Source organism: Streptomyces sp. LBL (assembly GCF_029893585.1).
In the GTDB taxonomy this organism is placed as follows: domain Bacteria; phylum Actinomycetota; class Actinomycetes; order Streptomycetales; family Streptomycetaceae; genus Streptomyces.
The window spans coordinates 170,866-228,536 of record NZ_JARXYX010000011.1; the positions used below are offsets into that span (position 1 = coordinate 170,866).

At 69.2% G+C, this 57,671-nt stretch carries 50 protein-coding genes and 3 pseudogenes (2 of these 53 only partly in view); 26 read left to right on the forward strand and 27 right to left on the reverse strand.

What is annotated here, in order from left to right:
• The 5 genes and pseudogenes from M2271_RS15970 to M2271_RS15990 form a co-directional block, all read left to right on the forward strand.
• A protein-coding gene (locus tag M2271_RS15970; RefSeq protein ID WP_280887865.1) for a HAMP domain-containing sensor histidine kinase crosses the window boundary here: on the forward strand, positions 1 to 73 show its end. Its footprint begins 1,220 nt before the window's first position; the window shows 73 of its 1,293 coding nt (coding positions 1,221–1,293); the start codon falls outside the window, past its left edge; its stop codon occupies positions 71 to 73.
• 225 nt (positions 74 to 298) lie between these two features.
• A pseudogene (locus tag M2271_RS15975) lies at positions 299 to 1,191 on the forward strand (D-alanyl-D-alanine carboxypeptidase).
• Positions 1,192 to 1,339: 148 nt separating this feature from the next.
• Positions 1,340 to 2,197, forward strand: a complete 858-nt coding sequence (locus tag M2271_RS15980; RefSeq protein WP_348539172.1) for an endonuclease/exonuclease/phosphatase family protein — start codon at positions 1,340 to 1,342, stop codon at positions 2,195 to 2,197.
• 66 nt (positions 2,198 to 2,263) lie between these two features.
• Entirely contained in the window at positions 2,264 to 2,683 is a 420-nt protein-coding gene (locus M2271_RS15985) for a hypothetical protein (protein ID WP_280887867.1), read from the forward strand.
• A gap of 199 nt (positions 2,684 to 2,882) precedes the next feature.
• Positions 2,883 to 3,629 (forward strand): annotated as a pseudogene (locus M2271_RS15990) (transposase family protein); the annotation flags it as partial.
• A 252-nt stretch (positions 3,630 to 3,881) separates the two neighbouring features.
• Here the strand turns inward: M2271_RS15990 and M2271_RS15995 are convergent.
• Complete coding sequence (locus M2271_RS15995; protein WP_280887868.1) at positions 3,882 to 6,053, reverse strand: alpha/beta fold hydrolase; 2,172 nt, start codon at positions 6,051 to 6,053, stop codon at positions 3,882 to 3,884.
• 433 nt (positions 6,054 to 6,486) lie between these two features.
• On the opposite strand from M2271_RS15995, the gene M2271_RS16000 reads away from it, so the two are divergent.
• Entirely contained in the window at positions 6,487 to 6,861 is a 375-nt protein-coding gene (locus tag M2271_RS16000) for a type II toxin-antitoxin system VapC family toxin (protein ID WP_280887869.1), read from the forward strand.
• Positions 6,862 to 7,131: 270 nt separating this feature from the next.
• Here the strand turns inward: M2271_RS16000 and M2271_RS16005 are convergent, their stop codons facing one another.
• Genes M2271_RS16005 through M2271_RS16040 form a run of 8 tightly spaced genes read right to left on the reverse strand, consistent with a single transcriptional unit; the run spans position 7,132 to position 13,777 of the window.
• Positions 7,132 to 7,464: a metal-sulfur cluster assembly factor gene (locus tag M2271_RS16005; RefSeq protein WP_280887870.1), complete on the reverse strand. Its 333-nt coding sequence runs from the start codon at positions 7,462 to 7,464 to the stop codon at positions 7,132 to 7,134.
• On the reverse strand, positions 7,461 to 7,928 hold the full coding sequence (sufU, locus tag M2271_RS16010) for a Fe-S cluster assembly sulfur transfer protein SufU (RefSeq protein ID WP_280887871.1): 468 nt from the start codon (positions 7,926 to 7,928) through the stop codon (positions 7,461 to 7,463). The genes M2271_RS16005 and sufU overlap by 4 nt, the downstream gene beginning before the upstream one ends.
• Positions 7,929 to 7,947: 19 nt before the next feature.
• Positions 7,948 to 9,204: a cysteine desulfurase gene (locus M2271_RS16015; protein WP_280887872.1), complete on the reverse strand. Its 1,257-nt coding sequence runs from the start codon at positions 9,202 to 9,204 to the stop codon at positions 7,948 to 7,950.
• The gene (gene sufC, locus M2271_RS16020; RefSeq protein ID WP_280887873.1) at positions 9,201 to 9,992 is read right to left on the reverse strand and encodes a Fe-S cluster assembly ATPase SufC; all 792 of its coding nucleotides are present in this window, start codon (positions 9,990 to 9,992) and stop codon (positions 9,201 to 9,203) included. The genes M2271_RS16015 and sufC overlap by 4 nt, the downstream gene beginning before the upstream one ends.
• 7 nt (positions 9,993 to 9,999) lie before the next feature.
• The gene (locus M2271_RS16025) at positions 10,000 to 10,329 is read right to left on the reverse strand and encodes a non-heme iron oxygenase ferredoxin subunit (RefSeq protein WP_280887874.1); all 330 of its coding nucleotides are present in this window, start codon (positions 10,327 to 10,329) and stop codon (positions 10,000 to 10,002) included.
• Complete coding sequence (sufD, locus tag M2271_RS16030) at positions 10,329 to 11,546, reverse strand: Fe-S cluster assembly protein SufD (protein ID WP_280887875.1); 1,218 nt, start codon at positions 11,544 to 11,546, stop codon at positions 10,329 to 10,331. The genes M2271_RS16025 and sufD overlap by 1 nt, the downstream gene beginning before the upstream one ends.
• 60 nt (positions 11,547 to 11,606) lie before the next feature.
• The gene (gene sufB, locus M2271_RS16035; protein ID WP_280887876.1) at positions 11,607 to 13,028 is read right to left on the reverse strand and encodes a Fe-S cluster assembly protein SufB; all 1,422 of its coding nucleotides are present in this window, start codon (positions 13,026 to 13,028) and stop codon (positions 11,607 to 11,609) included.
• Complete coding sequence (locus M2271_RS16040) at positions 13,025 to 13,777, reverse strand: transcriptional regulator (protein WP_280887877.1); 753 nt, start codon at positions 13,775 to 13,777, stop codon at positions 13,025 to 13,027. Before M2271_RS16040 ends, sufB begins: the two co-directional genes overlap by 4 nt.
• A gap of 160 nt (positions 13,778 to 13,937) precedes the next feature.
• Between M2271_RS16040 and M2271_RS16045 the strand changes: the two genes are divergently transcribed.
• The 4 genes from M2271_RS16045 (at position 13,938) to M2271_RS16060 (ending at position 17,790) form a co-directional block, all read left to right on the forward strand.
• Positions 13,938 to 14,738 (forward strand): AAC(3) family N-acetyltransferase, encoded by an 801-nt coding sequence (locus M2271_RS16045; protein WP_280887878.1) that lies wholly within the window; start codon positions 13,938 to 13,940, stop codon positions 14,736 to 14,738.
• Between the two features lie 99 nt (positions 14,739 to 14,837).
• Positions 14,838 to 15,761 (forward strand): ABC transporter ATP-binding protein, encoded by a 924-nt coding sequence (locus tag M2271_RS16050; protein ID WP_280887879.1) that lies wholly within the window; start codon positions 14,838 to 14,840, stop codon positions 15,759 to 15,761.
• A gap of 180 nt (positions 15,762 to 15,941) precedes the next feature.
• Positions 15,942 to 16,718, forward strand: coding sequence for an ABC transporter permease (locus M2271_RS16055; RefSeq protein WP_280887880.1), 777 nt, complete (start codon positions 15,942 to 15,944; stop codon positions 16,716 to 16,718).
• Positions 16,719 to 16,779: 61 nt separating this feature from the next.
• Positions 16,780 to 17,790, forward strand: coding sequence for a COX15/CtaA family protein (locus M2271_RS16060; protein WP_280887881.1), 1,011 nt, complete (start codon positions 16,780 to 16,782; stop codon positions 17,788 to 17,790).
• Positions 17,791 to 18,096: 306 nt separating this feature from the next.
• Here the strand turns inward: M2271_RS16060 and M2271_RS16065 are convergent, their stop codons facing one another.
• The 3 genes from M2271_RS16065 to M2271_RS16075 form a co-directional block, all read right to left on the reverse strand.
• On the reverse strand, positions 18,097 to 19,203 hold the full coding sequence (locus M2271_RS16065) for an amidohydrolase family protein (protein ID WP_280887882.1): 1,107 nt from the start codon (positions 19,201 to 19,203) through the stop codon (positions 18,097 to 18,099).
• Between the two features lie 81 nt (positions 19,204 to 19,284).
• Positions 19,285 to 19,632, reverse strand: a complete 348-nt coding sequence (locus M2271_RS16070; RefSeq protein ID WP_280887883.1) for a hypothetical protein — start codon at positions 19,630 to 19,632, stop codon at positions 19,285 to 19,287.
• A gap of 92 nt (positions 19,633 to 19,724) precedes the next feature.
• Positions 19,725 to 20,678: a heme o synthase gene (locus M2271_RS16075; protein ID WP_280887884.1), complete on the reverse strand. Its 954-nt coding sequence runs from the start codon at positions 20,676 to 20,678 to the stop codon at positions 19,725 to 19,727.
• 398 nt (positions 20,679 to 21,076) lie between these two features.
• Between M2271_RS16075 and tkt the strand changes: the two genes are divergently transcribed.
• The 5 genes from tkt to pgl are packed head-to-tail and all read left to right on the forward strand — an operon-like array spanning position 21,077 to position 27,754.
• A complete protein-coding gene (gene tkt, locus M2271_RS16080; RefSeq protein WP_280887885.1) occupies positions 21,077 to 23,164 on the forward strand; it encodes a transketolase in 2,088 nt (695 codons plus the stop codon).
• A gap of 34 nt (positions 23,165 to 23,198) precedes the next feature.
• Positions 23,199 to 24,317, forward strand: coding sequence for a transaldolase (tal, locus tag M2271_RS16085; protein WP_280887886.1), 1,119 nt, complete (start codon positions 23,199 to 23,201; stop codon positions 24,315 to 24,317).
• Positions 24,318 to 24,321: 4 nt separating this feature from the next.
• Entirely contained in the window at positions 24,322 to 25,860 is a 1,539-nt protein-coding gene (gene zwf / locus M2271_RS16090) for a glucose-6-phosphate dehydrogenase (protein ID WP_280887887.1), read from the forward strand.
• The gene (opcA, locus tag M2271_RS16095) at positions 25,857 to 26,975 is read left to right on the forward strand and encodes a glucose-6-phosphate dehydrogenase assembly protein OpcA (RefSeq protein WP_280887888.1); all 1,119 of its coding nucleotides are present in this window, start codon (positions 25,857 to 25,859) and stop codon (positions 26,973 to 26,975) included. Before zwf ends, opcA begins: the two co-directional genes overlap by 4 nt.
• Positions 26,972 to 27,754, forward strand: coding sequence for a 6-phosphogluconolactonase (gene pgl, locus M2271_RS16100; protein ID WP_280887889.1), 783 nt, complete (start codon positions 26,972 to 26,974; stop codon positions 27,752 to 27,754). The genes opcA and pgl overlap by 4 nt, the downstream gene beginning before the upstream one ends.
• Positions 27,755 to 27,867: 113 nt before the next feature.
• Here pgl and M2271_RS16105 read toward each other — a convergent pair whose 3' ends face one another.
• From M2271_RS16105 to uvrC, 11 genes are all read right to left on the reverse strand, one after another.
• On the reverse strand, positions 27,868 to 29,136 hold the full coding sequence (locus M2271_RS16105) for an MFS transporter (protein ID WP_280887890.1): 1,269 nt from the start codon (positions 29,134 to 29,136) through the stop codon (positions 27,868 to 27,870).
• A gap of 133 nt (positions 29,137 to 29,269) precedes the next feature.
• A complete protein-coding gene (locus M2271_RS16110; RefSeq protein ID WP_280887891.1) occupies positions 29,270 to 29,605 on the reverse strand; it encodes an RNA polymerase-binding protein RbpA in 336 nt (111 codons plus the stop codon).
• A gap of 213 nt (positions 29,606 to 29,818) precedes the next feature.
• On the reverse strand, positions 29,819 to 30,049 hold the full coding sequence (gene secG / locus M2271_RS16115) for a preprotein translocase subunit SecG (RefSeq protein ID WP_280887892.1): 231 nt from the start codon (positions 30,047 to 30,049) through the stop codon (positions 29,819 to 29,821).
• A 101-nt stretch (positions 30,050 to 30,150) separates the two neighbouring features.
• On the reverse strand, positions 30,151 to 30,906 hold the full coding sequence (gene tpiA, locus M2271_RS16120) for a triose-phosphate isomerase (RefSeq protein WP_280887933.1): 756 nt from the start codon (positions 30,904 to 30,906) through the stop codon (positions 30,151 to 30,153).
• A gap of 41 nt (positions 30,907 to 30,947) precedes the next feature.
• Positions 30,948 to 32,159: a phosphoglycerate kinase gene (locus M2271_RS16125; RefSeq protein WP_280887893.1), complete on the reverse strand. Its 1,212-nt coding sequence runs from the start codon at positions 32,157 to 32,159 to the stop codon at positions 30,948 to 30,950.
• A gap of 133 nt (positions 32,160 to 32,292) precedes the next feature.
• Complete coding sequence (gene gap / locus M2271_RS16130) at positions 32,293 to 33,303, reverse strand: type I glyceraldehyde-3-phosphate dehydrogenase (RefSeq protein ID WP_280887894.1); 1,011 nt, start codon at positions 33,301 to 33,303, stop codon at positions 32,293 to 32,295.
• 236 nt (positions 33,304 to 33,539) lie between these two features.
• Positions 33,540 to 36,488 (reverse strand): M14 family metallopeptidase, encoded by a 2,949-nt coding sequence (locus M2271_RS16135; RefSeq protein WP_280887895.1) that lies wholly within the window; start codon positions 36,486 to 36,488, stop codon positions 33,540 to 33,542.
• A gap of 168 nt (positions 36,489 to 36,656) precedes the next feature.
• Positions 36,657 to 37,646, reverse strand: a complete 990-nt coding sequence (whiA, locus tag M2271_RS16140) for a DNA-binding protein WhiA (RefSeq protein WP_280887896.1) — start codon at positions 37,644 to 37,646, stop codon at positions 36,657 to 36,659.
• The gene (gene yvcK / locus M2271_RS16145) at positions 37,637 to 38,704 is read right to left on the reverse strand and encodes a uridine diphosphate-N-acetylglucosamine-binding protein YvcK (protein WP_280887897.1); all 1,068 of its coding nucleotides are present in this window, start codon (positions 38,702 to 38,704) and stop codon (positions 37,637 to 37,639) included. The genes whiA and yvcK overlap by 10 nt, the downstream gene beginning before the upstream one ends.
• Complete coding sequence (gene rapZ, locus M2271_RS16150; protein ID WP_280887898.1) at positions 38,701 to 39,660, reverse strand: RNase adapter RapZ; 960 nt, start codon at positions 39,658 to 39,660, stop codon at positions 38,701 to 38,703. Before rapZ ends, yvcK begins: the two co-directional genes overlap by 4 nt.
• Positions 39,657 to 41,747, reverse strand: a complete 2,091-nt coding sequence (gene uvrC, locus M2271_RS16155) for an excinuclease ABC subunit UvrC (protein WP_280887899.1) — start codon at positions 41,745 to 41,747, stop codon at positions 39,657 to 39,659. The genes rapZ and uvrC overlap by 4 nt, the downstream gene beginning before the upstream one ends.
• On the opposite strand from uvrC, the gene M2271_RS16160 reads away from it, so the two are divergent.
• The 4 genes from M2271_RS16160 (at position 41,746) to M2271_RS16175 (ending at position 45,652) form a co-directional block, all read left to right on the forward strand.
• Positions 41,746 to 41,871, forward strand: a complete 126-nt coding sequence (locus M2271_RS16160) for a hypothetical protein (protein WP_280887900.1) — start codon at positions 41,746 to 41,748, stop codon at positions 41,869 to 41,871. The two genes, uvrC and M2271_RS16160, sit on opposite strands and share 2 nt — an antisense overlap.
• A gap of 513 nt (positions 41,872 to 42,384) precedes the next feature.
• Positions 42,385 to 43,350, forward strand: coding sequence for a hypothetical protein (locus tag M2271_RS16165; RefSeq protein WP_280887901.1), 966 nt, complete (start codon positions 42,385 to 42,387; stop codon positions 43,348 to 43,350).
• Positions 43,351 to 43,544: 194 nt separating this feature from the next.
• Positions 43,545 to 44,597, forward strand: coding sequence for a LacI family DNA-binding transcriptional regulator (locus M2271_RS16170; RefSeq protein WP_280887902.1), 1,053 nt, complete (start codon positions 43,545 to 43,547; stop codon positions 44,595 to 44,597).
• Between the two features lie 146 nt (positions 44,598 to 44,743).
• Positions 44,744 to 45,652: a carbohydrate kinase gene (locus M2271_RS16175; RefSeq protein WP_280887903.1), complete on the forward strand. Its 909-nt coding sequence runs from the start codon at positions 44,744 to 44,746 to the stop codon at positions 45,650 to 45,652.
• A gap of 224 nt (positions 45,653 to 45,876) precedes the next feature.
• Here M2271_RS16175 and uvrA read toward each other — a convergent pair whose 3' ends face one another.
• A complete protein-coding gene (uvrA, locus tag M2271_RS16180) occupies positions 45,877 to 48,879 on the reverse strand; it encodes an excinuclease ABC subunit UvrA (protein ID WP_280887904.1) in 3,003 nt (1,000 codons plus the stop codon).
• A 223-nt stretch (positions 48,880 to 49,102) separates the two neighbouring features.
• Here uvrA and M2271_RS16185 point away from each other — a divergent pair, with 223 nt between their 5' ends.
• From M2271_RS16185 to M2271_RS16205, 5 genes are all read left to right on the forward strand, one after another.
• A complete protein-coding gene (locus tag M2271_RS16185; RefSeq protein WP_280887905.1) occupies positions 49,103 to 49,795 on the forward strand; it encodes a maleylpyruvate isomerase family mycothiol-dependent enzyme in 693 nt (230 codons plus the stop codon).
• Between the two features lie 46 nt (positions 49,796 to 49,841).
• On the forward strand, positions 49,842 to 50,498 hold the full coding sequence (locus M2271_RS16190; protein ID WP_280887906.1) for an MBL fold metallo-hydrolase: 657 nt from the start codon (positions 49,842 to 49,844) through the stop codon (positions 50,496 to 50,498).
• A 395-nt stretch (positions 50,499 to 50,893) separates the two neighbouring features.
• On the forward strand, positions 50,894 to 51,778 hold the full coding sequence (locus tag M2271_RS16195) for an ABC transporter substrate-binding protein (protein ID WP_280887907.1): 885 nt from the start codon (positions 50,894 to 50,896) through the stop codon (positions 51,776 to 51,778).
• The gene (locus tag M2271_RS16200) at positions 51,775 to 52,692 is read left to right on the forward strand and encodes an amino acid ABC transporter permease (protein ID WP_280887908.1); all 918 of its coding nucleotides are present in this window, start codon (positions 51,775 to 51,777) and stop codon (positions 52,690 to 52,692) included. The genes M2271_RS16195 and M2271_RS16200 overlap by 4 nt, the downstream gene beginning before the upstream one ends.
• Positions 52,693 to 52,712: 20 nt before the next feature.
• Positions 52,713 to 53,441 carry an amino acid ABC transporter ATP-binding protein gene (locus tag M2271_RS16205; RefSeq protein WP_280887934.1) on the forward strand — a complete coding sequence of 243 codons (729 nt, stop codon included), beginning with the start codon at positions 52,713 to 52,715 and terminating at the stop codon, positions 53,439 to 53,441.
• 24 nt (positions 53,442 to 53,465) lie between these two features.
• Here M2271_RS16205 and aroQ read toward each other — a convergent pair whose 3' ends face one another.
• A complete protein-coding gene (gene aroQ, locus M2271_RS16210; RefSeq protein ID WP_280887909.1) occupies positions 53,466 to 53,939 on the reverse strand; it encodes a type II 3-dehydroquinate dehydratase in 474 nt (157 codons plus the stop codon).
• A 104-nt stretch (positions 53,940 to 54,043) separates the two neighbouring features.
• Between aroQ and M2271_RS16215 the strand changes: the two genes are divergently transcribed.
• Positions 54,044 to 55,090 (forward strand): LD-carboxypeptidase, encoded by a 1,047-nt coding sequence (locus M2271_RS16215; RefSeq protein WP_280887910.1) that lies wholly within the window; start codon positions 54,044 to 54,046, stop codon positions 55,088 to 55,090.
• Between the two features lie 60 nt (positions 55,091 to 55,150).
• Entirely contained in the window at positions 55,151 to 56,464 is a 1,314-nt protein-coding gene (locus M2271_RS16220) for an MFS transporter (RefSeq protein ID WP_280887911.1), read from the forward strand.
• A 56-nt stretch (positions 56,465 to 56,520) separates the two neighbouring features.
• Here the strand turns inward: M2271_RS16220 and M2271_RS16225 are convergent.
• Positions 56,521 to 56,724: pseudogene (locus M2271_RS16225) on the reverse strand (ionic transporter y4hA); the annotation flags it as partial.
• A 246-nt stretch (positions 56,725 to 56,970) separates the two neighbouring features.
• Positions 56,971 to 57,671 carry the 3' portion of a TerC family protein gene (locus M2271_RS16230; RefSeq protein WP_280887912.1) on the reverse strand. It continues 301 nt past the right edge of the window, so only the last 701 of its 1,002 coding nucleotides appear in the window; its start codon lies off the right edge, out of view; the stop codon is at positions 56,971 to 56,973.

Genomic DNA, 57,671 nt, shown 5'->3' on the forward strand with positions numbered 1-57,671 from the left:
CGACGGTGGAGCCGTCGCCACGATCCGGCTGCCCCGGGCGGCTGACGCCACAGAACTCATACAGGACGGATGACGGGCCGAGCGGTACCGGAGGTATGACCGACGGCCTACGGCGACCCACGCCTCCCAAGATGATCGACATGTGCGACCAGAGCACGTCGAACACCTTGGAGGTGCCTTGCACATGGACCCCGACCGTGTCCCGCGCGTACAGGACATACGCGTACGTGTCCTGCGTGCCGCGACGTCGAGCCGCCCTCGTGGATCCCTCCTCGGCATCGATACCGTCGCCCTGATCATCGCGGTCGTCCTCGGCGCCTGGGTCCGGCCCGCCCCGGGAACGGCCGGCACCCCGGCAGCGAAATCTCACGCCCTGTCCGTCGCCTGGCCGTCGCAGGGACAGGCGAGCGCGCTGGTCGAGGGCCTCGGCGACACCGGTGATCTCGGCAACAGGGGCACGCGGGAGCCGGTGCCGATCGCCGGCATCACGAAGGTGATGACCGCATACGTGATCCTCCGTGACCACCCGCTGCGAGCCGGTCAGGGGGTCCCGGCATCACCATCGACCGGACGGCCGCAGACGAGTCCTTCTCGGGCGTGGAATCCAGAGTGCCGGTGCGGGAGGGACAGCTTCTCAGCGAACGGCAGGTGCTGGAACTCATGCTGATCCCCTCCGGCAACAACATCGCCCGGATGCCGGCCCGTTGGGACGCCGGCTCACAGGAGGCGTTCGTCAGGAAAATGAACAGGGCCGCCCGCGACCTGGGCATGCGCCACACCGTCTACACCGGCGCCGGCGGCCTGGAGGAGACGACCGTCAGCACGAGCGCCGACCAGTTGAAGCTGGCACGACAGGTGATATGGGACGCGGCATTCCGGTCCATCGTTGCCAAGCCCAGTACCACCGTCCCCGGTGTCCCCGGCCCGATCCGCAACACCAACACCCTGCTGGGCACGGCCGGCGTGATCGGCCTGAAGACCGGCTCCAGTACACCCGCCGACGGCGCCCTGATGTGGGCGGCCACCGCGCCCGACGACCACGGACACGACCGGCTGATCCTCGGCGTCGTACTCCACCAGCACGCCGGCACCAGTCCCCGACAGGGGTCCCAGGCCGCACTGTCCAACAGCCGCACCCTGATCGAGGCCGTACGGGGACGGCTGTCGACGGTCACATCCGGGACAGGGTGAAGCCGCCATGACAGCACTCCTCCACGTGCCTTCCCCGCCGACGCCTCCCCCTCCCCGGCCCGGGTCCGACGCGGACGCCACAACCGGATCCGGCGTTCGGCGCCGAGGTCGGATCATCACCGGACTCGCGTTGTCGGCCGCCCTGGTGATGCTCAGCCACGCTCACATCCCCAACCAGCTCGGCCACCTCGGCAGCCTCGTCGAGACCTTCCTGCCCTGGACGGGCCTGGCCGTGCCGCTGCTGCTGTCCTGCGCGCTGATCCGCCGTTCCGCGACCGCCGCCGTGGCCGTCGTCCTGCCCGCACTCATCTGGTGTTCGCTCTTCGGCGGGACGCTCCTCGACAAACAGTCGGACGGCGGAGATCTGACCGTCGTCTCCCACAACGTCAACGAGCACAACCCGTACCCCACACGCACCGCACGTGCCCTCGCCGCATCCGGCGCCGACCTGCTGGCCCTCGAAGAACTGGGCGACGCGACACCGCAGTACGAACGGGCGCTGGCCGACGCGTACCCGTACCACGCCGTGCAGGGCACGGTCGGCCTGTGGAGCAAGGACCCCATCGACACTTCCCGTACGGTGGACATCGCGCCCTGGCCACGCGCCCTGCGCGCCGTCGTCCGTACGCCCGAGGGACCCGTCGCCGTCTACGTCGCCCACCTGCTCTCGGTCCGCCTCACCGCGGCTGCGGGCTTCACCACCGCCGAACGCGACGCCGCAGCACATCACCTCGCCACCGCCCTGCGCACCGAACAGTTGCGCCACACCATCCTCGTAGGCGACTTCAACGGCACCCTCGACGACCGAGAGCTGTCCCCCGTGACCTCCGGCATGCACTCGGCCCAGACGGAGGCAGGCGCCGGATTCGGTCTCACCTGGCCCTCCTCGTTCCCCGTCGCAAGGATCGACCACATCCTCGTCCGCGGCATGACCCCCCGCGCATCATGGACACTGCCCGCCACCGACAGCGACCACCGGCCAGTCGCGGCGAAACTGAAGTGGTGACCTCGCCGAAGCCATGACAGGCCGGCCAGGCCAGGCGCCTCCACCGACGGCCTGTCCGCCACCGCGATGGGCCGTCAGGTCACCCACCACCTCCGGCACGAAGGCTTCACACCGGTCGCGGCGTACGCCTGCGGTTCCATGGTCGGCTTCGGCTACACCTTCCCCTGCACACCCGAGTACTGGTACGACGAACTGCTCCCCGAGATCCCCGAACACGTCCGCGCGGGCCGCCTCATGACCTGTGCGAACTCGCCGTCACCCCCGCCCGGCGGTCCCGGTGGCATCGGCCCCCGCCTCCACGCCGAGCTCCTCAAGTCAATCAACACCCAGTGGTCCTCGCTCTTGGTCCGCCCGGACAACACCGCCGGCCGCCGCCTGTACGAACTCCTCGGGTACACGTACGCGGCCCCGTACCGCAACGAACCCGACGGCCCGGTCTACGAACTCCTGCTCCTCCAGGTCGACAGAGAGACCGTCGCGCAGTGACGGCGCGCACCCCGACACCCCCGCAGCGGCTCGCCGGCCACCGGCTCTTCGGCGACCGGATGGCCACCAGGGCCGGGTCTGTGCGCTCACCGGCTCTGGTTCGTAGTCGGTGGTGACGCCGAGTAGCCACCCTTGATCACGATCACGATCACGATCTTGTGATGGATGTCAACTCCCATATCGGGACGGCGTTTTCCGGTTGTCGGCGCTGGTTGTCGAGGACGTGGTGGACGGTGGTGACGCAGTGGTGGTCACGGCTCGCACTCGGGATGTGGCGGTGCTGTGTCCGGTGTGCGGGACTCCGACGGCGAAGGTGCACGGGTATCACCGCCGGACGGTGACGGACGTGCCGGTCGACGGCCGCCCGGTCGTCGACCACCTGCGGGTACGGCGGCCGGTCTGTCCGGCCCTGGACTGTTGGCGGCAGACCTTCCGCGAGCAGATTCCCGGACTGCTGGAGCGCCACCAGCGCCGCACGGTGCGCCTCGCCTGGCAGATATCCCAGGTGGCGCGGGAGTTGTGCGGCCGGGCAGCTGCACGCCTCGCCAGGCTGCTGGCTGTGCCCATGTCCCGCAGCACCGCGCTGCGCGGTCTGCCGCTGCCGCAGCAGGTGATCCCGTGGGTGATCGGTGTGGATGATTTCGCCCTGCGCCGCCCCCGCTACGCCACGAGCATCACGGATACCGAGACCGGCCGACGCGTCGCGGTCCTGCCCGACCGCGAGAGGGCCACCCTGGAGTCCTGGCTGAACAACCGTAGTGTCCGCAGCGACCATGCGAGGAATGCCGCCGGCGCCCCGGTGGCCGCCGCTGAGGCTCAGCACACAGCCGTCCCCGCGGAGAGGACCGCTGCGAAAATGGTCCACACCCTGGCCAGGGAGGTCATGGTCCTCGACCGGGAGGCCGAGGAAGTTGAAGCCCTGATTGTGGGCTGTTTTCGGGAGCATCCCGACGCCGCCGCGATCACCGGCGAAGCTCCTGGCGGACATGGGTGATCTTGATGTCGAGAACCCGTCTCCCAGGAGCTTCGTCGTTGCGCATGAGCGTCCAACTCGCGGTCGTACCGTCAGGTCGGAAAAGGCTCAATGAGTAAAGTGTTGACACGTGTCCGAGATCAGGGGTAAAGGCCCGCCCCTCTGCCCTGTAGTCACTTCGAAGAAAGGACTACAGGGCAGAGGGGCGGGCGTGAAGAGCCGAGTTCAGGGCTTGGGCAGGGTGCAGCCTTGGAGATTGAGGTCCACGACGTTGCCGGATCCGATGCATGCGGCGATCGCTGCGGTCTGCGTGGCGTATCCGCGTCCCTTGTGGACTACGGTGCCCTCCGAGTCCACCTCGCACGGGTTGTTTAGTTCGCACTCTTTCCCGTCACGATTGCTGGTGCTGTTCACCGCAACGAGCTCCCCGGTCTCGGCATTGACGACTGGCGAGCCGGAGCTACCGGGCTGAGTGTTACATTCCTTTGCGTACCGGATCGCCTTGTTCGAGGTGTAGTCCCCTTCCTTGAGTGTCGGGATCACAGCCTCGGCCTGGCACGACCAGACGCTTTGCAGATAACTGGACGCCACCTTGATTTTCTGCCCGGGAACGGGACCGGACGAGGCCAACGGGAACGCCTCGATCTTGTACATCCGTTGAATGTCCGCGTACGTGGAGTCCAGCTGTGCCAGCGTGATGTCGGTTCCGGTCATGGTCGCGTAGAGAACCTTCCCCGTCAGCGGGCCGAGTTCGCGGCCTGCTGGGCTCAACACGGTACCGTCGATCTGGACATCCTTGTCGGTGATCACTTCGCCCGGCTTCGGCCTTCCCCCGGGATGGCAATGCCCATTCGTGAGCAACAACGCCTTGTCCTCATCGCGGGCGGTGCGGGGGCGGACCAGCGAAGCGGAGCAGTCCTGGAGTTTCACCGTCCCAGCCAGATTTCCGGCAGGTCCTGGAGGTCCTGTCTGGTCGGCGGGGAACCCAGGGCAGCTGCTGTTCGCGGTTGTGCCGTTCCGGAAGAAGTCGACCACCTTGGAACCGCAAGCCAGTTCGTTGGATTTCATAGTGGAGTGCGTTGCATCCATGACGGTCAGCAGGGATCCACCGATCTTCTTCTGCATCATCTTTGCCCACACGTAAGGCGTGACGTATTCGAACTTATGTCCGGACAGTTGCAGCTCACTCTTTCCGGGCTTCAGATCCCACGACTTGCCCGCCGGCCAGCCAGCGCAGTACGCGATTGATTGGTCATTCCAATCTGCAGAAAACGGATACTTCTCCTGTCGCTCCTTCCTGAGCCTGAGGAGATCGGAATACTCCCGCCCATCCGCACTCGCATTGCACATGAAGGCGTCATGTGTGATCACATAGTTGTGGCCCATCTCTCCGAAGCCGAAAGCACTCCGGTTCACCTCCTTCGGCTTGTAACTCCCCTCCGCACCGCTTTTCTGCAGTTCCATCAACTTTGCGGCAGATCGCTCCCATCTGTCTGGTATGGCTTCAAAGTTGGGATCGAGAAGGGGGGTGAATTCTTCGCGACCAAACTTCGTCTGCATTGCTTTCAGCGTGGATTCGACCTCCTGAGGCGAGTTTCCGAAATGATAAGTCGCATCCTTGCCGGCCAGCCACTCGAAGAATCGTCGATATCCAGCATGATATTGTGCCGCTTCTGCGGTGATCGCCGCATTTTCACCGATCGGAGACATGATCGAATCCAGCCACATGCGATCAACGCGGTTGTCGAACATTGATCGATAGACGGCGCCCAGTGCGGTTCCACCGGAATTTCCATAAAAGTTTATCTTATGGAAACCCAGTACCTCCCGGACTCGGTCCATATCTCGGGATGCATTTTCCATGCTGATGGAGAGCGTCAGTGCCCGATCCTTAGCGATACATTTGCGACGCTCATCGGCGTATCGTTCAAACGCCTCCTTTTCGGTTTCTCCCTGCTTGGATTCGGGTGTATCACAGGAAACCTGGGCGCTGTAGCCTGTCCCGCGAGTGTCGATACCGATGAAGTCGAATTCATCGTTCATTGGCGCCAGCTGGCTGTCGAGGAGCCCGTAGGGAGATGGGGTTCCGGCTAGGCCAGGCCCTCCCGGGTTGCTGAACAGGGCGCCTTTGCGCTTTCCGGTGGCCTTGACCCTGCTCACCGCAATGTTTATTTGTCTGCCTTTCGGCTTGGAATAGTCCACCGGAACCGGAACGAAAGCGCACTCACTTCGCTCATCGTTACGATTCCAGTCCTCCGCCGCATCTCGGCAGAGTTCCCACTTTACGCTTTCCGGGGCTGCGGATGAAGCCGCGCCGGCGGGAGCAGCCGTCGGGGTAAAGAGTGAGGCGGCAACGCTGATTCCGACTGCAAGCGAGGAGAGGGTCAAATACCGCACGATGATCTACACCTCTTCGATGGAAAGATGGCAGCTTATTTGTCGTTTTCGTGGTTTGTGTGCGCCTCGTCTTAACCGGCGTCTCGTCAGGCAGGGGCTGGAATCCGTCCCACACGGTGTGCGGGGAACGCGGGCAGGCCTTTCAAGGAGCCCCTGGCGGCGATCACCAGAGCACCGACCGTGCACGAACCGGACAGCCGACTGGAGGCAAGTTCCTTGCGCCACTGCTGCACAAGACTGGTGGGCGTTGGCAGCAGTCGTACGTCAGGGATGTATCAGGCAGCACTCGGTTTGACGTTCGTCTGCTGGTGCGTGAGACGGATCCCTTCTCACCTCACGCTGATGCGTGGTGAGTGGCCATCGCTTGTTCGCCGAGGCAGCGGATCTTGGCGTGGGTGCTGTTGTACCGCCGCTGCCACCTCTTGATGCGCTGATGCGACTTCTGCTCGACACCCATGTGGTCCTGTGGTGGCTGGACGACTCTGCTGAGCTGTCCGGCGAGATCAAGGATCTGCTCGACACCGAACCCGCGGTGTACGTCAGCGCCGTATCACCGTGGGAGATCGCCATCAAACAGTCCCTCGGGAAAGTGGAAGGCCCACAGGACCTGGCTGAGCGGGTACGCGACAGCCAGTTCACCGGCCTGCCCATCACCGCCGGGCACGGGGTGCGGGCAGCCCGGCTTCCAGCGCATCACCGGGACCCCTTCGACCGGATACTGGTCGCTCAGGCACAGACCGAAGGGATGACCCTGATGACGAGGGACAAGTGGATCCCGCAGTACGACGTGCGGGTCATGCCCGTGTGAGGAACAGTCCGCTCCCTTTCGTGTCACTCGTCGGCCGCCGGTTCACCTGGTTCTTGCGAGGAGGCCCCGGCGTTCAGTGAACGCCCGGGGTTCCGCGCTAGATCATGTTGAACACTGATGGGCGCGCTGACCTGAACACCGCTTGGCACGCTGGCCTGAACCCTGCTCGGAGCGCCCACCTGGACTCGCGCGAACGCCCCGGACAGGACGAACCACGACGAACGGCGACGCCCCCCACGGGGTGTCGCCGTTCGTTCGAGCCGGTGGATCTCAGACGTTGAACCCGAGCGCCCGAAGCTGATCACGCCCATCGTCCGTGATCTTGTCGGGGCCCCACGGCGGCATCCAGACCCAGTTGATGCGCAGCTCGTTGACGAGGCCCTCCGTGGCGGACTTGGCCTGGTCCTCGATGACGTCGGTCAGCGGGCAGGCCGCCGAGGTCAGGGTCATGTCGACGGTCGCGATGTTCGCGTCGTCGACGTGGATGCCGTAGATCAGGCCGAGGTTGACCACGTCGATGCCCAGTTCGGGGTCGACGACGTCGTACAGCGCCTCGCGGAGTTCTTCCTCGGAGGCGGGCTTCATCTCAACGGTCTCGCTCATGCCGTTTTCCTTTCGGCGTCGGCTCCGCCCAGGGCCTGGGCCGTCGCGTCCTTCCACGCCATCCAGCTCAGGAGAGCGCACTTCACCCGTGCCGGGTACTTGGAGACACCGGCGAACGCGACCGCGTCCTCCAGTACCTCCTCCATCGCGTCGTCCGGTTCGATCCGGCCCTTGGACTGCATCAGCTCCAGGAAGGTCTCCTGGATCTTCTGCGCGTCGGCCAGGTCCTTGCCGACGAGGAGGTCGTTCAGCACGGAGGCGGAGGCCTGGCTGATCGAGCAGCCCTGGCCCTCGTACGAGACGTCGCTGATCGTCGCGCCGTCGTACTTCACACGCAGGGTGATCTCGTCACCGCACGTCGGGTTGACGTGGTGCACCTCGGCGTCGCCATCGCGCAGACCACGCCCGTGCGGGTGCTTGTAGTGGTCCAGGATGACTTCCTGGTACATCGAATCCAGCTTCATCCGCTCGCTCGCCAACCCCTCAGCCGAAGAAGTTCCGTACGTGCTCCAGGCCGTCGACCAGAGCGTCGATCTCGGTCGGCGTGGAGTACAGATAGAACGACGCTCGCGTGGTCGCAGGAATTCCGTACCGCAGGCAGACCGGCCGTGCGCAGTGGTGGCCGACCCGGACCGCGATGCCCTGCTCGTCGAGGACCTGGCCCACGTCGTGCGGGTGGATGTCGCCGAGCGTGAAGGAGATCGCCGCGCCCCGGTCCTCGGCCGTGGTGGGGCCGATGATCCTGAGGCCCGGGACATCGCCCAGCCGCTTCACCGCGTACTCGGTGAGCGCGTGCTCGTGGGCGAGGATCTTGTCCATGCCGATCGCGGAGAGATAGTCGATCGCCGCGCCCAGGCCGACCGCCTGCGCGATCGGCGGGGTGCCCGCCTCGAACTTGTGCGGGGCGGGAGCGTAGGTCGACGAGTGCATCGACACCGTCTCGATCATCTCGCCGCCGCCCAGGAACGGAGGCAGGTCCTCCAGCAGCTCCTGGCGACCCCAGAGGACGCCGATGCCCGTCGGGCCGCACATCTTGTGGCCGGTGAAGGCCACGAAGTCGGCCTGCAGGGCCTGCACGTCCAGCGGCATGTGCGGCGCGGCCTGCGAGGCGTCGATGCAGACCAGCGCACCGACCTGCTGCGCACGGCGCACTATCGCCTCGACGGGGTTGACCGTGCCCAGGATGTTGGACACCAGCACGAAGGAGACGATCTTCGTCTTCTCCGTGATGATCTCGTCGATGTTCGACAGGTCGAGGCGGCCGTCGTCGGTCAGACCGAACCACTTCAGCTTCGCGCCCGTGCGCTGCGCCAGCAGCTGCCACGGCACGATGTTGGAGTGGTGTTCCATCTCCGTGATGACGATCTCGGTCTCGTGGTCCACCCGGTAGGGCTCGTCGGCCCAGCCCAGCATGTTCGCCACGAGGTTGAGCGACTCGGAGGCGTTCTTGGTGAAGATCACCTCGTTGCGGCTCGGCGCGTTGATGAACGCGGCGACCTTGTCGCGCGCGCCCTCGTACAGCGCCGTGGCCTCCTCGGCGAGCACATGCACACCGCGGTGGACGTTGGCGTTGTAGCGCTCGTAGTACTCGTTCAGGGCGTCCAGCACCTGGCGCGGCTTCTGCGAGGTCGCCGCGTTGTCCAGGTATACGAGCTTCTGCCCGTCGTGAACCTGACGGTCCAGGATGGGGAAGTCCTTGCGGATCGCCTCAGTGTCGAGGAGGCCCGGCAGCTGTGTCACGCCACATCCTCCTCTGAGTTCGCTCCGCTCACGGGGCCACCCTTCGTGTAAGCCTCGTAGCCCTCGTTCTCCAGCTTGTCGGCGAGCTCGGCGCCGCCGGACTCCACGATGCGGCCCGCGGAGAAGACATGGACGAAGTCGGGCTTGATGTAGCGCAGGATGCGCGTGTAGTGCGTGATCAGCAGGGTGCCGACCTCGCCGCTCTCACGGACGCGGTTGACGCCCTCGGAGACGACCCGCAGGGCGTCGACGTCCAGACCCGAGTCCGTCTCGTCGAGGATGGCGACCTTCGGCTTGAGCAGCTCCAGCTGGAGGATCTCGTGGCGCTTCTTCTCACCGCCGGAGAAACCCTCGTTGACGTTGCGCTCGGCGAAGGCCGGGTCCATGTGGAGGCGCTCCATGGCCCCCTTGACCTCCTTCACCCAGGTACGCAGCTTGGGTGCCTCGCCGCGGATGGCGGTGGCGGACGTACGGAGGAAGTTGGAGACCGAGACGCCGGGCACCTCGACCGGGTACTGCATCGCCAGGAACAGGCCGGCGCGGGCGCGCTCGTCGACGGACATCTCCAGGACGTTCTCGCCGTCGAGGGTGACGGTGCCGCCGGTGACGGTGTACTTCGGGTGCCCCGCGAGCGAGTAGGCGAGGGTCGACTTGCCGGAGCCGTTGGGGCCCATGATGGCGTGCGTCTCGCCCTGCTTCACGGTCAGGTCGACACCTTTGAGGATCTCCTTCGTGGCGTTGTCGGCCTCGACGGTGACGTGCAGGTCTCGGATTTCAAGCGTAGCCATGGGTACCTCAGGACTCCTGGGTGAGGGAGACGAGCACGTCGTCCCCTTCGATCTGTACGGGATATACGGGGACGGGGCGCGTCGCGGGCAGGCTGGAGGGCTTGCCGGTGCGGAGGTCGAAGCTGGAACCGTGCAGCCAGCACTCGATCTGACAGTCCTCCACCTCGCCCTCGGAGAGCGAGACGTTCGCGTGCGAGCAGATGTCGTGGATCGCGAACACCTCCCCCTCGGTACGGACGACCGAGACCGGCGTGCCGTCGAGTTCCACCCGCTTCGGGGTGTCCTCCTCCAACTCGCTCAGCCCACAGACGCGTACGAACGTCGAAGAGGACGTCATCAGACCGACGCCTCCAGCTCCTCGTCGATCTTCACGAGAAGCCGCTGCTCGATGTCGTCGACACCGATCTGCTGGACCAGCGCGGCGAAGAAGCCGCGCACCACCAGGCGACGGGCCTCGTCGGCCGGGATGCCGCGGGCCATGAGATAGAAGAGCTGCTCGTCGTCGAAGCGACCGGTCGCACTCGCGTGGCCGGCGCCGACGATCTCGCCGGTCTCGATCTCCAGGTTCGGCACGGAGTCGACCCGCGCACCGTCCGTGAGGACCAGGTTGCGGTTCATCTCGTACGTGTCCGTGCCCTCGGCCTTGGCCTCGATGAGGACGTCACCGATCCACACCGCGTGGGCGCCCTCGCCCTGGAGCGCGCCCTTGTAGGCGACGTTCGACTTGCAGTGCGGGGTGTTGTGGTCGACGAGGAGGCGGTGCTCCTGGTGCTGGCCGGCGTCCGTGAAGTACAGGCCGAACAGCTCGACCTCGCCGCCGGGGCCGGCGTAGGCGACGCGCGGGTGGAGGCGTACCAGGTCGCCGCCGAAGGTGACCACGAACGACTTGAAGGTGGCGTCCCGGCCGATCAGCGCGTTGTGCTGACCGACGTGCACGGCCTTCTCGTCCCAGTCCTGGACGGAGACGACGGTCAGCTTGGCGCCGTCCCCGAGGACGTAGTCGACGTTGGCGGCGAGCACGGCGTCACCGGTGTGGTCGATGACGACGACGGCCTCGGCGAAGGCGCCCAGCTCGATGACCTGGTGGCCGTAGGCGACCCCGCCCTCGCCGTGCACCGCGATGCGGATCGGCTCGGTGAGGACCGTCTCCTTGGGGACGGTGACGACACCGGCCTTCTCGAACGCCGAGTACGCCTGGGCGGCGACGCGGTCCACCGGGGTGCCGGCCCTGCCGATCCGGGCGTCGTCACGGCCGACGGTCTCGACGGTGACGCCCTCGGGGGCCTGCACGTCCACCTTCACGCCCCCGCCGGTGGCGACCGCGGTGCCGTCGTGCAGCCCGCGCAGCCGCTCCAGCGGCGTGAACCGCCACTCCTCCTCACGGCCGTGCGGGACCGGGAAGTCCGCCACGTCGAAGGAGGGGGGCGCGCTCATGCGCGTGGCGACGGTCGACTCGGCGGCCACCGCGATCTGGCCGGCCGTGGTGGACCCCAGCGATGGGGGTCCCCCCGCCCGAACGGAGTTGAGGGTGGGGGAGTTCTGAGCCTCAGCCATGGCTGTCGGTCTGCTCTCTTCCTACGTCAGATTTCGCTAGCTGGTCGTGGAGGGCGGGTCTTAACCGACCGCGCCTTCCATCTGCAGCTCGATCAGCCGGTTGAGTTCCAGTGCGTACTCCATGGGCAGCTCCTTCGCGATGGGCTCGACGAAGCCGCGCACGATCATCGCCATCGCCTCGAACTCGCTCAGACCGCGGCTCATCAGATAGAAGAGCTGGTCCTCGGAGACCTTGGAGACGGTCGCCTCGTGGCCCATGGACACGTCGTCCTCACGGACGTCCACGTAGGGGTACGTGTCGGAGCGGGAGATGGTGTCGACGAGCAGCGCGTCGCACAGCACGTTCGACTTGGAGCCGTGGGCGCCCTCGGCGATCTCGACGAGACCGCGGTAGGACGTACGACCGCCACCGCGCGCCACCGACTTGGAGACGATGTTGGAGGACGTGTTCGGCGCCATGTGGACCATCTTGGAGCCGGCGTCCTGGTGCTGGCCCTCGCCCGCGAAGGCGATGGACAGCGTCTCGCCCTTGGCGTGCTCACCCATCAGGTAGACGGCCGGGTACTTCATCGTCACCTTGGAGCCGATGTTGCCGTCGATCCACTCCATGGTCGCGCCCTCGTACGCCACGGCGCGCTTGGTGACCAGGTTGTAGACGTTGTTCGACCAGTTCTGGATGGTCGTGTAACGGCAGCGGGCGTTCTTCTTGACGATGATCTCGACGACCGCGGAGTGCAGCGAGTCCGACTTGTAGATCGGGGCCGTACATCCCTCGACGTAGTGCACGTAGGCACCCTCGTCGACGATGATCAGGGTCCGCTCGAACTGGCCCATGTTCTCCGTGTTGATGCGGAAGTAGGCCTGGAGCGGGATCTCGACGTGCACGCCCTTCGGCACGTAGATGAAGGAGCCCCCGGACCACACCGCGGTGTTCAGCGACGCGAACTTGTTGTCACCGACCGGGATGACGGTCCCGAAGTACTCCTTGAAGAGCTCCGGGTGCTGCTTCAGCGCGGTGTCGGTGTCGAGGAAGATGACGCCCTGCTCCTCCAGGTCCTCGCGGATCTGGTGGTAGACGACCTCGGACTCGTACTGGGCGGCGACACCGGCGACGAGGCGCTGCTTCTCCGCCTCCGGGATGCCGAGCCTGTCGTAGGTGTTCTTGATGTCCTCGGGCAGGTCCTCCCAGGACTCCGCCTGCTTCTCCGTGGAGCGCACGAAGTACTTGATGTTGTCGAAGTCGATGCCCGAGAGGTCCGAGCCCCAGTTCGGCATGGGCTTCTTCTCGAAGAGGCGCAGACCCTTGAGGCGGAGCTTGGTCATCCACTCCGGCTCGCTCTTCTTCTCGGAGATGTCCCGGACGACGTCCTCGCCGACGCCGCGCCTGGCGGAGGCGCCGGCCGTGTCGGAGTCGACCCAGCCGTACTCGTACGTGCCCAGACCCTCGAGCTCGGGGTGGGCGGTCTCCGTGGGGAGAGTCATGCGGGGTTCCTCCCGGCCGTGCTTGCAGATGCGTGATGAGTGGGGTGGGAAATCTTTGGGATGAACGTCGTGCAGACGCCGTCGCCGTGCGCGATGGTCGCCAGTCGCTGGACGTGTGTGCCGAGCAGCTGGGAGAAGATCTCGGTCTCCGCCTCGCAGAGCTGCGGGAACTCTTCCGCGACGTGGGCCACCGGGCAGTGGTGCTGGCAGAGCTGCTCGCCGACCGGTGCGCTTCGCGCCGTAGCAGCGTACCCGTCCGCGCTCAGGGCCTTGGCCAGCGCTTCGGTGCGCTCCTCGGGTGCGGCGGCCTCGATCGCCTCGCGGTAGGCGGAGGCCTGCTCGACGATCCGGGCGCGCGCGAAGGCGACGACCGCCTCGTTTCCGCCGAACCGCTCCTGGATCCAGCGCAGGGCCTCCGCGGCGAGCTTGTCGTAGGACTGGTCGAAGGCGTCCCGGCCGCAGTCGGTCAGCGCGAAGGCCTTGGCGGGCCGGCCGCGGCCGCGCGTGCCGTAGACCCGCTGCTCGCGTGCCTCCACGACGTCGTCGGCGGCCAGTGCGTCCAGATGTCGGCGTACGGCCGCCGGGGTGAGTCCCAGGCGTCCGGCCAGCTCGGTCACGGTCGACGGCCCGTGGTCCAGGATGGACCGCGCGACCCGGTTGCGCGTCGAGCGGTCCGAGCGCATCCCAGCCGCGAACTCCTCCTGAGGGGCCCCCGTGAGGGTCTCCCGAGTCTCGCCGACGTTTTTCACAACGCCATTGTTGCGTAATTCCTCCGAGACAGGCAAGCCGCGTCCGGACCGGTGGACGGTGCCCTGTGTCACTTAGGTTCACCTAATCCGACCTGGGAAAAGATCGTCGCCCGCTGAAATCGGTGGCGCCGCCGGGCCCCGTCAGGGACACTCCCTGACCATGTCCATACCCGCTCCGACCGGCCCTCTTGTCACTCGGGACACACTCGTCGGCCGGCTGCGCGACCTCGGCGTCCGGCCTGGCGACATCCTCCTGGTCCACTCCTCCCTCAGCTCCCTCGGCTGGGTCTGCGGAGGAGCCGTCGCGGTGGTCCAGGGACTGCTCGGCGCACTCGGCCCGAAGGGCACCCTGGTGGTTCCCACCCAGTCCGGCGACCTCTCGGACCCGGCCCTGTGGAGCAGGCCTCCGGTACCCGAGCAGTGGTGGGGGACGATCCGGGCCACGATGCCCGCGTACGACCCCCTCGTCACGCCCGCACTCGGGGTGGGCGTGGTCCCGGAGACCGTACGGACCTGGCCGGGCGCCCTGCGCAGCGCGCATCCGCAGACCTCGTTCGCGGCCGTCGGCCCGCGCGCGGCGGAGATCGTCGAGGGGCACGCGTCCGACTGCCGGCTGGGCGAGCGAAGTCCGCTGGCCCGGCTGGAGGCGCTCGGCGCCCGGGTGCTGCTGCTCGGCGCCGGCTACGGCACCTGCACCTGCTTCCACCTCGCCGAGTACCGCATACCGTCGCCGCTGGTGAAGGTGGGCCGGCCGGGCCCGGCGGGCTGGGAGGAGGTCACCGACGTGTCGATCAGCTCCGACCGGTTCGACGAGCTGGGCCACGACTTCGAACGGGATGTGCCCGTCGTCGTACGGGGGAGGGTGGGCGCGGCCGACGTACGGCTGTTTCCCGTGGCGGACGCGGTGGCGTACGCGCAGCGGTGGCTGGCGCTGCACCGGTCCCGGGAGGACGAGATCTGAGGGTCCCCGACGCTCCGTCCCGCCCGGCGGGGGCGGCCGGGGTGGAGATCTCGCACCCGCCCGTCGGAGCCGCCGTCCGCGAACCTAGACTCTGGACCCATGCGAAGTGAGCCCGTGGTCCAGGTCCAGGCCCTGGTGAAGCGGTACGGCCCGAAGACCGCGGTGGACGGCCTCGACCTGGTGGCCCGGGCGGGTGTGACCGCCGTCCTCGGCCCCAACGGGGCGGGCAAGACGACCACGGTCGAGACCTGCGAGGGATACCGGAGGCCCGACTCGGGCACGGTGCGGGTCCTGGGCCTCGACCCGGTGGGACAGGCCCGCGAACTGCACCCCAGGATCGGCGTGATGCTGCAGTCCGGGGGCGTGTACTCGGGGGCGCGGGCCGACGAGATGCTCCGGCACGTGGCCAAGCTGCACGCCCATCCGCTCGCCGTGGACGTGCTCATCGAGCGGCTCGGGCTGGGCGGTTGCGGCCGGACCACGTATCGGCGGCTGTCCGGCGGCCAGCAGCAGCGGCTCGCGCTCGCCATGGCGGTCGTCGGCCGTCCGGAGCTGGTGTTCCTGGACGAGCCGACCGCGGGCCTCGATCCGCAGGCCCGCCGCGCCACCTGGGACCTGATCCGGGATCTGCGCGCCGACGGCGTCTCGGTGATCCTCACGACCCACTACATGGACGAGGCCGAGGAACTCGCCGACGACGTCGCGATCATCGACGGGGGCCGGGTCATAGCCCACGGCTCCCCCGAGGAACTGTGCCGCGGCGGCGCCGAGAACACGCTCCGCTTTGGCGGGCGCCCGGGACTGGACGTGGGTTCGCTGCTCAAGGCACTGCCCGCCGACTGCACGGCCGCGGAGCTCACCCCGGGCTCCTACCGGGTCGGCGGCAAGGTCGACCCGCAACTGCTCGCCACGGTCACCTCCTGGTGCGCGCAGCACGGGGTGATGCCGGAGAAGATCTCGGTGGAACGGCACACCCTCGAAGACGTCTTTCTCGAGCTCACGGGCAAGGAGTTGCGGTCATGATCCTGGCTCACACACGGATCGGCCGGGGGTTCGGGGGTCGCCCCCCGAAGAAGCACAGCCTCGAGCTCACGGGCAAGGAGTTGCGGTCATGATCCTGGCTCACACACGGATCGGCCGGGGGTCCGGGGGTCGCCCCCCGAAGAAGCACAGCCTCGAGCTCACGGGCAAGGAGTTGCGGTCATGACCACCGCCGCCGCCGGTACGTACGCCCCGAAGCCGGGCGCGGCGCCCCTGCCCCGGATGATCGGGGCCCAGGCGGCGCTGGAGACGAAGATGCTGCTGCGCAACGGCGAGCAGCTGCTGCTGACGGTCGTGATCCCGGCGCTCCTGCTGTTCCTGTTCAGCTCGGTGGACATCGTGGACACCGGCACCGGCGAGGCGGTGGACTTCCTCGCCCCCGGCATCCTGGCGCTCGCCGTGATGTCCACGGCGTTCACCGGCCAGGCCATCGCGACGGGCTTCGAGCGCCGCTACGGCGTGCTGAAGCGGCTCGCCTCCTCGCCGCTCCCCCGCTGGGGTCTGATGACCGCGAAGACGCTCGCCGTCCTGGTCACCGAGGTCCTCCAGGTGATCCTGCTGACGGCGATCGCCTTCGCCCTGGGCTGGTCCCCGCACGGCAACCCGCTGGCCGTCCTGCTCCTGCTGGTCCTGGGCACGGCCGCGTTCTCCGGGCTCGGCCTGCTGATGGCGGGCACGTTGAAGGCGGAGGCGACCCTGGCCGCCGCGAACCTGGTGTTCCTGCTGCTGCTCGTGGGCGGCGGTGTGATCGTGCCGCTGGAGAAGTTCCCGTCCGGCGCCCAGGACGTCCTCGGCCTGCTGCCGATCTCGGCCCTGTCGGACGGCCTGCGGGACGTGCTCCAGCACGGCGCCGGCATGCCCTGGGGCGACCTGGGGATTCTGGCGGTGTGGGCGGTCGCGGGGCTCGGGGTCGCCGGGCGGTTCTTCCGCTGGGAGTAGTCGGGCACTCGGGCCGGCGACGGGGACCCTCGTGAAAGCGTGCACAAGCATGCCCCCTACGATGGAACGCGTGCCCCACGTGACCCGCGCCGACGCCGTAGCGGCCGTCCGCAACCCTCTTGCCTTCATCGCCGAACGCTGGACCCCGACCTCTCGGACGGTTCAGCGGGCGGCCCTCGCCGCGCTCGTGACGGCGGTGGTCATCGTGGTCACCGGCGGCGCGGTCCGGCTCACCGGATCCGGGCTCGGCTGCCCGACCTGGCCCAAGTGCACCGACGACTCGCTGACGGCCACCGGCGCGATGGGCTTCCACGGCGCCATCGAGTTCGGCAACCGGATGCTGACGTACGTGCTGTGCGCCGCGGTCGGCTGGGCGATCATCGCCGCGCGCTCCCAGAAGCCGTACCGGCGCAGCCTGACCCGGCTGGGCTGGGCCCAGTTCTGGGTCGTGATGAGCAACGCGATCCTCGGCGGCGTCGTGGTCCTGGTCGGCCTCAACCCGTACACGGTCGCGGCCCACTTCGTGGCGACGTCGGCCCTGATCGCGATCGCCACGGTGATGTGGCAGCGCGCCCGTGAGGGCGACGCGCCGCCCCGTCCGCTGGTCGGCGGGGCCGTGCGGCAGCTGGTGTGGTGCCTGCTCGCGGCGTCCGTGCTGCTGATCCTGGTCGGCACGGTGGTGACCGGCGCCGGACCGCACGCGGGCGACTCCAGCGAGGTCGAGCGGATGCCGATCGACTGGGAGACCGTGAGCAAGGTGCACGCGGTGCTGGCCTGGATCGTGGTGTCGCTGACGTTCGCCCTGTGGTTCGTCCTCAAGGCGGTCGACTCCCCCAAGGCCCCGCTGGACCGCACCCGCGACCTCTTCCTGATCCTGCTCGCCCAGGGGATCATCGGCTACGTCCAGTACTTCACGGACCTCCCCGAGATCCTGGTCGGCCTGCACATGCTCGGCTCGGCCCTGGTGTGGATCGCGGTCCTACGGGTGCTGCTGGCCCTGCGGGAGCGGTCCGGGGCGGACGTCGGGATCCCGGGGCCCGCGCCGGGCTCAGCGGTCGGCGCCGGGGTCTGACGCGGGCACAGTGCCGGCCCGCCGTTCCCCGCGGAGGCTGACGCGGACGCAGCACCGACCCGCCGTTCCCCGCGCAGGGCTGACGCGGACGCAGCACCGACCCGCCGTTCCCCGCGCAGGGCTGACGCGGACGCAGCACCGACCCGCCGTTCCCCGCGCAGGGCTGACGCGAACGCAACACCGACCCGCCGTTCCCCGCGCAGGGCTGACGCGAACGCAACAACCTTCCGCCGCTCCGCGCCGACCGGGTCACCCCAGCCCCTTCTGCGCCGCCCGGGTCACCCCAGCCCCTTCTGCGCCGCCCGGTCACTCCAGCCCGTACACCCGCCGAGCGTTCCCCGCCGCGATCAGCCCCGCCACCCGCTCCGCGTCCGCCAGTGACCACGCGCCCTCGGCGACCCACGTCCCGAGCACCCTGGAGAGGGCCTCACGGAACAGCCGCGCCCCCACGACGTGCAGTTCGGGCAGCCCCTGGGCACCGCTGGAGAAGAGGATCTTGCCGAACGGGGCCGGCTCCAGGATCTCCGCCAGGACGGTGGCGGCCCGGGCGCCGGTGCGCGCCAGCGCGGCGCCCGAGTCGGCGTACACATGCGGGAAGACCCCGGCGAGATGGGCGGCGTGCCGGTGGTACGGGTAGCTGTGCAGCAGGACGAGGTCGGTACCCAGGCCGGCCGTGGCCCGCACGAAGTCGGTCAGCAGGGCCGGGTCGGTGCGGTCGATGCGCAGGCCCGGTTCGCCGAGCCCGGCGTGCAGTTGGAGGGGCCGGCCGGAGGCGACCGCGATCCACAGCAGGTGTCGTAGCAGCACCGGATCGCTCAGCTCCCCGCCCACCCGGCGCCCGGCGAGCCAGCGCCCCGCCGCGCCCCTCACCTCGCCCGGCCCCGGCGGCTGAGGCGCGAGCGCCGGACCGTGCCGTACGCCCGCCGCCGAGGAGAAGGCGACCGCGTTCGCGGCAGCCGCGTGCACCGACTCGGCGAGATTGGCGAGGAAGGACTCGACGGTGCCGGAGGTGTCGGCGACCTGTTCGGCGAGGAGTTCCAGCCGTACGATCTCGCGGGCCTCGGCGCCCGCGGCCGAGGCCAGTTCGCCGGGTCCGGTGAGGTCGCCGGGCAGCCCGGTGTCCACCAGATACGTCGTGATGCCGCTGCCGCGCAGCAGGCGACGGCCCGACTCCAGTACGCCGAGTTCACGGCGCCGGGCGAGATAGCGGGCGGGTGTGCAGTGCGGTTCCAGGCCGAGCAGCGGGGGGCACCAGCGGCGTACCGCGAACCCGGTCTGGGTGTCGAAGAGCGTCGTGCCCGGCGCGGGCGGGCCCTCGGTGCGGACGAGCTGGGCCTCGAAAGTGCCGAGGCCCAGCTCCGTGCGCAGTACCCCGTGGCAGTACTGGTCCACCAGGGACGGCGTTTCGATCATCCGGACTCCCCGTGACTGGACCACGTCCGAGGACCGCGTCTTCCTACGGCCCCCCACGGGTCCTAACGGGTGAACCGGGCATCAGGTGTTGCTCGGACCGCCCACCTGGATTCCGGCCATGCGCGTCCACTCGTACGGACCGGTCCGCACCTTGGCCGCGAACTCGCCGTCGAAGGCCTCGTGCACCGTGATCCCGGCCTTCTCGACCGCCTTCTCGGCGATCTCGTACGACGGGGCCACCAGGTCGCCCCAGCCACCGTCCTCGCCGACGAGCACGATCCGCGCGCCGCGCTGTCCGAGGTAGGCCACCTGGCCCTCGGCGCCGCCGTGCGCCGTGGAGAAGGCGCCGATCTGCCGGGCCAGCCGGGCCACCCTGCGCGCGGCCTGCTTGGCCTCGGTGCGCTCGTCAACCTGCTGCGTGTCTGCCATGGTCAGGATGCTACCGGCGGGTAGAGGAAACGGCGACGGGCGGGGTGCGTGGCCTTGACCACGCACCCCGCCCGTCGGACGTCACCCAGGCGTCAGCGGAGGAAGGGATCCACCGCGACCGCCACGAACAGGAGCGACACATAGGTGATCGACCAGTGGAACAGCCGCATCTCCTTGAGCTTGCCCCCGGTCGCCTCGGCCTTGGCCCGGCTCTGCAGCCCGTGGGCCTCCCACAGCCAGAAGCCGCCGGCCAGCAGCGCGACCGCCGTGTAGAACCAGCCGGTGTAGCCGAGCGGCGTCAGCAGCAGCGACACCGCGACCATCACCCAGCTGTAGAGGACGATCTGCCGGGCGACCACCTTGTTGGAGGCGACGACCGGAAGCATCGGCACGCCCACGCGGGCGTAGTCCTCCTTGACCTTCATGGACAGCGGCCAGTAGTGCGGCGGCGTCCAGAAGAACATGACGAGGAAGAGGATGACCGGCGCCCACGACATCGAGTTCGTCACCGAGGACCAGCCGATGAGCACGGGCAGACAGCCGGCGATGCCGCCCCACACGATGTTCTGCGAGGTACGTCGCTTGAGGATCATCGTGTAGACGACCACGTAGAAGAGGAGCGCGCCGAGCGACAGCCAGGCCGACAGCCAGTTGACGGTCAGGCCGAACAGCAGCGTCGAGACGACCGCGAGGGTGATGCCGAAGGCCAGACACTCGCGCGGGCTGACCATGCCGGTGACCAGCGGGCGCTGCGAGGTGCGGTCCATCAGCGCGTCGATGTCGCGGTCGAGGTACATGTTGAGCGCGTTGGCGCCGCCCGCGGACAGGTAGCCGCCGACACAGGTGAGCAGGACCAGCCCGAGGTCGGGGACGCCCTGCTGCGCCAGGAACATCACCGGGACGGTGGTGATCAGCAGCAGCTCGATGATCCGAGGCTTGGTCAGAGCTACGAACGCCTTGACACGGGCCCCGAACGGCCGGTGGCTCGGACCCTGGCTCGCACCGAGCACCCCCGCTGGACGGGATTCGACGGCCGTCACGCACACCCCTCAGAGACATCCCAGCGAGCCCGGCCGTGTGAAGTCCCGGTAAAGGCTCGCGCGTACCACGCCACTGTAGACGTTGCCCATACCTCGACATTCGCGGGGGTGGGGTCGGGGGTGGGGTCGCGTTGGCCGACCCGCTGGGAAGAGCTGGGCGGCACTCGATTGAGCACTCCGATGAGCGGCTCCGTATTCACCTGCCGAACCGGGAAAGGCCCCGTCCGGAGGCGGATCCCGACCAGTCCCGGCAGTCTGGAATGGCTCGAAATAACGCACGTACCGACGGGGGTAGGCTCGACAACGGCCGGGGCGTCCAGTGCACCGGCATTCGACATGCGTGGCGTTTCTCCATGCGTGACGTTCCGACATGCGTGACATGTGGAGAGGAGCCCTGACCCAGGGTGAGCACCAAGCCGACCACCACAGACCTCGAGTGGACCGAGGTGGACCAGCGGGCCGTGGACACCGCCCGCGTCCTGGCCGCCGATGCCGTACAGAAGGTCGGCAACGGCCATCCCGGTACGGCGATGAGCCTGGCGCCTGCCGCCTACACCCTCTTCCAGAAGGTGATGCGGCACGACCCGGCGGACCCCGACTGGGTCGGCCGCGACCGGTTCGTGCTGTCGGCCGGCCACTCGTCGCTGACCCTCTACACCCAGCTGTACCTGGCCGGATTCGGCCTTCATCTGGAGGACCTGAAGTCGTTCCGCACGTGGGGTTCGAAGACCCCGGGCCACCCCGAGTACGGCCACACCACCGGTGTGGAGACCACCACCGGTCCGCTGGGCCAGGGTGTCGCCAACGCGGTGGGCATGGCGATGGCCGCCCGCTACGAGCGCGGTCTGTTCGACCCGGACGCCCCCGAGGGCGAGTCCCCCTTCGACCACTTCATCTTCGCGATCGCCGGTGACGGCTGCCTCCAGGAGGGCATCTCCTCGGAGGCTTCCTCGCTGGCCGGCCACCAGAAGCTCGGCAACCTCGTCCTCCTGTGGGACGACAACCACATCTCCATCGAGGGCGACACCGAGACGGCCGTCTCCGAGGACACCGTCAAGCGGTACGAGGCGTACGGCTGGCACGTGCAGCGCGTGGCCCCGAAGCCGGACGGTGACATCGACCCGCACGCCCTGTACGACGCCATCGAGGCCGCCAAGCAGGTCACCGACCGGCCGTCGTTCATCGCGATGCGCTCGATCATCGCCTGGCCGGCCCCCAACGCCCAGAACACCGAGGCCGCGCACGGCTCGGCGCTGGGCGACGACGAGGTCGCGGCCACCAAGCGTGTCCTGGGCTTCGACCCGGAGAAGACCTTCGAGGTCGCCGACGAGGTCCTCGCGCACACCCGGGCCCTGGGTGAGCGAGGCCGTCAGGCCAAGGCCGAGTGGGAGAAGTCCTTCCAGGAGTGGCGCGGCAACAACCCGCAGCGCGCGGCCGAGTTCGACCGTGTCGCCGCGGGCGAGCTGCCCACGGGCTGGGAGGAGAAGATCCCGGTCTTCGAGGCGGGCAAGGGTGTCGCCACCCGTGCCGCGTCCGGCAAGGTGCTGCAGGCGCTGGGCGCGGTCGTCCCGGAGCTGTGGGGCGGCTCGGCCGACCTGGCCGGCTCGAACAACACGACGATCGACAAGACGAGTTCCTTCCTGCCGGCGGACAACCCGCTGCCGGAGGCGAACCCGTACGGCCGCACGATCCACTTCGGCATCCGCGAGCACTCCATGGCCGCGGAGATGAACGGCATCGCGCTGCACGGCAACACCCGCATCTACGGCGGCACCTTCCTGGTGTTCTCCGACTACATGCGCAACGCGGTGCGTCTGTCGGCCCTGATGCACCTGCCGGTGACGTACGTGTGGACGCACGACTCGGTCGGCCTCGGCGAGGACGGCCCCACCCACCAGCCGGTCGAGCACCTGGCCTCGCTGCGCGCCCTCCCGGGCCTGAACGTGGTCCGCCCGGCCGACGCCAACGAGACGGCGCTCGCCTGGCGCGAGATCCTCCGACGCTGGACGAAGGAGTTCGGCAAGGGTGCCCCGCACGGCCTCGCGCTGACCCGCCAGGGCGTGCCGACGTACGAGCCCGACGAGAACGCGGCCAAGGGCGGTTACGTCCTGTTCGAGGCCTCCACCGGGACGCCGGAGGTGGTTCTGATCGCCACCGGTTCCGAGGTGCACGTCGCCGTGGAGGCGCGCGAGCAGCTCGAAGCCGACGGTGTGCCGACCCGAGTCGTGTCCATGCCGTCCGTGGAGTGGTTCGAGGAGCAGGACCAGGGGTACCGGGACAGCGTCCTGCCGCCTGCGGTCAAGGCGCGGGTCGCGGTCGAGGCCGGTATCGGTCTCACCTGGCACAAGTACGTCGGGGACGCCGGTCGCATCGTTTCCCTGGAGCACTTCGGTGCTTCGGCCGACGGCAAGGTTCTCTTCCGCGAGTTCGGCTTCACTGCGGAGAACGTGGCCGCCGTCGCCCGGGAATCGATCGCCGCAGCCCAGCGCTGACGCTCACATACGACACGTAGGAGATGGAATTTCCATGACAGACGCACTCAAGCGCCTCTCCGAGGAGGGCGTCGCGATCTGGCTGGACGACCTGTCGCGCAAGCGGATCACGTCCGGCAACCTCGCCGAGCTGATGGACCAGCAGCACGTCGTGGGCGTCACCACCAACCCATCGATCTTCCAGAAGGCGATCTCCGAGGGCGACGGCTACGACCAGCAGGTCTCCGACCTCGCCTTCCGCAAGGTCAGCGTCGAAGAGGCCATCCGCATGATCACGACGGCGGACGTCCGGGACGCCGCCGACATCCTGCGCCCGGTCTTCGACGCCACGGGCGGCCAGGACGGCCGGGTGTCGATCGAGGTCGACCCGCGGCTGGCCCACAACACCAAGGCGACGGTCGCCGAGGCCAAGCAGCTCGCCTGGCTGGTCGACCGTCCCAACACCCTCATCAAGATCCCGGCCACCCGCGCCGGCATCCCGGCGATCACCGAGGTCATCAGCCTCGGCATCAGCGTCAACGTCACGCTGATCTTCTCGCTGGAGCGCTACCGCGAGGTCATGGACGCGTTCCTCGCGGGTCTGGAGAAGGCCAAGGAGCGCGGCCTGGACCTCTCGCAGATCCACTCCGTGGCGTCCTTCTTCGTGTCCCGCGTGGACACCGAGATCGACAAGCGGATCGACGCGCTCGGCACCGACGCGGCCAAGGCCGCCCGCGGCAAGGCCGGCGTCGCCAACGCGCGCCTGGCCTACCAGGCGTACGAGGAGATCTTCTCCTCGGACCGCTGGAGCCCGCTGGAGAAGGCGGGCGCCAACAAGCAGCGTCCGCTGTGGGCGTCGACCGGTGTGAAGGACAAGGCGTACAAGGACACCATGTACGTCGAGGAGCTGGTCGCGCCGAACACGGTGAACACCATGCCGGAGGCGACCCTGTTCGCCGCCGAGGACCACGGTGAGATCCGCGGCAACGCGATCGCCGGTACGTACGAGCAGGCCCGCGCCGACATCGACGCGGTCGAGAAGCTCGGGATCTCGTACGACGAGGTGGTCGAGCTCCTGGAGGTCGAGGGCGTCGACAAGTTCGAGGCGTCCTGGACCGACCTGCTCAAGTCGACCGAGGCGGAGCTCCAGCGCCTCGCCCCCTCGGAGGGCTGATCCCTTGGCACCAAACTCCGGTTCCGGAGCGAACCCGCTCCGTGACCCCGCCGACCGGCGGCTCCCGCGTATCGCGGGGCCGTCGGGCCTGGTGATCTTCGGCGTCACGGGAGATCTGTCACGGAAGAAGCTCATGCCCGCCGTGTACGACCTCGCGAACCGGGGTCTGCTGCCGCCGGGTTTCTCGCTGGTCGGTTTCGCCCGGCGGGAGTGGCAGAACGAGGACTTCGCTCAGGAGGTCCACGACGCCGTCAAGGAGCACGCACGGACGCCGTTCCGTGAGGAGGTCTGGCAGCAGCTCATCCAGGGGATGCGTTTCGTCCAGGGCACCTTCGACGACGACGACGCGTTCGAGCGGCTGCGCGGCACCATCGAGGAGCTGGACAAGGCGCAGGGCACGGGCGGCAACTTCGCCTTCTACCTGTCCGTGCCGCCGTCCGCCTTCCCGGTGGTCATCCAGCAGCTGAAGAAGCACGGTCTGGCCGACCAGTCGGGCGGTTCCTGGCGGCGCGCGGTCATCGAGAAGCCCTTCGGCCACAACCTGAAGTCGGCCGAGGAGCTCAACGCGACGGTCGAGGACGTCTTCGCGCCGGACCAGGTCTTCCGCATCGACCACTATCTCGGCAAGGAGACCGTCCAGAACATTCTGGCGCTCCGCTTCGCCAACACGATGTTCGAGCCGATCTGGAACCGGTCCTTCGTGGACCACGTGCAGATCACCATGGCCGAGGACATCGGCATCGGCGGCCGTGCCGGGTACTACGACGGCATCGGCGCCGCCCGTGACGTCATCCAGAACCACCTGCTCCAGCTCATGGCGCTGACCGCGATGGAGGAGCCGTCCTCGTTCGACGCGGACGCGCTCGCCGCCGAGAAGACCAAGGTGCTCGGCGCGGTGAAGCTGCCGAAGGACCTCGGCAAGGACACCGTCCGCGGGCAGTACGCGGCCGGCTGGCAGGGCGGCGAGAAGGTCATCGGCTACCTCGAAGAGGACGGCATCGACCACAAGTCGAAGACCGACACGTACGCGGCGATCAAGGTGGAGATCGACAACCGCCGCTGGGCGGGCGTCCCCTTCTACCTGCGCACCGGCAAGCGGCTGGGCCGCCGGGTCACCGAGATCGCGGTGGTCTTCCAGCGGGCGCCGCACTCCCCCTTCGACCACACGGCGACGGAGGAGCTCGGCAAGAACGCGATCGTCATCCGCGTCCAGCCCGACGAGGGCGTCACGGTCCGCTTCGGCTCCAAGGTGCCCGGCACCTCGATGGAGATCCGGGACGTGTCCATGGACTTCGCCTACGGCGAGTCGTTCACGGAGTCCAGCCCGGAGGCGTACGAGCGGCTCATCCTCGACGTGCTGCTCGGCGACTCGAACCTCTTCCCGCGCACCGAGGAGGTCGAGCTGTCCTGGAAGATCCTCGACCCGATCGAGGAGCACTGGGACCAGCACGGCAAGCCCGCCCAGTACGAGGCCGGTACCTGGGGCCCCGTCGAGGCGGACGACATGCTCGAGCAAGACGGACGGAGCTGGCGCCGGCCATGAAGATAGACCTCACGGACACCACGGCCAGCAAGATCAACAAGGCGCTGGTGCAGGGCCGCCGGGCCATCGGCACCCCAGCCGTCGGCATGGTGCTCACACTGGTCATCGTCACGGACGAGGAGAACGCGTACGACGCCCTGAAGGCCGCCAACGACGCCTCGGTCGAGCACCCCTCGCGCAAGCTCGTGGTCGTCAAGCGTGTCTCACGTTCGCCCCGCGACCGTACGCAGTCCCGGCTGGACGCCGAGGTGCGGGTGGGCGGGGAGGCCGGCACCGGCGAGACGGTCGTCCTGCGGCTGTACGGCGATGTCGTCAGCCACGCCCAGTCGGTCGTCCTGCCGCTGCTGCTGCCGGACGCGCCGGTGGTGGTCTGGTGGCCGGTGAACGCGCCCCTGGATCCGGCGAAGGACCCGCTGGGCGCCCTCGCCCAGCGCCGGGTCACCGACACCTACGCCTCCGAGCAGCCGGTACGGGAACTCGGAGCCCGCGCCGACGCCTACACGCCCGGGGACACGGATCTGTCGTGGACCCGGATCACGCCCTGGCGTTCGATGCTGGCGGCTGCTCTCGACCAGGTGACCTGCGAGGTCGAGGCGGTCGAGGTGGAGGGCGAGGAGTTCAACCCGAGCTGCGAGTTGCTGGCGATGTGGCTCGCGGACCGGCTGAACGTCCCGGTGAAGCGTTCACTGTCGTCGGGCCCCGGCCTGACGGCGGTCCGGATGAACACCGACTGCGGCCCGATCGTCCTCGACCGGGCGGACGGTTCCCTCGCCACCCTCTCCATCCAGGGGCAGCCGAACCGTGCGGTGGCGCTCAAGCGCCGCGACACGGCCGAGCTGATCGCGGAGGAGCTGCGGCGGCTGGATCCGGACGACACGTACGCGTCCGCGCTGCGGTTCGGGGTGGAGCGGCTGAGCACGTCGAACGGGTCGCGCGGCAAGGGTGCCGAGGCGCCCGCCCCGGAGCCGGCCACCCAGGCGGACACCGCCGCCGAGGGACCGGCCGCCAAAGGAGAAGGGGCCGCCGCGGTCCCTACTCCCCTTGAAGCGGCTGCGAAAGCACCCGCGAAGGAAGCGGCGGCACCGGCCCCGGTGAAGAGGACGGCGGCGAAGTGAGCACTCCGCAGCTGGTCGTGCACCGCGACAAGGAGCTGATGGCGCAGGCCGCCGCGGCCCGCCTGATCACGAAGATCGTGGACGCGCAGGCCTCGCGCGGTGCGGCGTCCGTGGTCCTCACGGGCGGCCGCAACGGCAACGGCCTGCTCGCCGCCCTGGCCGCCGCGCCCGCTCGGGACGCCATCGACTGGGGCCGCCTCGACCTGTGGTGGGGCGACGAGCGGTTCCTGCCCGAGGGCGACCCGGAACGCAATGTCACGCAGGCCCGCGAGGCCCTGCTGGACTCGGTGCCGCTGGACCCGAAGCGCGTGCACGCCATGCCCGCGTCGGACGGACCGTACGGCGCCGACGCGGAGGCCGCGGCGGCGGGTTACGCCGAGGAACTGGCCCGTGCGGCGAGCCCGGAGAACCATGGCGCGGTACCGACCTTCGACGTCCTGATGCTGGGCGTGGGCCCGGACACCCACGTGGCGTCCCTGTTCCCTGAACTCCCGGCCGTCCGGGAGACCGAGCGCACGGTCGTCGGCGTCCACGGCGCCCCGAAGCCCCCGCCGACCCGCATCACCCTCACCCTCCCGGCGATCCGGGCGGCCCGCGAGGTGTGGCTGCTGGCGGCCGGCGCGGACAAGGCCGAGGCTGTGGCGATCGGCCTCTCGGGCGCGGGCGAGATCCAGGCCCCGGCGGCGGGCGCACGCGGCAGGCAGCGCACCCTGTGGCTGCTGGACTCCGCGGCTGCTTCCCAGCTGCCGCGGTCGCTGTATCCGCCGGCGTTGTCGTGAGCTGAGGGCGGCGGACGTTTCGGCGCCGCCGCCCTCACCCACGTGCTGTTCTCGCCTCCGCCGCCTTCACTCGCCTGGACCTGCTGCCCCGCTGCCGTTCCCCACCTGATTGATCAGCGCGGGGCGGGAACTGTCGCGGCGTCGTCGTCGGGTGCGACAACAGATACGTTCGCCTTGAACGCGGGTATCAGCGAGGCGACGGACAGGACGAAGAAGGCCGCGGCGAGCAGGGCCGGGGTGTTCAGACCCCAGGCGGTCGCCACCGCGCCGCCGAGCAGAGCCCCCAGGGGCGCCCCGGCGACCGCCAGAGTCCGGAAGGCCGCGCTGACCCGGCCCAGCATCTCGGCGGGGGCGCGCTCCTGCATCAGGGTCCTGGTGTTGACGTTCCACACCATGCCCATGAACCCGAAGACGGCCATGGCCCCGGCCAGCGCGACCATACTGTGCACCGACCCCATGACCAGCAGCGCGCCGATCTGCACCGTCCCGGCGAGCAGCACCGCGCGCACCCGCCCGAGCCGGGCGACGAGCCGGCCGCTCACCGCACCCCCGGCCAGACCACCGATCGTGTAGGCGGTCAGGGCCGCCGCGTAGCCCGCCGTACCGGCGTCCAGCCAGCCGGTCACCAGGAACACCAGGCCGGCGATGAGGGCGCCCACGCCGATGTTGCACAGCGCGGTGGCGGCGCACAGCCCGCGCAGGGCCTTGTCCCGCCCCAGGGCGCGCAGTCCCTCGGCGATCTCGCGGCGCAGGGTGCTCCCCGCCGGTCTCGGCTTCCGCTCGGGCAGAGTGGTGCGCAGTGACGCGACCAGAGCGGCGGCCACCAGGAAGGTGACCGCGTCCGCCACGAAGGGCAGGGCGACCCCGCCCCACAGCAACAGCGGCACCAGGGGCGCGCCCAGCAGGCCGCCCGCGATCTGCTGGCCGGTCATGAGACGCGCGTTCGCGCTGCCCAGCGCCGTGCGGTCCACCAGGGCGGGCAGCAGGGCGGTGGAGGCGTTGTCGAAGAGCGTCTGCAGGGTGGTCAGCGCGAAGGCCAGCACGATCAGCAGGCCGATCGAGGCGTGGCCGAGGGCGACGGCCACGGCGAAGCAGGCGACCAGCAGCCCTCGTACCGCGTCCACCGTCCACATCGCGCGCCGCTGGTCCACACGGTCGGCGACGGCGCCGCCGAGCAGACCGAACACGATCCAGGGCAGATGGCCGCAGGCGGTGACCGTCGCGACGAGCAGGGGCCGGTCCGTCAGCGTCGCGGCGAGCAGGGGCAGCGCGGAGCTCCTCAGTGCGTCACCGAAGCTGGAGAGTACGGCGGCACTCCACAGCCGCCCGAATCCCCCACGCCACGCGGGCACACGCCCGCCCACCACGTCGACCGTCGCCACAGCTCCCCCTCACGGTTCTTCCGATGCACAAACCGTAGAGGGCACCACTGACAATCGGTCCGCGGCCGGACGGCCGTCGGGTACGGAACAGCCCCGGCCGGGCATCCGCGGATACCGGGCCGGCTCTCAACTCCTAGATCTCGCCCCGCAGTTTGGCGAGCGCCTCGGCGAGGATCGCTTCGCCGTCCGCGTCGCTGCGTCGCTCCCGCACATAGGCGAGGTGCGTCTTGTAGGGCTCCGTTCGCGGCGGGTCCGGGGGGTTGTCCCTGTCCTGCCCTGCCGGAAAGCCGCAGCGCGGGCAGTCCCAGGTGTCGGGGACCTGCGCGTCGCTGGCGAAGCTGGGCTGCGTCTCATGCCCGTTGGAGCACCAGAAGGAGATGCACAGCCGGGGCGCGGACTCGCCCCGCTCGGCCTCGCCCATCGGCCCCGCCCCGACCCGGCTTCCTCGGATCGCGTTGCCACTTGCCACGGTCGTAACTCCCTGCGTGATGGTGCCGCAAAGCGAGTCGGCGTTTCGCTTCACTGCGAGCGCCTCAGTCTACGTAAGGCCCAACGCGCGTCCAGTGGTTCGAGTTACAACCCGCACACGCAGACGCAAGCCCCATGATAGGCCGCGCTCAGCTGCGCATACCGAACATGGGGCGTTACGTGCGGAATGGACGTGCCGCGTGTGCGACGTCGATCAGTTGTTCACCTTCATCAGGATGCCGAGCACGACAATGCACGCAAACCACAGCAGACCGATCACGACCGTGATGCGGTCCAGGTTGCGCTCGGCGACGGAGGAGCCTCCGACGGACGACTGCATGCCGCCACCGAACATGTCGGAGAGGCCGCCGCCCTTGCCCTTGTGCATCAGCACCAGCAGCATCATCAGCAGGCTGAAGACGATCAGGGCGATCGAGAACCCCATAACCACAGCTGGACCAACTTCCTCGGATTCTGACGGACGACGGGGTCCAGCGTAGACTGCTGGACCCCGCAAGGGTACGACGTATCCCCGCTACCGCATACTCACTGGTCGCGGAACCGGACGATCTTGACGAACTCGTCGGCGTCCAGTGAGGCGCCCCCGACCAGGGCGCCGTCGATGTCGGCCTGCGCCATGATCTCGGCGACGTTGCCGGACTTCACGGAGCCGCCGTACTGGATGCGGACCCGGTCGGCCAGCTCCTGCGTGTACAGCTCGGCGATCTTGCCCCGGATGGACGCGCAGACCTCCTGGGCGTCCTCGGCGCCGCAGACCTTGCCGGTGCCGATGGCCCACACGGGTTCGTAAGCGATCACGATCGACTCGGCCTGCTCGGCCGGGATGTCCTTCAGGCCACCCTCGACCTGGGCGAGGGTGTGCGCGACGTGGTTGCCCGCCTCGCGGACGTCCAGCTCCTCGCCGACGCACAGGATCGGGGTGAGACCGTGCTTGTAGGCGGCTTTGACCTTGGCGTTGACGATCTCGTCGGTCTCGTTGTGGTACTGGCGGCGCTCGGAGTGGCCGATGGCCACGTACGTGCACTTCAGCTTGGCCAGCATCGGGCCGGAGATCTCGCCGGTGTAGGCACCACCGTCGTGCGCCGAGATGTCCTGGGCGCCGTACTTGATCTTGAGCTTGTCCCCGTCGACCAGGGTCTGCACGGAGCGCAGGTCGGTGAAGGGCGGCAGGACGGCGACCTCGACGGCGTCGTGGTCCTTGTCGGCCAGGGCGAAGGCGAGCTTCTGGACGTGGGCGATGGCCTCGAGGTGGTTGAGGTTCATCTTCCAGTTGCCCGCCATCAGCGGCGTGCGCTCCGAAGAAATAGATGCAGCCATTGAGGTCAGTCCTCCAGTGCGGCGAGGCCGGGGAGCGTCTTGCCCTCGAGGTATTCGAGGGAGGCGCCGCCGCCGGTCGAGATGTGGCCGAATGCGTTCTCGTCGAAGCCCAGGATGCGGACGGCTGCGGCGGAGTCGCCACCGCCGACGACCGTGAAGCCCGGGGAGTCGAGGAGGGCCTGGGCGACCGCCTTGGTGCCCTCGGCGTAGTCGGGGTGCTCGAAGACGCCCATGGGGCCGTTCCAGAAGACGGTGGCGGCTTCGGTGAGCTTCGAGGCGTAGAGCGTGCGGGTCCGCGGACCGATGTCCAGGCCCAGCTGGTCGGCGGGGATGGCGTCCGCGGCGACGGTGTTGGGGTTCGCCGGCGCCTTGGTCTTCAGGTCCGGGAACTCGGTGGAGGTCAGCACGTCGACGGGGAGGACCAGCTCGACGCCGTTCTTCTCCGCCCGCTCGATGTACTCCTGGACGACCGGGATCTGGTCCTCCTGGAGGAGGGAGGTGCCGACCTCGTACCCCTTGGCCTTCAGGAAGGTGAACATCATGCCGCCGCCGATGAGGAGGCGGTCCGCCTTGCCCAGCAGCTGGTCGATGACGGCGAGCTTGTCGGAGACCTTGGAACCGCCGAGGGCGACGACGTAGGGACGCTTGACATCCTCGGTGAGCTTCTTCAGGACGGCGACCTCGGTGGCGATGAGGTAGCCGGCGGCGTGCGGCAGCCGGGCCGGGAGGTCGAAGACCGAGGCGTGCTTGCGGTGGACGGCGCCGAAGCCGTCGCTCACGTACACGTCCGCGAGGGCGGCGAGTTGGTCCGCGAAGGCACCGCGCTCGGCGTCGTCCTTGGAGGTCTCGCCGGCGTTGAAGCGCAGGTTCTCGAGGACGGCGACCTGGCCGTCGGCGAGGCCGCCGACGGTGGACTTGGCGGACTCGCCGACCGTGTCGGTCGCGAACGCCACCTCGGCACCGAGGAGTTCACCGAGGCGCGCGGCGGCCGACGCGAGCGAGAAGGCGGGGTCCGGGGCGCCCTTGGGGCGACCCAGATGCGAGGCGACGACCACCCGGGCGCCCGCTTCGGCGAGGGCCTTGACGGTGGGCAGGACGGCGCGGATACGGCCGTCGTCCGTGATGGTGGCGCCGTCCAGCGGCACGTTCAGGTCGGCGCGGACGAAGATCCGCTTGCCGCCCACACCTTCGGCGAGAAGTTCGTCGATCGTCTTCATGGAGGGAACTCCTGGAGAGGGCTCGTGAGGCTCGTGATCGTGAGTGGGCTGATCTGTACGCGAGTCAGGGCTCGGACCGCGCGTCCCTGCGCTGTCCGAGCCCTGACTCACACCGAAGTGCCTGCTCTGTCGATCAGAGCTGGTTGCCGACGAAGACCGTCAGGTCGACGAGGCGGTTCGAGTAACCCCACTCGTTGTCGTACCAGCCGAGGATCTTCACCGAGGTGCCGTCCTGGACCATGGTCAGGGAGGAGTCGAAGGTGCAGGAGGCCGGGTCGCCGACGATGTCCGAGGAGACGATCGGGTCCTCGGTGTACGTCAGGTAGCCCTTGAGGTCGCCGTCGTCGGAGGCCTTCTTGAACGCGGCGTTGACCTCGTCCTTGGTGACCTCGCGCTGCAGCGTCACGACCAGGTCGGTGGCCGAACCGGTCGGGACCGGGACGCGCATGGCGATGCCGTCCAGCTTGCCCTTGAGCTGCGGGAGAACCAGGGCGGTGGCCTTCGCGGCGCCCGTCGTGGTCGGGATGATGTTCTCGGCGGCGGCGCGGGCGCGGCGCAGGTCCGAGTGCGGGAAGTCCAGGATGCGCTGGTCGTTCGTGTACGCGTGGACCGTCGTCATCAGGCCCTTGACGATGCCGAAGTTCTCGTCGAGAACCTTGGCCATCGGCGCCACACAGTTGGTGGTGCAGGAGGCGTTGGAGATGACGTGGTGGTTGGCCGCGTCGTACTTGTCCTGGTTGACGCCCATCACGATGGTGATGTCCTCGTCCTTGGCCGGAGCCGAGATGAGGACCTTCTTGGCGCCGCCGGCGATGTGCTTCTCGGCGTCGGCCTTCTTGGTGAAGATGCCGGTCGACTCGATGACGACGTCGACGCCCAGCTCGCCCCACGGGATGTCGGCGGGGTTGCGCTCGGACAGTACCTTGATCGTCTTGCCGTCGACGGTGATCGTGTCGGCGGTGTGCGACACCTCGGCCTTGAGGCGGCCCAGGATGGTGTCGTACTTCAGCAGGTGAGCGGTGGTCGCGGTGTCACCCAGGTCGTTGACAGCCACGATCTCGATGTCTGCACCCTGCTCCAGCAGCGCGCGGAAGTAGTTACGACCGATGCGGCCAAAGCCGTTGATGCCTACGCGGATCGTCACGAAACCGATCTCCTCGTTGGTACGCCGGGTTCGAATCCGGCAAGCTGTATGGGATGTCCCCGACCGCCTACGACCCTACCTCCCTGCGGCCCACGCGGTGACATCGAGATGCCCCATACACGGCGAGGCGGCCCGTACCCGCCAGTAGGGGTACGGACCGCCCGGGTCCGAAGGTCAGATCACCCGATCTCGCTATGCAGCGTCACACGTGATTGACCAGGGACGTCACCCTTCGATCACGTGTCGAGCGCCGCGAGCGCCTTCTTCAGGAGAGCCGTCTGGCCGGCCGCCGAGGCGACGTGCTCCAGGCCGAAGCCCAGCAGCACGGTGTCGTCCGTGGTGACCGCCCCGTAGGTCTGGAACAGGGTCCCGGTGCGCGTCCAGTCCTTGAGGACGGCGGGGCTGCCCGGAGGCGGTCCGGCGACCTTCCAGGCGCCCAGCGACGTCTCGAAGCCCTCGGTCTCGGTGGCGGTGCCGCCGACCACCAGCGAGGCGTCGTCCGCGAGGACGCCGTGGCCGCCGCTGCCCGGGTCGGTGACGTAGCTGATCGAGATCTCGACCGACCTGCCGGCGTAGGCGCTCAGGTCGAAGCCGACCTGCTGCCAGCCGCTGGAGGCGCCGGTGAAGGCGTTCCACGCGCCGGTGCTGCCGTTGGCGGTGCAACCGTCCGCCGTCACGGTCAGGTAGTGCCTGAGCTGCGGGTGCTCGCCTACGTAGTACCCGCCGGAGCAGTCCTCCGGCACGGTGGTGCGGGTGGCGCCGCCCGTCTCCGGGAGCGTGGTCCAGTCGTCGGCGCCGATGGTGTGGGCCTCGACGATCGCGTTGTCGTAGCCCGGCTCCGTGTCCCACAGCAGCTGGGTACGCAGGGTGGGCTTGTCGGCGGCGCGCACGCCCGTGAGGTCCAGGGTGCGGGTGAGCCGCTTGTAGGCGTCGTCGGTGTGCACGGCGGCCGCCATGAAGGAGCCCGCGTAGGGCCCGTACGGGTTGGCGGTGCCGGCGAACCGGCCCGCGCCCGCACTGGCGAACCGGGGGTACCTGTCGGCGGGCAGTTCGTCGGACGTCACGCCGTAGGTCCCGGCCTTGTCCAGTGGGTTACCGGCCGCGGGGGCGAGCGCGCCGGTGAAGCCCTTGAGCTTGGCGGCGCCGGTGAAGCCGGTGGCCCCCGGGGTCGACGTACGGGAGTAGGCACCCAGGTAGTACTGGCTGAAGTCGTCCGACGGGGTACCGTCGGCGAGGTCCACGCTGCCCCCGGCCTGTTCGCCCGCCTCGAGCAGCTTGCCGCCCTCGTTGAGGAAGGCGCGCAGCTCCAGCTGGGTGGCGATGCCGGGGACGCTCGTACCGGTGTAGTGGACGACGGTGTCGAAGTGGTTCAGCACGCCCAGCGCGTCGGGCGCGCCCTGGGTGGCGACGTCCCAGACGTCCGCCTTGCGCCCGGCGGCCCTCAGCGCGTCGACGTAGGTCTGCGCCTGCGTGGCGGCAGCGCCCTCCTCCGCGACGACGAGGACGTCCGCGCGGGGCCGTTCGGCGATGGTGTAGGTGAAGTGCTCGCTGGAGACCTTCTTGCCGCTCTTCGTCTCGCCGGTGAACCACACCTCGACCTTGTCGCCCGGTTCGCCGTCCTTGACCTTGGCCCGGTACTCGTCGAAGTGGAGGTTGTCCTCGCCGCCGTAGGTCTCGCCGCCCTTCCAGGGGCGCAGTGTCTGGTCGTACGTACGTCCGCCGACGCGGTACTTGAGCTCCTTGTCGCGTACCGCCTTCCGTACGACGACGGAGACCTCCTGGTCGGCACCGCGCGCGTACGACGTCGGGAACGGGGCCGTGGTGAAGTCGGCGGCGCTCCGGCCGACCGAGGACTTCGGCTGGTCGGGGCGGGCGGCGCTCTCGGCGACGGAGAGCGCGAACGGGATGTTCTTCTCGAACTCCTGCTGGATCAGTTTCTCGTCGTCCGGGAAGTTGAAGACCGACTGGCAGTCGGCCGCGTTCCAGGCGTCGTCGGGGTCGATGTCGGACGCGGTCTCACAGGTCGACATCTCGGGGGTGAACATCGCCGTGCCGTTGACGTTGGCCGCGTGGCCGTCCGCCTCGCCGTTGGTGGTGTACAGCTCCGAGGAGACCTGGGGGTGGTAGCCCGGGATCGCGGAATGGCCGGGGGTGCCGGCGAGTGCTTTGTAGAGGACGTCGTCGGGGGTGCCCGTGGCCACCTGCCAGCCGACTCCGTAGAGGAGGAGTTCGGCCGCGGAGTGGTAGTTGATGCCGTACGTGAACCCGATCCGCTTCTCGAAGGCGTCCAGCGCCTGCGTCTCGGGCTCGGAGCCGGGGGCCGCGCCGCGGTAGGTCTCGCTGGTGGGGGTGGGGGACGAACCCTCGTCGTCGTAGCCCCATTTGTAAGGGAAGTTGCGGTTGAGGTCGACGCCGTCGCCGGTACTGATGGCTCCGTCGCCGTTGACGTCGCGCAGGTTCTTGCGCCACAGGCGGGTGTCGGAGTCCTGGAAGGTGTAGTCGTAGCCGTCGGGATTGGCCGACAGCACGAACCAGAGTTCGGTCGAGTCGACGAGCTTCTTGATGCGCTGGTCCGTCTTGTAGTTGTCCAGGTAATGGTGCATCAGCCGGCGGGTCATCTCCGGCGTGATCCACTCGCGCGCGTGCTGGTTGGACATGTACAGGACGGAGGGCTTGGAGCCGTCCTCGGACTTCTTCGCGCCCTTGGTCAGCTTGAGGGCGAGGATGTCCTGGCCTTTGACGGTCCTGCCGATGGAGACGACCTTGGTGAGGCCGGGGTTCTCCTGACTGGCCCTGAGGATCTCCTCCTTCAGGCCGCCGCTGCCGCTGTACGGGCGGAACACGCCCTCGGCCGCGGCCTCGACTCGGTTCCCGGCCTTGGCGGACAGCCGGTGCTCGGTGAGGTCGACGCCCTGGTCCTCGAGCTTGTCGGCCTGCTGGTCGGTGAGGTAGACCTCGACGGTGGCCGCACCCTTCTCCGGCACCTGCTCACTGAGCTCATGGCCGTCCTGACCGGTCGCCAGCAGCAGGGGTACCTGCTGCTGGGTGACCTCGGCCCGGAAGACCTTGACCTCGTTCGGGTCGGGAGAGCCGGGGCCTTCCGCGGCCTGCGCGAGAGGTGCGATGCCCGCACCACCCAGCACAAGTGCGCCAACAGCGAGGATCGCTCTCGCTTTTCGTCTCATGAACCCCCCTAGCCTGGGTCCGCCACGGCGGCGAACAGATGCCAGGCTCATGACAGTTCATGATCGAGTCAAGGACCCCTCAGGACACGCACCCGCCGGTGCCGTTCACCCAAGTGGGCGTCGGCACCGGCGGGTTGGCAGATCGGATGAGCGTGCGCGGCGGACGGCTCAGCCCACGAGGTTGTCGGCCAGCTCCTCGCTGAGGTTGGCCTCCGTGCCCGGGATGCCGAGGTCGGAGGCGCGCTTGTCGGCCATCGCCAGCAGCCGGCGGATACGGCCGGCCACTGCGTCCTTGGTCAGCGGCGGATCGGCGAGCGCGCCCAGCTCCTCCAGGGAGGCCTGCTTGTGGTCCATGCGCAGCCGGCCGGCGGCGGCGAGGTGCTCCGGCACGTCGTCGGCGAGGATCTCCAGGGCACGCTGGACCCGGGCGCCGGCGGCGACGGCCGCGCGCGCGGAGCGACGCAGGTTGGCGTCGTCGAAGTTGGCGAGACGGTTCGCCGTGGCGCGCACCTCGCGGCGCATCCGGCGCTCCTCCCAGGCCAGTACCGACTCGTGGGCACCGAGGCGGGTCAGCAGAGCGCCGATCGCGTCACCGTCACGGACGACCACGCGGTCCACCCCGCGCACCTCGCGGGCCTTCGCCGCGATCGACAGCCGGCGGGCGGCGCCGACCAGGGCGAGTGCGGCCTCGGGGCCCGGGCAGGTCACCTCGAGGGAGGAGGAGCGGCCGGGTTCGGTGAGCGAGCCGTGCGCCAGGAAAGCCCCGCGCCAGGCCGCCTCGGCGTCGCAGGTGGCCCCCGAGACCACCTGCGGGGGCAGACCCCGGATCGGGCGGCCCCGGCCGTCGACCAGGCCGGTCTGCCGGGCCAGCTGGTCACCGCCGGCGACGACCCGGACGACGTAACGCGAGCCGCGGCGCAGTCCGCCGGGCGCCATGACAATCAACTCGGAACTGTGGCCGAAGATCTCCAGGATGTCCCGCTTGAGGCGGCGGGCCGCCATCGCGGTATCCAGCTCCGCCTCGATCACGATGCGCCCGCTCACCAGGTGGAGGCCGCCGGCGAACCGCAGAAGGGCGGAGACCTCCGCCTTCCTGCAGCAGGTCCGGGTGACGGGGAGTCGGGAGATCTCGTCCTTCACCGCTGCCGTCATCGCCATGGGCCGATCCTTCCATGCATCCGAAAAATACGGTCGTACGCGGCGGCAAGGAGCTCCGGGTCATGCCTTGGGCTCCCGTCCGTGCGGGCCACCGGGGCCAGCTCGACCGCGGCACCGAGCCGCTCGGCGGCCTCGATGAGCACATCGCGGTCGGGCACGGCGGCCACGTCGGCCAGCACCACGTCCAGGGCGAGTTTAGGGGCGTGTCGTCCCAAAACCTCCAAATGACGCTGCGGGGAGAAGCCCTCGGTTTCTCCGGGTTGCGGCACGAGGTTCAGGGAGAGCACCCGGCGGGCCTTCGTCTGCGTGAGCGCGTCCAGGAGCTCGGGCACCAGCAGGTGCGGGATGACCGAGGAGAACCAGGAGCCGGGGCCCAGGACCACCCAGTCCGCGTCGAGGACGGCCTCCACCGCCTCCGGTACCGCGGGCGGGTCGTGCGGCACGAGGTGCACGGACTGCACCTCGCCGGGCGTGAGGGCGACGGTCGCCTGGCCTCGCACGGTGTCCACGTTCTCCGGCCGGTGCGGGTCATGCCCCTTCACCAGGGCCTGCAGCTCCAGCGGTACGGCCGACATGGGCAGCACCCGCCCGTGCGCGCCCAGCAGCCTGCCGACCAGGTCGAGGGCCTGAACATGGTCACCGAGCTGCTCCCACAGGGCGACGATCAGCAGATTGCCGACCGCGTGTTCGTGCAGGTCGCCCTGGGACTGGAAGCGGTACTGGATGACCCGGGCCCAGGTCTGGCCCCACTCGTCGTCGCCGCACAGCGCGGCCAGCGCCTTGCGCAGGTCGCCGGGCGGCAGCACCCCCAGCTCGTCGCGCAGCCGTCCGCTGGAGCCGCCGTCGTCGGCCACGGTGACGACGGCGGTGAGGGCGCCGGTGATCCTGCGCAGTGCGGCGAGCGAGGCGGACAGGCCCATGCCGCCGCCGAGGGCGACCACCTTGGGCTGGGCGCCGCGGCGGCGCGGCTTGGCGCCACGGGCCTCGACGGGTCTGCTCGCTCTACCCTCGGGGAGAGCCCGGCGCAGCCCGCTCAGCCGCGGAGTACGTGCCGTCATTCCCGTCCCATGTCCCGGTGCACAACCACCGTTTCCACGCCCTCGGCCGCCAGTCGCGCGGCGAGCTTCTCCGATGTGGCGACCGAGCGGTGCTTGCCGCCGGTGCAGCCGATGGCGATCGTCACGTACCGCTTGCCCTCACGGCGGTAGCCGGCCGCGATGAGTCTGAGCAGCTCCGCGTAGCGGTCGAGGAACTCCTTGGCTCCGGGCTGGTTGAAGACGTACGCCGACACCTCCTCGTTGAGGCCGTTGTACGGCCGCAGCTCCGGAACCCAGTGCGGGTTGGGCAGGAAGCGCATGTCCGCGACCAGGTCGGCGTCGACCGGGAGGCCGTACTTGAAACCGAAGGACATGACGGTGGCCCGCAGCTCGGGCTCGTCGTCGCCGGCGAACCGGGCGTCCATCTTGGCGCGCAGTTCGTGCACGTTGAGGCTGGAGGTGTCGATCACCAGGTCGGCGTCGCCTCGCAGCTCGCGCAGCAGTTCGCGCTCGGCTGCGATGCCGTCGACGATCCGGCCGTCGCCCTGGAGCGGGTGCGGGCGGCGCACCGACTCGAAGCGGCGCACCAGGGCGTCGTCCGAGGACTCCAGGAAGACGATCCGCCGGGTGACGCTCCTGCTGTCGAGGTCGGCGAGGGACTCGCGGAGGTTGTCGAAGAAACGGCGGCCGCGGACGTCGACGACGACCGCGATCCGCGCCACGTTGCCCTGGGAGCGGGCGCCGAGCTCCACCATGGTGGGGATCAGCGCGGGCGGGAGGTTGTCGACGACGAACCAGCCGAGGTCCTCCAGACACTTGGCGGCCGTCGAGCGCCCGGCCCCTGACATACCCGAGATGATCACCAGCTCGGGGATGGCCGCGTCCGGGACCGCGGCCGTCTCGTTGGGCGTGCCCGTACTCACCTGCGCTCCGTCTCCGGCCTGGCCTTGTTGCCCGTCGTGCTCGTTCACATTCATGTCTCCTGCCCCCGTCGTTCGTCCGGGGCGCCCATCGTGAGGGGCTCCCCGCTGGAACCCATGGTGCCGGGTTCCTCCTCCATGATCTCTCCAGTCGCCGTGTTGACCGCCGGCGTGGCCGGAGCCGACTGGGCGAGGGCCACGGCGATCGTCTCGGCCGTCTTGCGGCCTATGCCGGAGACCTCGCAGATCTGGTCGATGGTGGCGGATCGCAGTTTCTTCAGCGAACCGAAATGCTTCAGCAGTGCCTGCTTGCGCGCGTCCCCGAGCCCCGGAACGTCGTCCAGCGGGCTCGACCGGAAACGCTTGGCCCTCTTGGTGCGCTGGTAAGTGATCGCGAAGCGGTGCGCTTCGTCGCGGACCCGCTGGAGCAGGTAGAGACCCTCGCTGGTGCGGGGCAGGACCACCGGGTCGTCCTCGCCGGGCAGCCAGACCTCCTCCAGGCGCTTGGCGAGACCGCACACGGCGATGTCGTCGATGCCGAGCTCGTCCAAGGCCTTCTTGGCAGCCGCCACCTGGGGCCGGCCGCCGTCGACGACGACGAGCTGGGGCGGGTAGGCGAAGCGCTTGGGGCGACCGTCTTCGTCCTTGCGGTTGTCGTTGAGGCCGTCGGTGCGGTCGCCCTTGAGGCCGTCGGTCAGGCCGTTGGTGACACTGTCCTCACCGTCGGTCCACTCGCCCGTCTTCTCCTTCTCGGCGAGGTAGCGCCGGAAGCGGCGGGTGATCACCTCGTGCATGGAGCGGACGTCGTCCTGGCCCTCGAAGCTCTTGATCTGGAAGCGGCGGTACTCGCTCTTGCGCTGGAGTCCGTCCTCGAAGACGACCATGGAAGCCACGACGTCGTCGCCCTGGAGGTGCGAGATGTCGTAGCACTCGATCCTCAGCGGGGCGCTGTCCAGGTCGAGGGCCTCGGCGATCTCCTCCAGGGCACGCGAGCGTGTGGTGAGGTCGGAGGCACGCTTGGTCTTGTGCAGCACGAGAGCCTGCTGGGCGTTGCGCTGCACCGTCTCCATGAGGGCCTTCTTGTCGCCGCGCTGCGGGATGCGCAGGGAGACCTGTGACCCGCGCCGCTCGCTGAGCCACTCCTGGACGGGCCCCACGGGTTCGGGCAGGGCCGGGACGAGGACCTCCTTGGGGACCGCATCGCCCTTCTCCTCGCCGTAGAGCTGCTGGAGGGCGTGCTCGACGAGGGCGTCGGTGGTGATCTCCTCGACCTTGTCGGTGACCCAGCCGCGCTGGCCGCGCACGCGTCCGCCACGGACGTGGAAGATCTGCACAGCCGCCTCCAGCTCGTCCTCGGCGACTGCGATCAGGTCGGCATCGGTCGCGTCGGCGAGCACGACCGCGCTCTTCTCCATGGCCTTCTTCAGGGCCCCGATGTCGTCGCGCAGACGGCCCGCCCGCTCGTACTCCATCTCCTCGGCCGCCTCCATCATCTGCTTCTCCAGGCGGCGCAGATAGGTGCCGGTGCGGCCGGCCATGAAGTCGCAGAACTCCTCGGCGAGTTCGCGGTGCTCCTCGGCGGAGACCCGCTCGACGCAGGGTGCGGAGCACTTGCCGATGTAACCGAGCAGGCAGGGGCGGCCGGTGCGGGCGGCGTTCTTGAAGACACCGGCCGAGCAGGTGCGCACGGGAAAGACGCGCAGGAGGAGGTCGACGGTGTCGCGGATCGCCCAGGCGTGTCCGTACGGCCCGAAGTAGCGCACGCCCTTCTTTTTGTGACCGCGCATCACCTGCACACGCGGGAACTCCTCGCTCATCGTCACCGCGAGGTACGGGTAGCTCTTGTCGTCGCGGTACTTGACGTTGAAGCGGGGGTCGTACTCCTTGATCCAGGAGTACTCCAGCTGCAGCGCCTCGACTTCCGTGGACACCACCGTCCACTCCACGGACGCGGCCGTGGTGACCATGGTGCGGGTGCGGGGGTGCAGGCCCGCCAGATCCTGGAAGTAGTTCGCCAGGCGCTGGCGCAGGCTTTTCGCCTTTCCGACGTAGATCACCCGGCGGTGCTCGTCACGGAACCTGTAGACCCCGGGAGAGTCCGGGATCTGTCCCGGTCGGGGGCGGTAGCTGGAGGGATCGGCCATGTCTCACACCCTACTGGCGGGGGCTGACAGCGTGGCGGGCCTGTGGACGACGCCGGGCCGGGCGGAGGGCGGCGGCTCCACCGCGAACCCAGGAATCGGGCCGACGTGGAACGACACGCTCTGATACGGGCGGTGCCCCCGACCCGGAGTGGAGCGTCATATCACCACCCGTTATCTACTGCCGCACTGCGTGAACGAGGGGCTTCTTTCCGTGACGGTCCGCCGCGGCTTCCGGCTGTCCGAAAGGCGCCTCGTCGGTCCGTCGGCCACGCTGTGCCCATGTCGCTGCGCCGTCTCAGCGTCGATGAGAGCGCCCGGTTCCTTCAGGCCGCTCGCGCCGGGCTGGAGCGGGGTGGTATCCACGTCGTCGCCCGGCCTCGACCGGCACGGAAGCTTTCGCCCGGGCCCGCCGGACGCAGGTGGGCGCCGCCCTGGGCACGTGAGTGCGAAGTCGGCCATGAACAGATTGTGTTGAGCAGCAGGTGTTGTCGGGGCTTGGTCAACACGCTTCAATGCGGGGAAGCTCTGGGCCCTGAACGACGGCGTACGGATGTCAAGGCCCCCGTCGGCACTGCGGCCCCGGCACCTCCACGCACGGTCTGACCAGCCGTTGTGCCCTTCGCAGAAAGGCCCCTGCATGCCGCACGCCACACAGCACGCGGACGTCGCCACCGTCGCCACCGCGGAACTGGACTCGGCCCTGCGTGGCGGCCCTTTTCACGTCGCGCTGCGCGCCGCGATCGCCGCCCGTGGACTGCCTCTGCAGCGAGTCCAGCACCATCTCTCACGCCATGGGGTCAAGGTCGGCGTCACTAGCCTGAGTTACTGGCAGCAGGGCGCGCGGCGCCCCCAGCGTCCGGAGTCGCTACGGGCCGTACGTGCGCTGGAGGAGATCCTCCAACTGCCGGAGGAGTCACTGATCCGGCTGCTCGCCCGGCCCGAGGACCCCGCCGTGCAGCGGCCCGCAGCCCGCTCCTACCGGTCCCTGGTGGCCGCCTCGGACGTGCTGGAGCACCTGCTGGCCGGCCTGGGTTCGCCGCTGGACAGCGGGCTGCACACCCTCGGGCACCACGAACGGGTCCGCATCGGGGCCCGCCGTGAGCTCGCGGCGCGGGAGTCGCACCACATCGTCCGCGCCCACCGGGACGGCGTCGACCGCTTCGTGGCCGTCCACCACGGCGACCCCGGGTGCGCACCTGAGCGCATGACCGTCCAGGCCCTGGACAACTGCCGTACCGGACGCGTCCGTTCGCACCACGACACCGGCGTACTAGTCGCCGAGTTGCTCTTCGACACGCGGTTGCGGGCCGGCGACACCTTTCTCTTCCGCTACGGCGTCGAGGACGGCACGGCGGGCGTGTCGCACGAGTACGTCCGCGGCTTCGGGCCCGCGGGCGGTCAGTACGCGCTCCAGGTGCGGTTCGACGAGAACGCCCTGCCCGTGCGCTGCCACCGGTTCGCCCAGCACTCGGCGGCGGCACCGCGCAGCGGCCTCCAGGAACTGGCGCTCACCGGGCGGCACCACTCGGTGCACCTGGTCGAGCCGCGGGTGCGGTCAGGGATCGTGGGGATCGCCTGGGACTGGAGTGCGGCTCCCGCCTGAACCGTGGGTGAGCACCCTGACCGTGACCCGAAACAACGACCCGGACGGCGACACGGACGGCGACACGGCAAGTGCCCCGGCAAGTGCCCCGGACAGTGACTCGACGTAAACGCTTGCGCAAACGTTTACGTGCGCGGCCGAATGGGATACGTTCCCGCCCGGACGACCCACGCGGGCCCCAGGAGGGAGACTTTATGCCGACCATGGCCGACGTCGCACGCAGCGCCGGTGTGTCCGCGGCGACCGTCTCGCACGTCCTCAACGACACCCGGCCCGTGCTGCCCCACACCCGCCAGGCCGTACTGGACGCCATCGACGAGCTCGGCTACACGCCCAACACTCTCGCCCGCTCCCTGGTGACCTCCCGCACGAGGTCCATCGGCCTCGCGGTGTCGGCCGTCAGTAACCCGTACTTCACGGAGATCCTCCAGGGCGTCGAGGCCGGCGCCCTGGAGCACGGCTACAGCCTGCTCATCGCCGATCCGCACGACGATCCCGCGCACGAGCGCAAGGTCGTCCAGCTCCTGCACGAGCGGCGCGTGGACGGCATGATCGTCGCGCCCTCCGCGGACCCGCGCGAGCTCGTCTCCTACCTGGGGCGTCACGAGGTGCCGACCGTTTTCCTGGACCGGGTGGTCGAGTCCTCGCAGCACCGTGAACCGCGCTTCGACCAGGTCTGTGCCGACAGCGCCGAACCGACGGCCGAGCTGGTCAGCCATCTCGCCGGGCTCGGCCACCGGAGGATCGCCCTGGTCGCAGGCCGCCCGAGGCTAAGCACCACCAGCGAGCGGATCACGGGCTACCGCCACGGCCTAGCCGACGCCGGACTCCCCTACGACGAACGCCTCGTGGTCCACGGCGACTCCGAGTCGGCGGGCGGACAACGCGCCACGGCTGCCCTGCTCTCCCTCGCCGCGCCGCCCACCGCACTCGTCACCGCCAACAACGCGATGACGCTCGGTGCGCTGCGCGCGCTCCGCGAGCGGGGTCTGTCCGTGCCCCACGACGTCGCGCTGTGTTGCTTCGACGACTTCGACTGGGCCGACCTGTTCACTCCCCGGCTCACCGCGATCGCCCAGCCCGGCAAGGAGATCGGCGCCCAGGCGGTCCGGGTGCTCCTGGAACGTCTCGCCGCACCGGAGCGGGCCGCCCGGACCGTACGGCTGCCTTGCACCTTCGTCCACCGCACCTCCTGCGGCTGCCCCGGCGGGCCGGAGCGGCCCGCCGAGCCCCGGAGGCCCTCGTAGCCGCCCAGTCTCCGGGCTCCGTCATCCATCGTCCCTATGTTCCCCCCGTAATTCATGTTCCCCGTGGTTCCCATGCCTCCGTATGCTCCCAACTCCCAGCTCCCCCCAACCCTCGTGCTCCGAGAGAGTCCGAGAGAGGAAGTCTCGTGATCGTCGTCGCCGGTGAGGCCCTGATCGACCTGGTACCGCAGGGGACGGGCGCCCTCGCGGTCCTGCAGCCGGCGCTCGGCGGCGGCCCCTACAACACAGCCGTGGCCCTCGGCCGCCTCGGCTCTCCGACGGCCTTCTGCTCCCGCGTCTCCCAGGACGCCTTCGGGGAGGCCCTGCTCGACGGCCTGCGACAGGCGGGTGTGAGCGTGTCGGACGTACAGCGCGGCACCGAGCCGACCACCCTCGCCGTCGCCACGATCGGCGAGCACGGTTCCGCCGTGTACTCCTTCTACGTCGACGGGACCGCCGACCGGCTGTTCACCACGCCCGCGGCACTGCCCGAGGGAACGCGGGCGGTGTCCTTCGGTACCTGCTCCCTGGTCCTGGAGCCGGGTGCGAGCGCCTACGAGGAGCTGATGCGGACGGCGGCCGCACAGGGCGTGTTCACCGTCCTCGACCCGAACATCCGGGCCGGGCTGATCCCCGACGCGGACGCCTACCGGGCCAGGTTCACCAGCTGGCTGCCGTCGGTGTCGTTGCTCAAGCTCTCCGAGGAGGACGCCCTGTGGCTGGGCGGCACCCCCCGCGAGTGGCTGGCCGCCGGGCCCTCGGCCGTCGTGATCACCCAGGGCGGCGACGGACTGGCCGTCTTCACCCGAGACGGTGCGGTGCACTCCGTACCGGGCGAGAAGGTCGACGTCGTGGACACGATCGGCGCGGGCGACACTGTGAACGCGGCCCTGCTGCACGGTCTCTCCGCGCGGGATGCCCTGTCCCCGCAGGCCCTCGTCACCCTGGGCCCCGACGGCTGGACCCGGCTGCTTCGATTCGCGGCCCGTGCGGCAGCGATCACCTGTTCCCGAGCCGGGGCGGAGCCGCCGTACGCCCACGAGCTGGAGGGCTGAGAGACGACGGCTGACGACGGCTGACGACGGCTGACGACGGCTGACGACGGCTGACGACGGCTGACGACGGCTGACGACGGCTGACGACGGCTGACGAAACGGGCGGCGCCCCGCGGGGAGTTCCCCACGGGGCGCTGCTGTATCTGGACTTGTCCGGACGGGCCGCTTGCCGACCGAGGCCGACCGGCCGGCCTGTGTTCGGGCCGGCCCGCGTTCCGCTCGGATCAGGCCTTGCGGGCCCGGGTCGTCTTCTTCGCGACCGTCTTGGTGGCCGCCTTCTTCGCGGCCGTGCTGTTGACCGCCTTCGTGGCGGTCTTCCTGGCCGTCGTCTTGGCCGCCACGGTGGCCTTGTTGCGCGCCGCGGGCACGGACGCGTCGCTGATCCGGTCGGCTCCGAGGACCTCCCGCAGGAACTTGCCGGTGTGGCTGGCCGGGACCCCGGCGACCTCCTCCGGCGTGCCCTCGGCGACGACCAGACCACCGCCGGCGCCGCCCTCGGGACCCATGTCGACGACCCAGTCGGCGGTCTTGATCACGTCAAGGTTGTGCTCGATGACGATGACCGTGTTGCCCTTGTCGACCAGTCCGGAGAGGACCTTCAGCAGCTTGCTGATGTCCTCGAAGTGCAGACCGGTGGTCGGCTCGTCGAGGACGTAGACGGTGCGTCCGGTGGAGCGGCGCTGCAGTTCGCTGGCGAGCTTGACGCGCTGGGCCTCGCCGCCGGACAGGGTGGTCGCGGACTGGCCGAGTCGGACATAGCCGAGACCGACGTCCTTCAGCGTGTTGAGGTGGCGAGCGATGGAGGGGACGGCCTCGAAGAACTCCGTCGCCTCCTCGATCGGCATGTTCAGGACCTCGGCGATGGACTTGCCCTTGTAGTGGACCTCCAGGGTCTCCCGGTTGTACCGGGCACCGTGGCAGACCTCGCACGGGACGTACACGTCCGGGAGGAAGTTCATCTCGATCTTGATGGTGCCGTCGCCCGCGCAGTTCTCGCAGCGGCCGCCCTTGACGTTGAAGGAGAAACGGCCGGGCATGTAACCGCGGACCTTCGCCTCGGTCGTCTCGGCGAACAGTTTGCGGACGTGGTCGAAGACACCGGTGTACGTCGCCGGGTTCGAGCGCGGTGTGCGGCCGATGGGCGACTGGTCGACGTGCACGACCTTGTCGACCAGGTCGTCACCCTCCACGCGCGTGTGCCGGCCCGGAACGTTCCGGGCGCCGTTGAGCTCGCGGGCCAGGTGCGTGTACAGAATGTCGTTGACCAGCGTCGACTTGCCGGAGCCGGACACACCGGTGACCGCGGTGAACACGCCCAGCGGGAAGGACACGTCGATGTCCTGAAGGTTGTTCTCGCGGGCGCCGTGCACCGTGAGCTGCCGGGACGGATCCAGGGGGCGGCGGATGCCGGGCAGCGGGATGGACTTCTTGCCGGACAGGTACTGCCCGGTCTGTGACTCGGTGTTGGCGAGCAGCTCCTTCAGGGAGCCGCTGTGCACGACCTTGCCGCCGTGCTCGCCCGCGCCGGGGCCGATGTCGACGATCCAGTCGGCGATCTTGATGGTGTCCTCGTCGTGCTCGACGACGATGAGCGTGTTGCCCATGTCGCGCAGCCGGACCAGGGTCTCGATCAGCCGGTGGTTGTCGCGCTGGTGCAGGCCGATGGAAGGCTCGTCGAGGACGTACAGGACGCCGACGAGGCCGGAGCCGATCTGGGTGGCCAGGCGGATGCGCTGGGCCTCGCCTCCGGAGAGGGTGCCGGCCGCGCGGTTGAGCGAGAGGTAGTCGAGGCCGACGTCGACCAGGAACCGCAGCCGCTCGTTGACCTCCTTCAGGACACGCTCGGCGATCTTCTTGTCGCGCGCGTTGAGCTTCAGCTCACCCAGGAAGTCCGCGCAGTCGCTGATGGACATCGCGGAGATCTCGGCGATCGACCTCCCCATGATCGTGACCGCGAGGACGATCGGTTTGAGGCGCGTGCCCTCACAGGTCGGGCAGGGCACCTCGCGCATATAGCCCTCGAAGCGCTCACGGCTGGCGTCGCTCTCGGCCTCGCCGTGCCGGCGCTTGACGAAGGGTACGGCGCCTTCGAAGGGCGTCGTGTAGACCCGCTCGCGCCCGTAGCGGTTGCGGTAGCGGACCTCGATCTGGGTCTTGTGGCCGTACAGAAGGGCCTTCCTGGCGCGCTGCGGCAGGCCCGCGAAGGGGATGTCCGTCCGGAAGCCCAGCGCGTCCGCGAGGGCGCCGATCAGGCGGCCGAAATAGTCCTTGGTGTGGCCGTGCGACCAGGGGTGGATGGCGCCCTCGTCGAGGGACTTGTCCTCGTCCGGGACGATCAGCTCGGGGTCGACCTCCATGCGCGTGCCGATGCCGCTGCACTCGGGGCAGGCGCCGAAGGGCGAGTTGAAGGAGAAGGAGCGGGGCTCCAGTTCCTCGAAGGACAGGTCGTCGTACGCGCAGTACAGATGCTCCGAGAACATGCGCTCGCGCTCGGGGTCGTCCTCGGGGAGGTCGACGAAGTCGAGCACGACCATGCCGCCGGAGAGGCCGAGGGCCGTCTCCACCGAGTCGGTGAGGCGACGCTTGGCGGAGTCCTTCACCGTGAGGCGGTCGATGACCACCTCGATGGTGTGCTTCTCCTGCTTCTTCAGCGTGGGCGGGTTGGAGAGCTGGACGGTCTCGCCGTCCACCCTCGCACGGGAGTAGCCCTTGGTCTGGAGGTCGGCGAAGAGGTCGACGAACTCGCCCTTGCGCTCGCGCACCAGCGGCGACAGCACCTGGAAGCGGCTCCCCTCCGGCAGCTCCAGGACCCGGTCGACGATGGCCTGCGGCGACTGGCGCGAGATCGGGCGACCGCACTCGGGGCAGTGCGGCTTGCCGATGCGGGCGAAGAGCAGTCGCAGGTAGTCGTAGACCTCGGTGATGGTGCCGACCGTCGAGCGGGGGTTGCGCGAGGTCGACTTCTGGTCGATGGAGACCGCGGGCGAGAGGCCCTCGATGAAGTCGACGTCCGGCTTGTCCATCTGACCGAGGAACTGGCGGGCGTACGAGGAGAGCGACTCCACGTAGCGCCGCTGACCCTCGGCGAAGATGGTGTCGAAGGCCAGGGAGGACTTACCCGACCCGGACAGGCCCGTGAAGACGATGATCGAGTCGCGAGGCAGGTCGAGCGAGACGTTCTTCAGGTTGTGCTCGCGCGCGCCACGGACGATGAGACGGTCGGCCACGCCGGTCCGCACCTTTCTTGAGAGAAGTGACAGGGGCGGGGCCCCCGTGCTTTCTCAGACTAGGGGGAGCCACTGACAACGCCGGTCGGATTCCCGGATGCATAACAATCCCCGGCCCTCCAGCATGCCCGACGCCACGCCCGACCCTATAGCACGCGCATTCGATTTTGGGCACCCGTTCGCCACCTTCACCCAAAGGTGTGGCGCAGCTACTGTCAGCACCATGATTGATCACGCACATGACCTGGCGTCTGTACATGAAGCGACCGAGCGGCTGCTCACCGCAGTCGCCGTGCTGGAGACCGCGTCGGTGACCGAGCCGTCACGGCTCCCCGGCTGGACCCGGGGTCATGTCCTGGCCCACCTCGCCCGCAACGCGGACGCCCTCGTCAACGTCCTCGAAGGCCGCCCCATGTACACGTCCCACGAGACACGGGACGCCGACATCGAGCGGGACGCCCCGCGCCCCCTCGACGTCCAGCTCACCGACCTGCGTGACAGCGCGGCCCGTTTCCAGGAAGCCGGGGCCGCTCCGGCGGACTGGGCGCGCACGGTCGAGCTGCGGGGCGGGGTCACCGACTCGGCGTCCCGGGTGCCGTTCCGGCGCTGGATCGAGGTGGAGCTGCACCACGTGGACCTCGGCATCGGACATGAGCTGGAGGATCTTCCGGAGGAGTTCACCCAGCGCGAGATCGTCTTCCTCACCGAGCGGTTCACCGGGCACCCCGACGTGCCCCCGACGCACCTGACGGACGGCACGCGCGCGTGGAGCACGGGTCGCCGGGAGACGAGCGCACCCGAGGTCACCGTGGCGGGCCCCACGTCCGACCTGCTCGGCTGGCTCTGCGGCCGCCGCGACGGCTCCGGTCTGACCACCGTGACCGGCGGCCCGCCTCCGGTGCTCCCTCCGCTGTAGCACTCGGACGGTCTTGGCGCCGCTCCCCCGCTATAGGCTGGCCGCCATGACGTACAGGGGACAAGTGACGGTCGGCGGCCCGGCGGACGTACACGAGCTCAAGGACCTGATGATCACGAAGATCGCGGTCGGCCCGATGGACAACAACGCCTATGTGCTGCGCTGCCGGGCCACCGACGAGCAGTTGCTGATCGATGCGGCCAACGACGCGCACACACTGCTCGGCACGATCGGCGACGAGGGCATCACGTCCGTCGTCACCACGCACCAGCACGGCGACCACTGGCAGGCACTCGCCGAGGTCGTGGCGGCCACACACGCGCGGACGTACGCCGGCCGGGACGACGCCGAAGGCATCCCCGTGCCGACCGACGTCCTGGTGGACGACGGCGACACCATCCGTGTGGGGCGCGTGGAACTCACCGCGCGCCACCTGGTCGGCCACACGCCGGGCTCGATCGCCCTCGTCTACGACGATCCGCACGGGCATCCCCATGTGTTCACCGGCGACTGCCTCTTTCCTGGCGGTGTAGGCAACACCCGCAAGGACCCGAAAGCGTTCGCCAGCCTGATCCACGATGTCGAGACGAAGATCTTCGACGCGCTCCCGGACGAGACCTGGGTCTACCCGGGCCACGGCGACGACACGACGCTGGGTACGGAGCGCCCGCATCTGCCGGAGTGGCACGCGCGCGGGTGGTGACCGGGAGGTCGGTGTGCGGGGAGTGGTGACCGGGAGGATGGCGAGCGCGGGGCGCTGAACGGGACGGTGGCGAGCGCGGGGCGCTGAGACACTCCGCGTGCGCGCCCCTCCCGCAACGCGCCCCGTGCACGCGCCCCGTGTGAACCATTCACACGCGCTGGTGCCGTGCGCGCGCTCCCGGCGCACCTGGTTGCGCAGTCAACTGGAAGCAGCCCCGCACAGGATGACGGCTCCTGCGCGGTACGGGCCGCCGGTCTTTCGATCCCCGCCCTCGACCGGCGGCCCCGGCAGCCCTCCTGCCACGCGTTTACAAGAACGCAACACCCGTTCCCAGTATGCGGACAATTCCCGCTGTGACCTCGACAAACGGGACGGTCGGCTGCCAATCTCCGGCCATGCATCCTGCCCCGCGCGCGCTCCAGCGCGCCCTCGCCGCCCCGACCATAGCCCTTCTCGCCGCCGCCGTCGGTTGTGCTCCGCAGCCGGAGGGGAAGGCCGCCGACACCGCGTCGGGGTCGGCCGGCGCCACCTGCGCCAAGGGCAAGCTGGCCACGAAGGCCTCCGGCAAGCTGACTGTCGCCACCGACGAGCCCGCGTACGAACCGTGGTTCAAGGATGACAAGCCGGCCAACGGCGAGGGGTTCGAGTCGGCGGTCGCGTACGCCGTGGCGAAGCAGCTCGGCTACGACAAGAGTGCCGTCGTCTGGCAGAGCGTCCCCTTCAACAAGGCCTTCGCTCCCGGTGAGAAGACGTTCGACGTCGACATCAATCAGGTGTCGATCAGCGATGAGCGCAAAAAGGCCGTCGACTTCTCGTCCGGCTACTACGACGTGCGCCAAGCGGTCATCGCGCTCAAGAGCACCAAGGCCGCGAAGGGGACGAGTATCGCGGACCTGAAGGGCCTCAAGCTGGGCGCCCAGGTCGGCACGACCAGCCTCGACTACATCGACGCCGTGGTGAAGCCGACGCGGCAGGCGGCCGTCTACTCCAAGAACGACCAGGCCAAGTCCGCGCTGAAGAACGGCCAGGTCGATGCCATCGTCACCGACCTGCCGACCGCGTTCTACATCACCGCGGCCGAGGTGACGGACGCGAAGATCGTGGGCCAGTTCGAGAACCAGGGCGGTACGCCGGAGCAGTTCGGGCTCGTGCTCGACAAGGGCAGCGCGCTCACCTCGTGCGTGACGGAAGCCGTGGACACCCTGCGCGAGGACGGCACCCTTGCGAGGCTGGAGAAGCAGTGGCTGTCCGACGCCGTGGACGCCCCGGTGCTCAAGTGACGCTCGCGAAGGAGGAGTCCGATCAGGAGGGCGCGGACGACAAGGGCGACATGACGGCCGGTGGCGCCGGATACACCCCGTCGCAGCGCCGGATCGCACGTGAGGCCTACAAGCGCGCCCGGTCCCGTCGCGCCACGGCCATCGCCGCGCTCTCCACCCTGGCCACGGGTGTCGTCCTCTACCTGGTCGTCGTCAACGCGCCCGGCTGGCCGCGCACCAAGGAGACGTTCTTCAACGGGCAGTACGCGCGCGAGGCGCTGCCCAAGGTCCTCGAAGGGCTGTGGCTCAACGTCCGGCTGCTGGTGATCTGCGGCGCCGCCGTGCTGGTCCTCGGGATGCTCATCGCCATCGCCCGTACCCTGCGCGGCCCGGTGTTCTTCCCGTTGCGAGTCCTGGCCGCCGCCTACACCGACTTCTTCCGCGGGCTGCCGCTCATCATCAACCTGATGATCGTGGTCCTCGGTGTTCCCGCGCTGCGGCTGCAGGGAGTGACCGTCGACCCGGTGCTGCTGGGGGGCGTGGCACTCACGCTCACGTACTCGGCGTACGTCGCCGAGGTCTTCCGGGCGGGTATCGAGTCCGTCCATCCCTCGCAACGCGCGGCGGCCCGCTCACTCGGCCTCAACAACCGGCAGGCGCTGCGCCATGTCGTCCTGCCTCAGGCCGTGCGCCGCCAGGTGCCGCCCCTGCTGAACGACCTGGTGTCGCTGCAGAAGGACACCGGGCTGGTGTCGATCGGCGGCGCGATCGACGCCGTACGAGCGGCCGACATCATCGTGGGCCGCAGCCTCAACTACACGCCGTACATCGTCGCGGGCCTGGTCTTCGTGGCGCTGACGATTCCGATGACCCGGTTCACGGACTGGGTGACGGCCCGGATGGACCGGCGCCGGGCCCAGGGAGGAACGCTTTGAACGACACACCCGTGCTGCGGATGGAGTCCGTCCGCAAGAAGTTCGGCGACTCGGTCGTGCTGCGGGACGTCGATCTTGAGGTGGCCCCGCATACGGTGACCGCGCTGATCGGTGCCTCCGGCTCCGGCAAGTCCACGCTGCTCCGGTGCGCGAACCTCCTGGAGGAGATCGACGACGGCGCGATCTGGCTGGACGACGAGGAGATCACCGACCCGCGTGCCGACCAGGACGCGGTGCGCCGCCGGATCGGCGTGGTCTTCCAGGCGTACAACCTCTTCCCGCACATGACGGTGCTGGAGAACGTCACGCTCGCTCCACGCCGGGTGCACGGTGCCTCCCGCGCGGAGGCCGAGGCACGCGCGCGTGAGCTGCTGGAGCGGCTCGGGCTCGGCGGCAAGGCGGGCGAGTACCCGGACCGGCTCAGCGGCGGCCAGCAGCAGCGCGTCGCGATCGTGCGCGCCCTGGCCGTACGCCCCCGGTTGCTGCTGCTCGACGAGATCACGGCCGCGCTCGACCCGGAGCTCGTGGGTGAGGTCCTCACCGTCGTCCGCGACCTGAAGGACGACGGCATGACCATGGTGCTGGCCACACACGAGATGGGCTTCGCCCGCGATGTCGCCGACCAGGTCTGTTTTCTGGACTCGGGAGTGGTGCTGGAGCACGGCACCGCCGAGCAGATCTTCGGCGATCCACAGCAGGAGCGCACCCGGCGCTTCCTGCGGCGGATCGTGGAGGCGGGACGCCTGTGAGGAGCCCGCTGGTGACGTAAGCGCTTACGCGTCGGCCTGCCTCGCCCCTGCCAGCGCCCCGACCCGCTCCACCCCGAACGCGTACCCCTGTACCCCGCATCCGGCGATGACGCCGTCGGCGCGCAGCGATACGTACGAGTGGTGCCGGAACGACTCGCGCTGGTGGATGTTGGAGATGTGGACCTCCAACACCGGAAGTCCGTCGCAGGTGTTGAGCGCATCAAGGATCGCCACCGAGGTGTGCGAGTAGGCACCAGGATTGATCACGATTCCGCAGTGCGTCAGCCGTGCCTCGTGGATCCAGTCGACCAGTTCCCCCTCGTGGTTGGACTGCCGGAAGTCCACCGTGCCGCCGTGTGCGGCCGCCGTCTTGGCGCACAGGGCTTCGACGTCGGCGAGCGTGTCGGAGCCGTAGATCTCCGGCTGGCGCTGGCCGAGCAGGTTCAGGTTGGGGCCGTTGAGGATCATGATCGGGGCGTTGGCCAGGGTGCGGGGCACGGTTCCTCCGGTCCGTTCGGGGGCGAGGCGATCCGTCGGGGACCGCTGCTCAGACCCGGTTTATCACGGTGCGCGCGCGGGGCGACGGTCCGTACCCTCGCGGGATGACGACACCCGCCTATCCCCCCAAGCCCTCCCCCGGTGACCGGATTGCCGTCGTCTCGCCCTCCGCCGGCCTGCCCGGACTCTTCCCGCTCCCCTACGAGCTGGGCCTGGAGCGGCTGCGCAAGGAGTACGGGCTCGAACCCGTCGAGTACCCGGCAACCCGGAGGATGGACTCGACACCACAGGAGCGGGCCGACGACCTCCACGCGGCCTTCGCCGACCCGGACATCAAAGCCATCGTCGCTTCGATCGGCGGCGATGACCAGATCACCGTACTGCCGCTGCTGGACCGGGAGTTGATCCGGGCGAATCCCAAGCCCTTCTTCGGGATGAGCGACAACACGAACCTGCTCGCCCACCTGCACGCCACGGGCTGCGTCGGCTACTACGGGGCGTCCGTGATGTGCGAACTCGGCCGTCCCGGCGTGATGCATCCGCAGACCGCCGCGTCCCTGCGGGCGGCGCTGTTCACCTCCGGTACGTACGAACTGCGGCCCGCAGAGCGCTGGAACGATGTCGACCGCGACTGGGCCGACCCCACGACCTTCGCTACGGAACCCGAGACCCGCCCGGGCGCCGGGTGGACCTGGCTGAACGCCGACCGCATGGTCGAGGGGCGCAGTTGGGGCGGCAATCTGGAGACCCTCGGGTGGCTGCTGATGGCCGACCTCGAGATCGCGCACGACCTGGCGGTGTACGACGGCGGGGTGCTGTTCCTGGAGACCTCGGAGGAGCTGCCGGGCGACGCGGAGGTCTTCCGCACCCTGCGCGCCATGGGCGAGCGCGGACTGCTCCAGCGCTTCTCCGCCCTCCTGATGGGCCGCCCGAAGACGTGGTCCTTCGAACACCCCCACAGCCCTCAGGAGGCCGCCTGCTACGCCGCCGGCCAACGCGAGTCCGTGCTGCGCGCCACGCGCGCGTACGCCCCCGGCACCACCGTCGTCTTCGACGTCGACTTCGGACACACCGATCCGCAACTCGTCATCCCCTACGGCGGCACGGTGCGCGTCGACGGTCCCGCCCGGCGCATCACCGTCACCTACTGACACGTGCCGCGACCCCACGCGCCCCCGTAACCCGCGATCACCGTGGGTAGTTGACTCGACATGCGCGACGTACGCTCCGTAAGGGCACCCTCCATGCTGCGGCTCGCGGCGGCCTCGCTCGCCGGGACAGCCATCGAGTTCTACGACTTCTTCGTATACGGGACGGCGGCGGCGCTGATCCTGGGGCCGCTGTTCTTCCCGACGTTCTCGCCGGTGGCGGGGACGCTGGCCGCCTTCGGGATCTTCGGGGTGGGGTTCGTCGCACGCCCCCTCGGTTCGGTGCTGTTCGGGCACATCGGGGACCGGCACGGTCGCAGGCCGGTCCTGGTCGCCTCACTGCTGTTGACCGGCGCCTCCACCGTGGCGGTCGGCTGTGTACCGACGTACCACACGATCGGCGTGGCCGCTCCGGTCCTGCTCCTGGTGCTGCGTTTCCTGCAAGGGCTGGGGCTGGGCGGGGAGTGGGGCGGGGCCGTCCTGCTGACCGCGGAACACGCGCCCGCCGGGCGGCGCGGCCTGTGGTCGAGTTTCCCGCAGGTGGGGCCCGCGCTGGGCTTCCTGCTCGCCAACGGTGTGGTGCTGGCGCTGTCGTCGACGCTGTCCGAGGCCCAGTTCGCTCAGTGGGGCTGGCGGGTGCCGTTCTGGGCGGCCGGGCTGCTGGCCGCGATGGGGCTGTGGCTGCGCTCGTCGCTCACCGAGAGTCCCGGCTTCCTCGGAATCGACGACCACGCGCGCGTGCCGCTTGTCGAGGTGGCACGTGACCACTGGCGACTCGTCCTGCTGACGGCCGGCGCGCTCTCGGTCGGATACGCGATCTTCTACGCGGTCACGACGTGGTCCCTCGCCTACGCGACCGAACGCCTAGGGGTCAGCCGTACCGTCATGCTGACCTGCATCATGGCCGCGGTGGTGGTGAAGGGCTCGCTCACGCCGGTGGTGGCGCTGCTCAGCGACCGTTACGGGCGGCGGCCCCTGTGCCTGGCCGGATGCGCGGCGGCCGCCGTGTGGATGTTCCCGATGGTGGCGCTCCTCGCGACCGGTGAGCCGTTGCCGATGTTTCTCGGCTTCCTGGGATCGATGCTCGCCTTCATCACGATGTTCGCCGTGATCGCCGCCTATCTGCCGGAGTTGTACGAACCCCGGGTGCGCTGCACGGGCGCCTCGGTCGGCTACAACCTCGGCGGGGTCGTGGGCGGCGGGCTCACGCCGATCGTGGCGACCGCGCTGGTGGAACGGGGCGGCCGGGTGCCGTGGGGCGTGGGGGCGTATCTGACAGGGCTCGCGCTGCTGAGCCTGGGGTGCTTCGCTCTGCTGCCGGAGACGCGGCCAGTGCCGGTGCCGGTGGCAGCACAACCGGCACCGGCACCGGAATGAGCGCGGGTGCGTAAGCGCCTGCGTAAGCGCCTGCGTAAGCGTTTACGCACCGTCCAGGGGTTGATCGCCGGCTCCAGGTACGCGGCGAACAGCGCCAGATGCACGCCGCCTTGGAGTGGTGTGGCCCGGCCCGGCACCACGGTCAGGGCTCTCACCACCACAGTCAGCGCAGTGGGTAGCGCCCAGGCCGAGGGCGAGCGGGGGCCGACGAGCCAGAGGGATGCCGGACCGACCGCGGGGATGGTCAGGCCGATGCCGGCGGTGCGTGGGACCACCGGTGCGGTCCGGCAGGCACTGGTCCGTTTCGTCGGTCGGCTTCCGCATCTCCTCGATGCGGTCGGTCTCGAAGTCGACGATCTGCACGAACTTCCTCGGTGTGCCCACGGTGCCTCCACCCGACCTTGGCTCTCCCGGAGGGGAGCGCTCAGCACCCGACGAAGCCCCGGAGCGGTGGTCGGCGATGCGCCGCGCACCGCTCCGGGGGGGTGTTCGTCCGTCCGAGGCGGTCAGGCCTCGATGCTGTTCTTCGCGGCGCCTTCGCTCTGCGCCTGCGCCGCCGCGGCTGCCGCCTGCTTCCTGGATGCCCTCAGGCTGGTGATCGTGGTGACGATCAGGACGGCGCAGATCACGCCGAGGGAGACCGGGATGCTGATCTCCGGGACATGGACCCCCGACTCGTGCAGTGCGTGCAGGACCAGCTTGACGCCGATGAAGCCCAGGATGATCGACAGACCGTAGCTGAGGTGGACCAGCTTCCTCAGTAGGCCGCCGATGAGGAAGTACAGCTGCCTCAGGCCCATCAGGGCAAAGGCATTGGCCGTGAAGACGATGTACGGGTCCTGGGTCAGACCGAAGATCGCGGGGATCGAGTCGAGCGCGAAGAGCACGTCCGTGGTGCCGATCGCGAGCATCACGACCAGCATCGGGGTCATGACCCGCTTGCCGTTCTCCTGGATCCACAGCTTGGTGCCGTGGTACCGGTCGGCCACACCGAAGCGTCGCTCGACGGCCTTGAGCAGCTTGTTCTCCTCGAATTCCTCGTCCTCCTCGTCGGCCCGGGCCTCCTGGATGAGCTTCCAGGCGGTATAGATCAGGAAGGCGCCGAAGAGATAGAAGACCCACGCGAAGCTGGCGAGGATGGCGGCGCCCGCGGCGATGAAGATCGCTCGCAGGACCAGGGCTATGAGGACACCGACGAGGAGCACCC

Coding starts and splice junctions, on each gene's coding strand:
- M2271_RS15980 (WP_348539172.1), top strand. CDS start 1,340: ATGCTCAGCCACGCTCACATCCCCAACCAGCTCGGCCACCTCGGCAGC.
- M2271_RS15985 (WP_280887867.1), top strand. CDS start 2,264: ATGGGCCGTCAGGTCACCCACCACCTCCGGCACGAAGGCTTCACACCG.
- M2271_RS16000 (WP_280887869.1), top strand. CDS start 6,487: ATGCGACTTCTGCTCGACACCCATGTGGTCCTGTGGTGGCTGGACGAC.
- M2271_RS16005 (WP_280887870.1), bottom strand. CDS start 7,464: ATGAGCGAGACCGTTGAGATGAAGCCCGCCTCCGAGGAAGAACTCCGC.
- sufU (WP_280887871.1), bottom strand. CDS start 7,928: ATGAAGCTGGATTCGATGTACCAGGAAGTCATCCTGGACCACTACAAG.
- sufC (WP_280887873.1), bottom strand. CDS start 9,992: ATGGCTACGCTTGAAATCCGAGACCTGCACGTCACCGTCGAGGCCGAC.
- M2271_RS16025 (WP_280887874.1), bottom strand. CDS start 10,329: ATGACGTCCTCTTCGACGTTCGTACGCGTCTGTGGGCTGAGCGAGTTG.
- sufD (WP_280887875.1), bottom strand. CDS start 11,546: ATGGCTGAGGCTCAGAACTCCCCCACCCTCAACTCCGTTCGGGCGGGG.
- sufB (WP_280887876.1), bottom strand. CDS start 13,028: ATGACTCTCCCCACGGAGACCGCCCACCCCGAGCTCGAGGGTCTGGGC.
- M2271_RS16045 (WP_280887878.1), top strand. CDS start 13,938: ATGTCCATACCCGCTCCGACCGGCCCTCTTGTCACTCGGGACACACTC.
- M2271_RS16050 (WP_280887879.1), top strand. CDS start 14,838: ATGCGAAGTGAGCCCGTGGTCCAGGTCCAGGCCCTGGTGAAGCGGTAC.
- M2271_RS16055 (WP_280887880.1), top strand. CDS start 15,942: ATGACCACCGCCGCCGCCGGTACGTACGCCCCGAAGCCGGGCGCGGCG.
- M2271_RS16060 (WP_280887881.1), top strand. CDS start 16,780: ATGGAACGCGTGCCCCACGTGACCCGCGCCGACGCCGTAGCGGCCGTC.
- M2271_RS16065 (WP_280887882.1), bottom strand. CDS start 19,203: ATGATCGAAACGCCGTCCCTGGTGGACCAGTACTGCCACGGGGTACTG.
- M2271_RS16070 (WP_280887883.1), bottom strand. CDS start 19,632: ATGGCAGACACGCAGCAGGTTGACGAGCGCACCGAGGCCAAGCAGGCC.
- tal (WP_280887886.1), top strand. CDS start 23,199: ATGACAGACGCACTCAAGCGCCTCTCCGAGGAGGGCGTCGCGATCTGG.
- opcA (WP_280887888.1), top strand. CDS start 25,857: ATGAAGATAGACCTCACGGACACCACGGCCAGCAAGATCAACAAGGCG.
- secG (WP_280887892.1), bottom strand. CDS start 30,049: ATGGGGTTCTCGATCGCCCTGATCGTCTTCAGCCTGCTGATGATGCTG.
- tpiA (WP_280887933.1), bottom strand. CDS start 30,906: ATGGCGGGCAACTGGAAGATGAACCTCAACCACCTCGAGGCCATCGCC.
- M2271_RS16125 (WP_280887893.1), bottom strand. CDS start 32,159: ATGAAGACGATCGACGAACTTCTCGCCGAAGGTGTGGGCGGCAAGCGG.
- M2271_RS16135 (WP_280887895.1), bottom strand. CDS start 36,488: ATGAGACGAAAAGCGAGAGCGATCCTCGCTGTTGGCGCACTTGTGCTG.
- whiA (WP_280887896.1), bottom strand. CDS start 37,646: ATGGCGATGACGGCAGCGGTGAAGGACGAGATCTCCCGACTCCCCGTC.
- yvcK (WP_280887897.1), bottom strand. CDS start 38,704: ATGACGGCACGTACTCCGCGGCTGAGCGGGCTGCGCCGGGCTCTCCCC.
- rapZ (WP_280887898.1), bottom strand. CDS start 39,660: ATGAATGTGAACGAGCACGACGGGCAACAAGGCCAGGCCGGAGACGGA.
- M2271_RS16160 (WP_280887900.1), top strand. CDS start 41,746: ATGTCTCACACCCTACTGGCGGGGGCTGACAGCGTGGCGGGCCTGTGG.
- uvrC (WP_280887899.1), bottom strand. CDS start 41,747: ATGGCCGATCCCTCCAGCTACCGCCCCCGACCGGGACAGATCCCGGAC.
- M2271_RS16165 (WP_280887901.1), top strand. CDS start 42,385: ATGCCGCACGCCACACAGCACGCGGACGTCGCCACCGTCGCCACCGCG.
- M2271_RS16170 (WP_280887902.1), top strand. CDS start 43,545: ATGCCGACCATGGCCGACGTCGCACGCAGCGCCGGTGTGTCCGCGGCG.
- M2271_RS16185 (WP_280887905.1), top strand. CDS start 49,103: ATGATTGATCACGCACATGACCTGGCGTCTGTACATGAAGCGACCGAG.
- M2271_RS16190 (WP_280887906.1), top strand. CDS start 49,842: ATGACGTACAGGGGACAAGTGACGGTCGGCGGCCCGGCGGACGTACAC.
- M2271_RS16195 (WP_280887907.1), top strand. CDS start 50,894: ATGCATCCTGCCCCGCGCGCGCTCCAGCGCGCCCTCGCCGCCCCGACC.
- M2271_RS16205 (WP_280887934.1), top strand. CDS start 52,713: ATGGAGTCCGTCCGCAAGAAGTTCGGCGACTCGGTCGTGCTGCGGGAC.
- M2271_RS16215 (WP_280887910.1), top strand. CDS start 54,044: ATGACGACACCCGCCTATCCCCCCAAGCCCTCCCCCGGTGACCGGATT.
- M2271_RS16220 (WP_280887911.1), top strand. CDS start 55,151: ATGCGCGACGTACGCTCCGTAAGGGCACCCTCCATGCTGCGGCTCGCG.